The organism is Bradyrhizobium diversitatis, from assembly GCF_016031635.1.
Lineage (GTDB): Bacteria > Pseudomonadota > Alphaproteobacteria > Rhizobiales > Xanthobacteraceae > Bradyrhizobium > Bradyrhizobium diversitatis.
This window is the reverse complement of record NZ_JACEGD010000007.1, coordinates 57,434-115,104: the sequence shown is the minus strand read 5'-3', so window position 1 is coordinate 115,104 and position 57,671 is coordinate 57,434. Positions and strand designations below refer to the sequence as shown.

The window sequence follows — 57,671 nt, the reverse complement described above, 5'->3', positions numbered from 1 at the left end:
TCGCCTGGACAAAATTTATGAACATGAAGGTGGAGTAATGTTGCACTCGCCGCATCGATGGCTTTTCGGATTGCGTCTTCCGCAAGGTCCGGATCGTCGAGGTTTTTCGCTCCCCATAGCTCGATGAGCATATGCGTCGCACCGGTGGCCAGAGCCGGTGGTACTTCTTGCTCGTTATCAATAATCATTGAGAAATCTCCATTGAATTGACGGCTCGATAACATGAGCTAGTCGGGATTTAGGTGACGAGGTGATCAGGCGGCGTGTTTTGCCGGTAGGTTCATGACCTCAATGCCGCATAAGGACTTGGCGTCGTCTCAAAGGCACAAATCAGCTGCGCGCGATCGTTGTTAGCGCTTGGCGGCGCCGTGGGTATCCGTAGCCCGGCGAAGCGCCAAGTCCGCTTTCGTGAGGAGAGCACCAACCATGGTCCAGGCACCCGTTGGTTGCGGGTGCCATGCAGATTGACGGGTGTCGACTACAAGATCCGGTAGGTGCGAACGCAAATTGGAGGCCTTAGCGTCCGGCCGGTGTTCCCCTGACATCATCGAGGAAACAGTGGTGAACGCAAAGGACGGGAAGCTAAGAAACGGACAAACGGCACAGTATGCCTGGCCGATACCTGTGGGCTACGCACTGCATACCCTCAACCAGGATCATCGGTGTTCTGATTTAAGGCCCCAGAAGGCGATGAATGGGGGACGCGTGTGCCTAGCCGAGATCTACCCGACAAAACTCCGTATGTGGAACCTCAACCGATCGAGGCGATCACTGCGATCGATGGCATTGCAAGATCGGATCCGAAGAGAATTGCGCTGAGGAGCGGCGCAGACGAACTCACTTACGAGGCGTTGCGACTAAGATCGGATACCCTCGCAAGGAGGCTACGAGAACATGTCGCTCGGGGCGCTGTCGTCGGATATTGGGGTGAGCGTGGCTTCGACTGGGCGACGGCGGTCATCGCAATTTTGAAGGCCGGATCGACGTACCTACCGCTCGATCCATCGTTACCGGCTTCACGTACATCGTTCATAGTTGAGCAGAGTCGCTGTGCTCTGATTATTGGTCCCGACCAGCAGCAGTCGCTCGGCCTGTTCCAATCGAGCAGCAAAGGCACCATCCAATTCATGCCGATAGAGGCGCAGCTGCGTGAGCGCCAGCCCTCGTCTTTCGTCCCATCATCGAGCGCGGACGGACACGCCTACATTCTGTTTACGTCTGGTTCGACCGGCCAGCCCAAGGGCGCAATGATTGCGCGTGCAGCCCTAAACAATCATTTGGCGGCAAAAATTGATGCCCTGACCCTCACTCGAACGGATTGCATTGCCGAGACGGCATCGCATTGTTTTGACATCTCGCTGTGGCAGCTTCTGGCAGGGCTTTGCGTCGGAGCCAGTATCACGATCATTGATGATGCGACACTGAAATCACCAGTATCGCTTCTACAAGCAATTCAAGGGTACGGCGTGACGGTTGCTCAATTCGTCCCGTCAATGCTTGCAGTATTTGTTGAATATCTGCAGCGCCTTGCGGCGGCAGAGCGTGCTCTGGACAGTTTGCGGATTATTTCCACGGTTGGAGAACCCCTAACACCCGGGCTGGCGCGCGCATGGCTTGCCTTATATCCAAAGGTCCCCATTCTAAACCACTACGGGCCTACCGAGTGCGCCGACGGTGTTACGCACAACCTGGTTTCCATACCGCCCGCGGTGGCTGACACCTATGTGCCGATCGGCAAGCCGATTGCGAATCTTGAGGTCTACATCACCGATGGATCTCGACTGTGCGACACGGGAGAGGTCGGCGAAATCTGCGTTAGCGGTGTTGGCGTGGCTACTGGCTACGTCAATGATCACGTCCGCACCAGGGATGCGTTTGGGCCAAACCCGTTCTCGAACGATCCGTCCTTCCGGCGCCTCTACAGGACAGGTGATCTCGGGCGCGTTCGTTCCGATGGCCTTTTGGAATGTCTTGGTCGACGGGACCGTCAAGTCAAGATCCGCGGGCACAGAATTGAACTGGGAGAAATCGAGGCCCGTCTCTCCGCTCATCACTTGGTAAGCGGCGCTGTCGCGGTGGCGTCCGTCTGCGCAGGCGTGAAGCTTACGGCGCGAGACATAACCGGTTCCGAGCGCGAAACCGGATCGAGACGTATCGTCGCGTATGTGTCAGCTCCGGCTGAAGTGACGCAATGCGAGCTTTTGGACTTTCTTGCCGAAGCGCTTCCCACATACATGCTCCCAGAAAGGATCATCCACGTCGGCAGTATTCCACGGACCAGAAACGGAAAGGTCGACTTTGGAGCATTGCCAGACCCGACCAGTGTTCGCCCGCCAATGCCGACGCCATTCGAGAGGCCGCGAACAGAGGTTGAAGCCAGGCTGTGTCAAATCTGGTCAGAGATTCTCGGCATCAAGAACGTTGGCGTGAATGATCAGTTCATGAGCCTCGGCGGAGACTCGCTACGGGCAATGCTCATATTGGGCCAATTGCAGACCGAGCTCGGAGTGAGAACGGATTTCAGGCTCGTCCTGAATGGAACGATACGATCTCTTGCGGCGTCGATCTCGACCCCAGGCGAGTCCAAACCGTGCATAGGCCCGGCGTACGGAAAGCTCGCGCGATCGCCTCTGACGCGAGTTCAGGAACACCTATGGTTTCTCTCCCAGCTCGATCCGTCTGCCAAGAACTACATCATTCAAGGCGGCCTGCGAATAAGAGGCATCATCGATCTGGCCGCGTTCAGTCGCGCCTGGGCCGATGTCGTTCGCTTGCATCAGGCACTTTCTGCTCGCTTTATCGACGAGGATGGTCCCGTTCAGCTCTTTGATGCTCCGCAATGTGCAAACCTTGAATTGGCAGATGCATCTCATCTGTCGGCGCGGGAAGCTGAGGAGCTGATCGCAGAGTTGCGGCGAACAGAGCTGAACGGCAGCTTTGATCTCAGCCAGGGCAATCTGTTTCGCGGGCGCATGATCCGTCTTAGCCCTGACCACCATCTGATACTGATCACCGCTCACGAAATTATTCTAGATGCCTGGTCGATCTCTGTTCTGCTCAGAGAGCTTCGACAAACGTACCTGCATGCCGCGCCGTCTTTGCCAAAGAACCGCGCCTCACTTTCGACCTACGCAGTTTGGGAAGAACAGCACGCGGCTCCAGAGGCGCTGGCTAACCAACGTAGCTATTGGCGCGGTCAGATTGGTGATGATCCGCCGGTGCTTTCGCTTGGAACAAGACAAGCGCGTCCGCAGACAAATTCTCATCGCGGCGCCTCGCATTCGGTGCTGCTTGGCAGCGAGCTCTCCAACCGGGTACGGGAGTTTGCGCGTCGACATGGGTGCACCACGTCGACAACCCTTCTCGCGTGCTTCAAATTGCTGCTGAGGATGTATAGCGGTCAAGACGATCTCATCGTCGGCATACCGCACGCCGTACGGGATCAACCGGGTAGTGCCGACATTGTCGGCTTTTTCCTGAATATGCTGCCAATCCGCTCCGCGATCGATGTCGGTCAGTCCTTTGCGGTCCATGCCTTGCGCATCCAGGGTCTGGTCAGTGATGCCATCGCAAATTCGGCATATCCGTTCGGCTGGATGGTAAGGGATGGCCGGCTACATCGCGAAGCGGGACGATCGCCGATCTTCCAGGTCATGTTCAACATGTACTCCGAGGCCACGGAGCCACCTGCCCAACAAGAGTTAGATCTGACATTCCGCGAATACGACACCGGCTATGTAAAATTCGATCTGACCTTGTACGCACAAGATCAAGGCGATGAAATTGCGCTCCAGCTAGCATATGCCAAAGACATATTTTCCAGCGACCTCATCGGCCGGATGGCTGATAATCTGCGCTGTCTGATTGCAGCCTGCGTTGATCATCCGCTTGCGCCCGTTAAGGATCTGAGCTGCCTCAGCGCGACGGATGTCGTTATGCTGGACTCGTTGGATGGCTCGGCGCAGTCATACTCGACTGAATGTCCACTTGTCGAAGCGTTCGAGCAAATCAGCGCCTCTCATTGCAGCCGGGTAGCATATTTTGGTGATTTCGGTGAGATCACATTCGGCGATCTGCGTGAGCGCGTAAGGGCAACCAGGTCGTTGCTGGAGGCTTCTGGCGTTGAGGCTGGCGACAGGGTCGCCATGCTGGTCGACCGATCGCCTGACGTGGCCGCTGTTATTCTTGCGGCACGCGCCTTGCAGTCAATCGTTGTCCCCATATCCCCGGATTACCCGCGAGATCGGATCGACCATATCCTCCGAGATAGTCAGGCAAAGCTTTTGGTTCACGCAAATACCACTGACCCCGGGTTTGACCTGCCGTCGATTTGTCTGTTGACCCGGCAAGGCCGCCGTGCGCCCCCGCACGAGTGTATATTCAGCGGCGGACCATCAGATCCGCAAATTGTGAGCCTGATATACACGTCGTCCTCGACCGGCAAGGCGAAGGGGGTTCTCATCCCGGAATCGTCAGTTCTTAATCGACTGAACTGGATGTGGCGAAGCGCTCCGTTCGGCAATACTGACGTAATGGTTGTCCAGAAGTCCGCATCACTTGTTGCGTCCGCTTGGGAATACTTCGGCGGGCTTCTGAGAGGCGTATCCACGCTCATCCTGGCGCACGAGCAGTTGCTGGATCCAGATCTGTTGTTGTGCACATTGGCGGGACGTCGCGCGACGCACTTATTTGCCTCGCCGCCACTCCTGACCGGCCTCATAGCTTCCCAAGAACGGCAGCCAAGATCCACTTCCTTGCGGTTCGTCACAAGCAGCGCTGAACCGATGCCGTCTTCGCTCCCCGTTCGCTGGCGTGCGTCTTTCCCGGACGTGCCGTTGTGGAACTTCTATGGCGCTACGGAATGTGCATCCAACGCCGCAGTCTACAAAACGTCGGATGCCGACGACGGCGCGTCGCTCGTGCCCGTTGGGCGCCCAATCGATAACGTCAAAATCTACGTACTCGATGACAGATTGAAGAGAGTCCCTGTCGGAGCCGCCGGTGAACTCTGCATCGCGGGACGCTGCGTAAGCGCTGGGTACTGGCGGGATCAGGAGCGGACAACTCGTTGTTTCGTGCCGAATCCTTATGGCAGCGGACAATACAGCGTCCTTTATCGAAGTGGCGATATCGCGCGCATCTCAACCAGCGGCCTTCTCGAGGTTTGCGGCCGATCGGACAACCAGATCAAGGTACGGGGCTATCGCATTGAGCTGGAGGAGGTCGAAAAGGCTCTTGAGTCTCATCCGGCAATCGCAAAGGCGGCGGTCGTCCCAGAAGGCATGGACGGCCATTGTCGCTTGATCGCCAGCGTGATTCCCGCGCGCGACACTCTAAGCTCTGAAGATATTGTCATCCACCTGCGTCACACGTTGCCGTCCTACATGATTCCCGCAGCCTTTCGTTTGGTTGACAGTATCCCCCTCACGACGAGCGGGAAGATAGACCGTGCGGGCCTGATGTCGGTTCCTTACCGCGAGGTCGGGCCTGCTCCATCTGCCGAGCCCCGCACAGGGAAGGAGCGTGTTCTTGCTGGAATCTGGCAGGATCTACTGGGCGTCAAGCGGGTCGGAATTGATCAGGTCTTCTTTGATATCGGCGGAGATTCTCTCCTGAGCGTGCGCTGCGTGACGTTGGCGCGCAAAGCCGGGCTGAATCTTACCGTTGACCAACTGTATCGAACGCCGACCATTAGGGAATTGGCGGCAGATGGAGCGACGGTTACACTCCCTACCGCCCCTTCCGCGGATGGCTCGTTGCCAGTTAGCCCCGCAATCGCTTCTTGGAAGCCTCTTGTCGGCTTCGATGAGCACTACAACATAGGCGATCTGTTCTTCCTGCCCGGAGGGATACTGGACATCCGGCTGCTGGAGCGCGCCCTTGCCCATGTCATGGATAGCCACGAAGGCCTCAGGCTCCGTATCGCGCGAACCGACGATGGTCTACGTCTGACGATCGCAGCCTCCCTGGGCGAGCGCCTCGTGGAGGAGATCAATCTTGTCGGAATGACCAGCCCGCGGCAGCGTAAGGCAATCGAGAGCATCTCTGCAAGACGACAACATATGTTTGTGTTTGACGGCCGGACGCCTCTTGTTAACGTCACGGTGTTCCGCACATCGGAGAGCGGCGATTACTATCTGCTGGTCCTGATGCATCATTTCGTAGCGGACGGGATAGGCTATCGACTGTTCCTGGAAGCATTGGATGCGGCGTACGACGCCCTTAGCTCAGGCCACGCCCTGAGTAGTCCTGAGAACATGCAAATGCTCTCTTCATGGTTGAAGCGCCTTGAGCACTACGCGAACAGCGAAGCGCCAGCCGAACTCGAATACTGGGAGAGGATCGACCACGCTCAGTTCAAGTTGCATGTGAGCCCCATTTCGGCGGGGGGCGCGAGCTTTTCGGAAGTGACCGCTGGAGAGCTTCATTATGCACACCTTGAAGGCCGCAAGGAGGACGCAAATCGCCGATTCCTTCGGGAAGATCAGGCGAAGCATCATCTGGAGATTGGGAACGAAGCCACAGCTGATCTCCTCAATATCGCAGCCAGATCGGCGCATTGTAAGGACATCGACGTATTTCTTGCCGCCATATCCGGCGCCTGTGGACGTGTTTTCGGCAACTATTCGCTCTGGATTGATAGCCTTACGTCGACCCGAGGTCAGCTCTTTCAAGATTTTGATCCATCGCAGATCATTGGCCATATCAGCGAACTCGTTCCGCTTTCCTTGAGTCTTTCCGGAACGGAGCCCCGTCCCGATCGTGCTCGTTCAATAAACCGCCAGCGCAATGTCCTGCCACGCAGGGGAATAGGGTTTCGGGCCCTGAAATTCCTAACCCGAGATCCAGCCCTGCGGAGCCGGATAGATCGTCTGCCCTTACCCAAAATCGGACTGAATTATCGAGCGGGTTTGCAGCGCCATTTTCCGCGCCGTCTCCTAACCCAGGAACCGTCTCCAATCTGGATCGGCGAAGACATGGATGAAGCGGCCGCGAGTCACCTCTTCTGGTTCGATGTCGGATACCAAGCCGGCCGTCTACAGATCGAAACAAGGTATGATCCAACCCAGATCGGTTATGAGGTGACCCATAATTTCTGCACTGTGTTGCATCAGGAGCTGTTGCTGACGATGAGCGAATTCGGAAGAGCCGTCGACACTGTTATCCATGAATGAGCTGGATGAGGAAGTGATCGTCCAAAGCGTTTGAGATGTGATGGCAAAGAAGAAGAACATCGATCTATCGGATGCCAATCTTTCGGGCCTTATCCTGCGGCTCGCAATTCCGTCTATTGTTGGCCTATCGATTAACGCGGTACAGCAGGCCGTCAATGCGATCTTTGTTGGCGCACTTGGCGCGCAAGCGATCGCAGCTGTCAGCATGACCTTGCCTGTCGTGGTCCTGCTGGCGGCGGTCGGTCAGGGGATCGGTGTCGGAACAGCATCGTTCATATCTCGTCACCTTGGTGCTGGTGAGTACCTAGAGGCGAGTAGAGGCGCGAGTACTGCACTGGCTCTGGCCGCTCCGATCGGAATCATGCTTACGGTTCTCCTACTGCTAAACTTGCGACGGATCTTCGTAACGCTCGGGGCGACTCCAACCATCATGCCCGTGGCGCTCGACTATGCGGCGACGCTATTGTTCGGGTACACCCTGATGCTTCTAAACATCGTCAACGGCTTCATCGTTAGAGCCGAGGGCAACACACGTTTCAGCATGTGGACGATGCTTACCGCCTTCATACTGAACGCGGTGCTCGATCCGGCCTTCATCTTCTTACTGGACCTCGGTGTGCGAGGCGCAGCCCTGGCAACACTGGTATCTCAGATCGCTGCCATTGGCCTCTATATTGCGCATTTTTCGAAGCTACGCGGGATAGTCCTCGTCAAGATATCTTACGTCTCATTGCGAACAAGTCGCATCAGACAGCTCGCGTTCATAGGAGCGCCAGCCACCATGACCGGCATTTTGTCTGCCATTGCCTCTATGCTCTTGTACGGAGCTGCTGCGCCGTTCGGGGACGACTGCATCGCGGCCATGGGAATAGCTGTGCGATTGCTGACGATCGGCGCACTGCCTGTCACCGGCTTTTGTATGGGCTCTCAGGCTGTCCTGGGTTTCGGTTGGGGCGCACGCGATCTTCCCCGCGTATGGAAGACTGCAAAGCTCATGCTGTTCATGACTGTCGCGCTTTCGGTTGCGTATTCTGCGGCCGTTGTGAGTTTTGCCCGACCTTTGGTCAAGCTGTTCAGCGATAGCGAGAACGTCACGGAAATTGCCGTCTTGACCTGTATCGTTTTCCATCTCTTTTTTTGGCTTTTTGGTGTTGAGAGTTTCGTGACGACGATGCTTCAGTCGTTCGGGAGAGCACGCCTCAGCGTGATTGTCTCCTTGGCCAGGCACGGCTATTTCTTCATACCCGCCGTACTGCTCTTACCAGTCATATCGGGTTTCAACGGGCTGTTGGCCAGTCAGGCGATCGCTGAGCTGGGTGCTGGAATGATTGCACTGTTTGTCATGTTCCACCAGTTTGCTGAGCTCAGGCGAGCGCTCCGGCACGCAACTTCAAGGCCGATCGGGATCGCGGGTTAATCTGACTACGGACATCGTCGCGGACCGGAGCATTGAGCCTACATAGCCGTGGAGGTGGTGCTCTCAAGAAGTGACGCACGTGATGTGCAGGAGCCATGCAGCTATAGTGGTGTTTCTCGGCCTGTTCACTTGTGGTGCTCTGCGGCTGGGCTTCGCGAGGGTTGCTCCGGGACGCGGCTCTTCGCTCATCGCCTGCTCCATATTGCTTTCCACGAAACGGCCCTTGGTCCGCGACACGGTCGAGCCGCTCACGCAAACGCTCGCGGCGATCTCCTCGTCGCGCGGCTCGGCATCAGCGGCCAGAAGAACCTGTACACGTGAACAAGGTCCATCACGCCATCACCCCGGGATCAAGATGAGGTTGGGCTACATCTCGATTGAAATGGAGACCCAGGGTGATCTGAGTCTGAGGCCTCGGCGAAGACGGCGTCAAGGCGTTCACGGACTTCGCAATCGGAAAGCCTGATCGAGCTGATCAGATTCTACAAAGAAAGCCGTGGACTGCTTGCCCGGGACCTGCGGCCTACGTCGAATGGATGCGCGCCAGGCGTTGAAGGTAACGCTTGAGCAGATCGATGCTCCAGCCAACGCCGCAAGATGAGCCTTTCCAATCGCTACGAACTGGCGGGCTGTGGCAGACGGGTCGAACCAGAAAATGGCAGGACTGCGTCGGAACGGTACGCATCCGGCCAGCACCCCGGCCAAGCGCGCCGGTCTGCCGTAGCGCTCAGGCGGCAGCCGCTTTGGACCTTCGGTCCGCCTTCCAAATCCACGGGAGCAGGTCGGCGACTCTGTTGATGGGGTAATCCGGAAGTCTGGCCAGCACGTCAGCGAGCCAGGCTTGCGGATCAACGTCGTTCATCTTGCAGGTTTCGATCAGGGTATAGACTGCGGCGGCACGATTGCCGCCAGCATCTGAACCGGCGAAGGTCCAATTTCGTCTTCCGATAGCCACGCCGCGTAGCGCTCGTTCGGCAGCGTTGTTCGAGAGGCAGACGCGTCCGTCGTCCAGGAAGCGGGTAAACGCCGCCCAGCCGTTGAGCAGGTAGTTGATCGCCTTTGCAGTATCGTTGCCTGAGGAGAGCAAGGTCCGCTGCTTGCGCATCCAGATCTCGAGATCAGCAACGATCGGCGCGGACTTCTCACGACGCACCGCAAGTCGCTGTTCCGGCGTTTTGCCGTTGATGGTGCGCTCGATCTCGAACAGGATATCGATGCGCCGCACGGCCTCGCTGGCAATCGGCGCCTCTCCAGACTTCGCCAGATCAAAGAACTTTCTTCGGCCATGGCTCCAGCAGGCCGCTTCAAGGATTGGAGCCGGCTTCCTTTGGGCCTTGTAGAGCTGGTTATATCCATCAAAGGCATCGGCCTGCATCAGGCCCACATAGCCGGCAAGATGGCTTCGCGGGTGCTCTCCAGCCCGGTTGCGCGAGTAGTAGAACAGGGCCGCCGGCGGATCCGTGCCGCCAAACGGCCGGTCATCGCGAACATAGGTCCAGATCCGGCCGGTCACCGTCTTCAGCTTGGCCAGTACCGGCACCGTCGTATCGTCGGCGTGGATGCGTTCCGCGCTCATGACGTGGATCCGGATGGCCTCAATAATGGGATCGAGTGCTACCACGCAGGCGCCGACCCGATCCGCGAGGGTCGAGACGTCGATCTCGATCCCCTCACGAGCATAAGTCTTGCTCTGCCGGTTCAACGGCTGATGCAGCAGGAACTTGTTGACCAGCACCATCGCCAGCAGGTTCGGTCCGGCAAAGCCTCGCGGGATCGGATGGGAGGGCGCCGGCGCCTCTGTGATCGCCTCGCAATCCCTGCAGGAGAACTTTTCGCGGACGTGCTCGATAATCTTCCAGCGCCGCGGCTCGCATTCCAGCGTCTTTGATATCACCTCGCCAAGCTTGTGCAGCCGCTCGCTGCCGCACTTACCACACGCGCAAGGCGCGGGTTCGACGATACGTTCGACCGGCAGGTTCTCCGGTAAGGAGCGTCGCGACGGCCGTGGATTCTGCCCGTGCTTCTGTTTGGCGGCTTCTGGTGCTGCGAACTCGGCTTTGGTTTCCTGCTCCGCCTGAGTCTCTTCAAGATCCTCGATGGCAAGTTCGAGCTGCTCGACCAGCAGCTTGCCACGTTCAGAAGATTGCCCGAACTGTTCTCGCCGTGCCTTGGCCAGCATCAGCTTCAGCCGCTCGATTTCCAGCCGGCCGACGGTCACTTCGCTCTTCGCCAGCGTCAGCTGTTCGCGCTGCGCAATGATCATCGCATGCGCAGCGGCAAGGTCGGTGGGAAGCGGATCGGCGTGTGTCGTCACGAAGACGAATCAACCATATTCGTCGCAAAAAATCCCGCTCGATTTAACCGGAAGCCTGTGGACGCCAGGTTGCCTGCGGCATCCGCCAGTCGATGCCGGACAGCAGATAGGAGAGCTGCGCAACGCTGACCGTTACAACGCCGTCGGCCAGTGATGGCCACACAAAGCAGCCGCGTTCCAGCCGCTTGGTGAACAGACACGCGCCCTGGCCATCATGCCAAATGATTTTGATCAGGTCGCCGCGGCGACCCCTAAAAACGTAGAGATCACCAGCGTGCGGATCACGCTTCAAGGTCTCCTGGACCAACCGCGCAAGGCTTGGAAAGCCGCGGCGCATATCGGTGTGGCCGGTCGCAAGCCACACCCGCACATTACCCGGTATGGCAATCATCGGCGCTCAAGCACATCGAGGACCCGCGCCAGCGCTTCTCGATCGACGTGCGCGTCCACTCGGATACGTCGCCGGTTGCCTAGGTCGATCTCGATCAACCCAATACGCGCGGCCACCACAGATCGCCCTCGGCTATCACCCGCAGGTAAAAGCTTCGAAGTTTCTTCCGCTTCCGTGGCGGCGATGTGCACCGGCGCAAAAGATGGTACGACCTGTTCGGATGTCCGGGCTTGTCGACGCCAGGTAAACACCAGGCTGGCCGCTACTCCGTTGCGACGCGCGACCGCAGTCACCTTTGCGCCCGGCGCCAACGTCTCCTCGACAATCCGCGCCTTGTCATCCTGCGACCAGCGCCGCCGCCGCTCCAGCCCGCCCAAAACCTCGACTCGCATCGCCCGATGACCTTAAAGCTAGACTTAAGGTCACAGGCTTGGCGAATTACAGCGCGTCAGACAAGACGGCGCCCGTCGGATGCGTACTCGGAACGTTCAACTTGCAGAGATTCAGTGACTTCCGATTGCGGCAGGCACCAATCAAGAAAGCGGTTGGTATCCAATGGCCCTAGCCATTAGCTGAGGCAAAGCAATGCGTGCTTTCGGGCTTGAACGGCCCGAAAGCACGCAGCGTTATTCTCGGTCTCCGCCCGACGCGAGCCCAAGCTCCGCGATTTCGTCATCTATAGTTACGCCTTCCGAAGCTTGGAGCGGCGAGCTAGCAGTTTCAGTCAAACTTGTAGGAGGCCTGCAGGAACGTGCCCCATCGCTCCATGCGATAGTTCGCAGGAAAGACCCCCAAGGCAACAGGAGAGCTGTCCTCCCGTTGGGCTTCATTGGGGAGTATCTTGCTATGTTTTTGAGTCCACATGGCCCAATACCGGGCGCCGATACCGACGCTGAAATTGTTGGTGAGGAAATATGAGAGAGTACCTTCTACCTGCACACCACCGCCACCGCTCCCGCGTTGATCGCTGAAGAACGTCAAGTCTCGCAACAGATGGTTGTCACGGCCCTGGAAGCTTGTCCAGGGCAGGTAAGCAACATCGGCGCTGACGCGCCAGCGGTCGAGCAACATGGTTTCAGAACTCAGACCGATGCGCAGCGCATTCCAATCAGTGTCTTGGCTGCCGATGACCATCTTTCCGCCAACTGCTTGATGGCATGGCGGTGAGGAAGCGATCTGCGTGCATCCTGTCGTGTCGGAGTTCTGGCCGTAGTAGGTCCAGCCCATGAACCCGCCGACTTTGAAGGCGGTGCCGCGCAAGAAATCGTAACCCGCATCGGCCGTGTAGTACATGAATCTTCCGTTCGCCTGGCCCGATGTCGTGTTGGAATAGGCGAAGCCCGCGCCCCAATCTTCATCGTTCACATTTCCGCTGTTGAAGCGGCCGACGCCGATATTGCCCTTCAGGAATATCCCCCATGGGCTGTCCACACGTTCGAACAACTCACCGGAGATCCCATCCAGCTTGTGATAGGTGAGTCTTGATGCGAGCTCGCTCCCGAAGCCCCATTGAAACTTTCCGCGACTCAGCCAGAAGCGTGTGCCGCTTTCCTGCGACCAACCCCGAGTGAAGGCAATCGGCGACGCGATGACAGTGGGCCTTGCCCCGTATGGCGGCGTCTCGAACCATCCCGGCGTCGTCGGATCAGCACCGAAATGATAGTTAAGAGCAATTTTGCCGATATGATAGCTGCTGGACGGGTGGGTGATGTTGGCTGGGACGGTTGCCAACGGAAGCCTTGCGGTCGGAGGGGTTGCCACACCTGGTCCACCAAACCACAGATAATCGTACTCAAGTCCAACGGACCATGCAGGCGTGATCGCCTGCTCGACGCCGGCGCCGATTGTGCCGCCGACTCGACCATACTCGAAATGAGTTGCATTCTGTGGCGCCCAGCTAAATTCCTGGTTGTTGACGACATCGCCCTGATTGTGTTGCCAGGCCACACCTCCCTTGAGATAAGCCAGGGTATGTCCCTGCGAGCCGAACCCGTAACCGAGGCGCCCGGTGCCGGTGACAAAGACGTTTGGACTCGCATTGCAGGTTGCGCTCACAACAGATCCGGAAACGGCAAGACAGGTGTTGGTACCGTTCGACGCAGCGCCACTGGCATCCACTTCAACGCCAAAGACCCAGCGGTCCTTCTGCCAATTGTAACCGATCTGACCTCCCAGCAGGAACACTGGCGTATCGACGAGGTCCCCATAGAGTGACGGACCGTACGGATCCGTGAATGATGTCCGGCCATAGCCTCCGCCGACGTGCGCGCCGAAATATCCACCGCTCCAGCTCCACAGCACCGCTGGGACTTTTACTGGGGGCTTAAGATCTGCCGAATTGACCGCACCGCTTGCAACGAGCGCAGCTGTTGCTGCACCCCAAGAAAGAGATCGCATCTCACCTCACGAAATACAACGCGCGCGCCATCCTTCAAACCCGAATGGCCGATGTCGTTGGCGCCGCTTCCACGCCCTGATGGTGTGCACGATCCAGGCCAGCGCACGCGACATGCATTGCTTGCGGTGTTCGTTGGCGACGTCGTCTTTGCCTCTCAGGGCTGGCGAAGTTGAAACGCGACGTGTCTGATGACGGACAAAAAGCGCGCACCCCGTGCTCGGCGATTCTGGATTGAATACGTCACCGCTCCCTTGTGATGTGGTTCGTCTCTGGCTCCAGTCTCCTCGCAACCTTGCAATAAGTGCCTTTGAGCTGGACAAGGGCAATGCGAACCCCCAGCGGCCAAGGCGGCCAGTGAGAACTTCCGTTCAAGGATCACGCATCTCGAATGATTAAGCGCTTCGGGGGCGTAAAGTATCGATATTTGCCGGCAAGCGTACCGTTAACGAACTGAAGGCCGTGATCGCCATAGATCATATCCTCACGAACGTAGCCATCGGCTATGGCTTCTTGATTGTTGCCTCCAACTGTCTTTTGAGCGATTGTCATCATCTGCCCGCCTGACGGCGGCCCGAACATGTCAATTGCGGCAGCGCGTTGTGTGCCAAGTTTCAAGGCCTCAAACTGTTTGGCCGGAATTACTCTGGCTGCCTTGATGGGCTCAGCTCTCATTCGCGGGAGATTTTCAGATCCAATTGGCTTACGAGCCACAACCTTCTCGATGCAGTGAGAATGAATTGGAATCCCGGGGTGCGAGTCCCATTTAATGTAATGATCGGACCGTAAGAGTTCCCAGCCGGCTTGCGCATAGATCGCCTCAAGCTCTCCACGCGAGAATGAGTTCTTGTGACCGCATGCCAAACTCTCCGCAGGGATAGGATGGTCTGCTTGATCGAGCGTGTTGGTGAAGCAATGGAACCCCCCAGGCCGTGTCCGGTCCATTAAGACCGTCACGAGCGGTTTCCAGACGGCCCGTTCCGTGAAATGCAACACGCAGTGCGCTATAAAGACGTCGAGGTAAGCAGGCGACTGGAACGTTTCAACAGGAGCAACACCGCTCGTTATATTCACGCCAAGAGCGACTGCGAGCCAATTCAGTTTGGAGACAGCGGCTTCAGATATATCGCTTGCGATGACCTGATGACCAAGCTGAGCCAAATAGAGGACGTTGCGCCCCTCGCCGCAACCCAGCTCGACAATCACACTCTCGGCGCGAAGAGCTGGGGTTATCTCGAAGATTTCGGGACTCGGACCACCCATACACGAGACGTCGTGGTCGGCGTAGCCCGTGTCCCACCAAAAGTGTGAATCCTTCGCCATCTTTTGCATGCCGGACCTTACGCTGCCTGATATTGTTCCTCGAGGGCTGCCATCCTGCCCGAGTAAAACATCCGAGCTATGATGCTGGAGTACTTAAATCCCGTTCGCGTCAGTTGGTAAGCGTCACCATCTGCCAAATTCACGAGTTGCAAAGATTCAAGGGCCTTCAATTCGTCGCCAAAATCAGCCGCGAGCGCTCGTCCGAATACTGCAGCGTAATCACTTCTGCTCAAAGCTGACAACGTGAGGCCAAGCAGGACGTAACGACGCCGAAGATCTTCCGGCGTCAGCCTGATTCCGTGCGATGCTATCGCGTCGGGATCGAAGGGGCGAGCCGAGAAGGCGTTGATGATGGACGAAGCTGCACGCGAGGCTACGGCATAGTCCGTGCTACAATGATATTGGCCAAAATAGCTCCTGGCGCCGGCCCCCACTCCTAGCAGGGGCGTTCCCTTGAAATCCGACGCCTCCTGCCGGTAGGCATGATCGCCAGCGATCCTGGTGAAGCGTGTGAAGGATTCCTGGCGGTAACCTTTGGACTCCATCAGGGCGACGTTCTGATCGTAGACCTCATACTTTTCCGCCTCAGAGAGGAATAGTTTGGGATTGTGCGCCTTCGAGATAGTGATGCTCGTCATCGGACGAACAACAGCGGGATACAGAGAGAGTGTCTGCGGCTCATAGTCGAGCAACCGGCCAAGCGAGGAGATCAAAGAGTCACGGGTTTGACCACGCAAGCCGAAGATCAGATCAAGATTGACGTGAGAAAAACGCGCGATGAGGGCTTTGATTGCCGCTTTTGCAGTCTGCAGCGAATATGGCCTGCCAGAGTGCGCAAGCTCGTCGGGTTCCATGCTTTGGATGCCCATGCTCATTCTGTCGACGCCAAGTGCCTTCAGGCTATCCAGGAGGTTGTTGTCGAAGGAGTCTGGCGTGCTCTCGACCGTAGTCTCACATCGCGAGCTTCGTTTTGGAAAGGCTGCATCGAGAGCGGCGAAAAGCTGACTGAATTGATGCTGCGTCAGAAGGGTTGGAGTGCCGCCGCCGAAATAGATACTTACAACCTCTCGATCTCCGAAGTATTCTCCATATCGAGCGATGTGCTCGACCAGTCGGTTGACGTAAGACGCCCGGGTCTCTCGTCTATGGCGCGTTGTAACAAAAAGCGTGCAGTAGGTGCAGCGATAGCGACAGAACGGAATATGGATATAGATGTTGATTTGCTTTGAGCGATTGGCCTGCTCAACGACGTCAGTTATGCGAATGGGCTGGGGAAAAGCCCGAAATGCTCGCTTCGAAGGATAGCCGTAGACATAGGTTGGCAGCTCCTTGCTCGCTATGTTTGTCCGAAGAAAATCCAGACGATCCATGGCTTAACCCGTTGATTGCCGAAGCAGTTGAATGCCTGAACGCCGTCGTCTCGAGCGCCACAAGTTGATCACTGATGACAATCAGCAGTGTCCCTGGCAGCTGCTAAACCGCATTCAGTATGGCGTTTGCGCCCCTTATGTCTTTAGTCGAATCGTGCGGCTTATGTGCAAGAAGCCAAACGCGCGCATATTAGCTACAGCGGCTGCTGCGCCACGATTCCGACAACTGCTCCCGCAACCGGTCAAGACCACCTTCCCGAAGTTGCGGTCGCTTTATTTAGGAGTTAATTCGGGCAGACCATCGGGTGACATATCGGTCTTCATTGTTGGCTCCTTCAAATGCGTAGATCAGTAAGTAAGGCCGGTTGGCAGCTCCTGCCGCCGCGCAATGAGAGAAACTCAAGAGTCGTGCCAAGTTCGTAAGACGACCCCAGAAAAGTCGTTCTGTATCTTGTTCAACAACTTAACCGCGAGCGCAGCGCCACGTCGGCCGAGCATCACGTGTCGCGGATGCGACGCGATCCGATCCACTTGACCTCAGGACTAAGCACCTAGGCACCCCGGTCACCCGACGTAGCGGATCGTGTTCGACCATCCGACAATCTCCGTCGTTCTTAGGCGACCTGCTTGAGGACTTGAGTGGCCAGGGCAGTAGCTGGTCGACGCGATTTGGCCGTCCGTTAATGATACCTGTCAGGACGTCGGTGAACTATGCGACAGGATTGACGCCGGGCGCCTCAGGTTCAGCTGTCGCCCTTAATCGCTCTTAAGAACGGCGGTCGATCCCGCGTCCTGCCGCCTGCGGGCGGCGCGATGCTGACGCTCCTGCGGCTGCTTTTGCGAAGTTGAGAAGCTGAGGCGTCCGTTTGTCCATTCACATTCGAGCTTTATCGGACGACCTCGATCCGAACGAAACGAGCCTGCAAGCGCGAAGCCGGTGCTGTCCTGGTGAGCGCGCGCTGGTGACTGTCCTCACTGCTAGCAAACGCGGGCTTTGTTATGCCGATGTTGTCGGGTTTGTAACAGCGGTCTGCGGCTAGGTCGGGATCACAACAATGTTCTGATAGGCCGCTCGCGAGCACTATCTGCTTTCGAAGCACGGGCTTTTTCTCTGACGCAGTCTTGGCACGATCATTGCCAAACCCTGGCCGGGCGCCGTCAACGCTAACGGGAACTTCGAGGAGAGCATGAGTGCCGTCTCCACTCGGACTGTCGCAGAAAGCAGGGGCTGCGCTAGCCGTCCACGTCACAGCGATTCTGCAGCCATCCAGCACAGGCTGGCTCGACTTCGCGGAGACCAACGGAACCGTCGCGAGAGCCGTCGCCCCTGGAATGATGTCGTCCGAACTTCTGGCTCAGGTCGCCGCAGTATCGGAGTATGTACCGCGCGGCCATTCTTGCGAGTCGCGATAAGCAGGGGGCATAGCATGAGAGTGCCGGCCAAGCTGCCGTCCAATCGACGCTTCGGCCTCACATTTTGTGCTGTCTTTCTTGCGTTGGGCGTATGCGCGGCCATCAAGGGACAGCTCGCTGCCGCTTACGTGTCGCTCTTTGCGGTTGGTGTCGCATTCGGCGGCATAGCGTTGACCGTCCCGCGAATTCTCGCATCGCCCAACCTGCTCTGGTTCTACTTCGGCCAGTTGCTTGGACGGATCGTCAGCCCGCTGGTTCTGGGCATCATTTATTTCGGGCTTCTAGTACCGATCGCCTTCGTCGCTCGCTTGCTCGGGCGCGATGAGCTTCATTTGAAGCGACGACCGGTCGCAAGTTACTGGATCAGTCGTAGCCCGCCAGGTCCGACGGGGCAGTCCTTCACACACCAGTTCTGAGGCGAATATGTTTCTCTTCATCAAGGAACTCTGGGCTTTCATGCGTGTTCGCAAAAAGATGTGGCTCGCCCCCCCAATTCTTCTCATGGTTGTCGTCGCCGCTCTGCTAGTTCTGGCGCAGGGCTCTGTCATGGCGCCGTTCGTTTACACGCTGTTCTGACCAGTGAATATCCTGGGTATCTCAGCTTACTACCATGACTCGGCCGCTTGTCTCGTCTCAGAGGGCCAACTGGTAGCTGCCGCGCAGGAAGAGCGCTTCACGCGGAAAAAACACGATTCAGGCTTTCCTGCCTGTGCGGCTCGTTACTGTCTCCGCGCTGGAGGGCTATGTCCAACCGACGTCGACTATGTAGTCTTCTACGACAAGCCCTTTAGCAAATTCGAGCGGATATTTGAAACCTATCTAGCTTTCGCGCCAAAGGGATTTAAGAGCTTCGCAACGTCGATGCCGGTTTGGCTAAAGGACAAGCTGTTTCAAAGAACATTGATTGCTGAGGCCCTGAACGAGCACCTCGGGAATGATGTTGATTGGTCGAGCCGACTCCGCTTTTCCGAGCACCATCTCAGTCACGCAGCGTCGGCGTTCTTCCCGTCGCCATTTCACGAAGCAGCAGTGTTAACGATGGATGGTGTCGGAGAGTGGACGACCACCTCGCTTGCGATCGGTAAGGGAAAGGAACTATCAGTCTACAAGGAGATTCACTTTCCGCATTCGCTTGGTTTGTTGTACTCAGCGTTCACGTACTACATCGGTTTCAAGGTGAACTCCGGTGAGTACAAGGTAATGGGACTGGCGCCCTATGGCGAGCCAAAGTATGTGCAACTGATAAAGGAGCACCTGATCGACATCAAGCAGGATGGGTCATTCCACCTGGACATGAGCTTCTTTGACTACTGTACCGGACTAACAATGACCAATAGTCGCTTCGACACGCTATTTGGTGGCCCGGCCAGGCGCCCGGAAACTGCGTTGACGCAGAGGGAGATGGATCTAGCGGCCTCCATTCAGGCCGTTACCGAAGAGGTCGTCCTAAGGCTCGCAAAAGAAATCCGGACTACAACCGGCCAGAGAAATCTCTGCCTCGCAGGAGGAGTGGCGCTTAATTGTGTGGCGAACGGAAAGCTCATGCGGGAGAAGCTCTTCGACAGCATCTGGATTCAGCCGGCATCTGGCGACGCCGGCGGCGCAGTGGGCGCAGCACTGGCTGCCTACCATCTCATGCTTGAAAAGCCGAGGAGCATCCATGCGGGCGACAGCATGAACGGCGCGTACCTCGGACCGGAGTTCAGTCAGCGCGAAATCGAAGAGCGTCTAGGACAGGCGGGCGCGGTATTCACGGCGGAAATCGATGAAGCACTGATTGACAGTGTCGCAAATGCTCTGATCGACGGTAAGGCGGTTGGGTGGATGCAGGGTCGGATGGAGTTCGGCCCGCGAGCGCTCGGCGGACGTTCCATTATTGCTGATCCCCGCTCACCGACTGTCCAGAAGCAACTAAATCGCAAGGTGAAGTATCGCGAGTCGTTCCGCCCATTTGCGCCGAGTGTTTTGCGAGAGGACGTGTCGCAATGGTTTCAGCTTCATTCCGACAGCCCCTATATGCTCCTTGTGGCCGACGTGCTGAGCACCAAGCAGTTGCCGATGTCGGAAAAGCAAAAGCAACTCTTCGGTATCGATAAATTGAACGTCGTGCGCTCGGAAATTCCGGCCGTCACTCACGTGGACTACTCCGCACGCGTGCAGACTGTGGACAACACGACCAATCCGCGGTTTCACAGACTGATATCGAAGTTCAAGGAACTAACCGGATGCCCTGTTCTCGTGAACACCTCATTCAACGTGCGAGGAGAACCGATCGTTTGCACTCCAGAGGATGCGTTCCGCTGTTTCATGGGGACGGACATCGAAATGCTGGCCGTTGGCAATTCGCTCTTACGGAAGGAAGACCAGAGCAGAACGCTAATGAAGAACTATCGTCGTTGCTATGAACTCGACTAGAACGCGACGCGTTCAAGCTGTGCGCCCGGCAGCCGTCATGTTTTCTACCTCCTGTACGAACGATTTCAGCGCGCATTTCGAGGAAAACCATCCACATGGATGTCAAAACAAAAAACGCAATCTTCGGAATGCTTTCAATCGCTACTAGCCTGATTACGGCTGTCGCCCTACTGGAATTCTATGTGCGTCTAACCCAGGCAGACGGCACCAACTTTGACATCGAAATGTGGCGCTACGCGAAAGACCTGAAAGTGGTTAGTGACATACCCGGCGCAGGGCACGAACATAGCCCTGGAAAGCGTGGAGTTTACATGGGGGTGCCAGTCACAATCAACTCAGCAGGTTGGCGCGATCGCGAACATTCCGTGGAGAAAGAGAATGGCACAGTCCGAATCATGATGCTGGGCGACTCCTTGACGTTTGGATGGGGCGCAAGACCTGAAGACGTCACATCATACCGATTGGAAAGATTGCTGAACGCGAAGGAAAAGAAATTCGAGGTCATAAATGCTGGGATTGGAAATGCCAACACAGCTATGGAAGCGACGTACTTCATGAAAAAGGCTTACGTATACAAGCCTGACATCGTCGTACTGAACTATTTTATCAATGACGCAGAGCCAACGCCGCGAAGGACGGAGAATTTCCTTCTAGAGCACTTCTATTCAGCAGTATTCATCGCGGGTCGTTTCGATGCCCTTCTGCGAACATACTTCGGCAAGGCGGATTGGCAGCACTATTATCGCGGTCTCTACCAAGCGAATGAACCCGGCTGGTTGGTTGCACAAGCTGCCCTGAAAGAACTTGCGAGCTATTGCAAGGCGCGAAACATCAAACTCATTGTAGTGAACTACCCGGAACTGCACGAGCTGTCCCCATATCCGTTTCAGGATATAACGAGTCTCGTTGCCTCCAAGGTGAAAGCGCTCAGTATACCATTTCTCGACCTTCTTCCGGCTGTGGAAAATCAAGCCCCACAGTCCCTCTGGGTCACGAACACAGACTCCCACCCAAACGGTAAAGCGGCCGGACTCTACGCCGAGTCAATTATGAGAGTCCTAGTGGCCCAAATTCCCGAAGACTTTCGAGGCTCTGTAAATTGAAGGAATCCTCTTCCACGGAAAACCGTTTGGAAGCAGATGCGCTGCTGAGAACGGCCGCTGTGAGGACGAGGGTCGTTCGCTTGACGGCCCTATTGAACGAGATATGGGCAATCCTTGGTGTCGCTCTTCTTTTGCTGACGACTCTGGAAGTGTCGCTGACATCCTACTACGAGAGAGCTGACAAGACAGAACGTCAAAGCGCCGCCAAGGCTGCAGCCAATTCTGGCGTATATGCAAATCCCGAGCTGGCGGAAGAATACTTCAAAGAACTCACCGATGCCAAGGCGCGGGTGTGGGCTTCATATACGCAATCACAACAAACGGACTATGCGGGCAAATTCATTAACGTACACGAAGGCACCAGAAGAACGTGGCACTCCGAGGCAATCAAGGACGATAAGCGTACCAGGTTGAAAATATTCTTTTTTGGCGGGTCGACTTTGTGGGGGCTTGGATCTAGGGACGACTTCACCATTCCCTCCCTTGTCGCCAAAATGTTAGCCGAAAATGGAATCAGCGCTGACGTCACCAATTATGCAGTCATTGGGGATGTAACGACCCAAAGCTTGATTCGCCTCGTTCTCGAATTGAGAAAGCGGAATGTTCCTGATTTGGTGGTCTTTTACGGCGGATCGGTTGAGGCTTTCTCCGCTTGTTATGAAGGAGAACCGGGCGTTCCGCTTGGCAACTCAAACCTCGAAAAAATATCTCCTAAAAAGGAGGCAAAAGCGCGCATAAGCATAAGGTTGGAAAACTTCGCGCTGATAAGACTGCTCACCGGCAAAACACAGCTCGCCGGGTGCTCGAAAAAACTGGACGTGTTGTCTGACGGAGCTCTAGATGTCTATCTAGGGAATGTTCGGTTTATAGAGGCTATTTCAAGGAGCTTATCCTTCAGAACATTATTCTACCTTGAGCCTCAGCTGTCTGATAAAACACACAGGACAAAATATGAAGAGGATCAGCTTTTAAAATCAGAGAAACGGCTTCCAGGAAAAAACGATCTTTACTCTCTGATGAGAAGCAAGTTGGTCAAGAGAGAAGATGAGAGTTTGGAGCAAAACGTGTTTCATGACTTACGTACTATCTTTGCCGATGTTGCCAACCCGATTTACATGGACGGCGGGCATTATGGCGAGGATGGAAATGACCGGATATCTCGGAAGATCGCCGCCGACATATTGGCACTACATGCTCCGCCGAAGTGAACAACAGCGCTGGACCCGGTTGTCTGAACAGAGTTTTCAGCGCACGCTCCGCGCTCATGAGCAGGAACAGCCGCCGGCATCACGGCATCTACCACCGCCGGAACAACCTGTACTTCTTCTTCGCAATAACCGCCTGCTGCTTCTCGCAATGGATGTCGCCGGCCGAACAACTGGTGCGGCGACAATCCATACCGTCGCGCTACCCAACGGACCAAGTCGCCGCTCGCTACGACTACAGGGCAATGACTTCTTTGTCACGGAAGACGAGATGACGACGAGCCGGTTGTCTGGCCGCTCGTGTCGAGATGATCTTGACGGATTTTGAACAGCGCCAAGATCGCTATAGGGATGTCAGGCCTCGGCGATGAGGCTGGTGCGATGAAGGGCGGCAGTCCGTATCGAGCTTGTTAGTTGCTCGGGAAAGTCCCTAGGAAGGGCTTTGAGCACATCATTAAACGCTGTTTCGAACGTTTCTGCGAGATCCTTGAAGATGGAGCGTACGACGGCAAGCCCGACGCCGGAGATCTCGGCCGTCTGTATGAAGTGCCGAGGTAGGATTTCATTCACGGTGTAGTGTCGGCTCTTGCCGACCGACATCGCAAGCTTAAGTGCCTTGGGTTGAATTTGCTTCGCGTCCAGACTGGGTTGTGCACTTAGCACGTCATAAAGTGGTGTCAGACGAAAGCGGCCTCCGGGGCCGAGAAAGATGCTGAAATTCTTGGCGTGACCGTCAGTTGCTCCAATCAGCCAGAACACGATGCTCGCACGGAGCAACATCGTGAGATCTTGAGTTGGTGCATCGCTTCCTTTCAGCAGCTCCAGAATGTCTTTTAGTCCGGGCCCGCCATCCGACTGGTATTTTCTGGTCGGCGGCACCGACAACGCTTGGCAGCAATCCTCCTGGGGCAGGCGGAGTAATCGCTTGTCTCTTGTCCAGCGGCGATCAAAACGCTCGACAACGAGCGTCCGGCGGCCTCCAAAATCAGTCATCTCGACGTTCGCTGCCGGGATACCAAGAGCTGAAATGAGTTTGAGGCAGAAGAATTCGTTCTCGACGCTGTTTGAGAGATCGATGCCGTTCGGCAAGCGCCCTATTTGCGGCTTCAGGATATGGGTGGTGGCGGTGGTCCCCACCGGCTTGTACCATTTGCCGTCCTGGCGCAGCAAAGCGGTCTTTTCCTGCGCACCGGCGATGGAAATTCGAAAATCTTCGTCCTCATCGAGACCGAGCGGAGCCGCTGCCAGATTCTGAATGATATGCGCGACTTCATCGTCACTGATGAGCTTATCTTCGATCTTGCCCGCCGGTCCCGGATCGATGCCTTCCGGTAGAAATTGGAGTGCGCCGACACAGTCATGTCCGAGAGCCGAGAGCATGCTGTAGGCGTCGGTACCGGTCGCGCCGACACGTTCAGCGACGCGCCTGCGTATCGGTTCACTGTCCGGCAGCAGGTTGTCGAACACGTTGATGACCGGAGCACCGATATAGCGGTCCTCGCGAAGGGGGAGGGAGAGCGAGATCGGGAAGGTCGACTGCCATGAGAGCCATTGCGCGTCGTAGCGAAAGTCGATGGCGCCGCTGGACTCGCGCTTGAGTACGCCGACCAGGCGGCCATTTACGAACACGTTTAACGGAGCGTTGACTTTCGGACGGGGCATTAGAATGCGCTCTCGATATCGGCCGCACTCGCTTTACTTCGCGGGCGAACCACCAATTCCAAGTCAAGGGCAGCCAGCGCTTCCATGAGGGTGTGGAGTTGAACGGCGGGTGCACCCGCCTCAAGCCGGGAGACGGTTCCCTGACGCAGATGGATGTTTTTTCCGAGCGCGGATTGCGTCAGTCCGGCCTGCTTGCGAGCCCTTCGTAGAATGGCTCCCAGTTGTCTTTCGGTGCGGGCGATGTGCTGCGGCATGTGAACCTCGAGCGCCAATATACGCGACTGCGTATACATGGTCAATATACGCATGTGCGTATATCGAGAAAATAAGCGCAAGCGCGTATAAAACAAAAATATACGCAGTCGCGTATTTCCGGCCGCTCCTTCAAATGTTCCTCTTCCGAAACGACCGAGCACTTTTCTCAGCCAATTCGGACCGAAACCGTCAGCAAGCTTTCGCCATCTCATTCATGAGAAGCTTCGGCGTGAGTCTGATTTCTACTTAGACGCTGAAAGACCGTGCCGCCTACAGCGGCCCGTCGGCATCGACGGAATTGCGCGGCCGGAAATTCCAGGTGGTCGGCGCAATGATTCTAATAGCGCTCGATCCTGCCATCGCCGACCGCCACCAATGCCTGGCTGCCGTGCGCGGCCCTCGATCAAGCCGACATGGGCTTCATCAGGCGTTTCGCGTTCTGGCAGAACGGCTGTTCGATGAAAGCGTCAATGAGCCGGAGAACGAGCAGGGAGATGACGACTTCCAGCCGGTTGTTTGGAATCTCCCTGTTTGCGCCATGTTGCGGGAGAAGTGAGTTCGCGAACGATACTGCAAGATATTTCTGAACCGCTAGGTATGCTTTCCGTAAACCTCGTTGCCAGCTGCAAATCGAATTGTTCCGTTTCTCACAGTCGCGATCTCTTCGCGCACAGTGAATTGGGCGATTCAAATCCGTAACATCTTGGTCTCCCCAGTCTCCGCGCGCCGCTGCGGTTGGCCTGCTTCTTGCTGTCCTTGTTGAATCGACAACTCAAAGCCCACGACGGGAGGGGCATGGGCGCGGCAATGGAAACATTTTACAGCGTGATCAGGCGGCAGGGCATCACGCGTCGGAGTTTTCACAAATTCTGCAGCCTGACGGCGACGAGCCTCGGGCTTGAGCCGTTGGCGGCGGATCGCATCGCCAACGCGCTCGAAACCAAACCGCGTGTGCCGGTGATCTGGATGCATGGTCTTGAATGCACCTGCTGCTCGGAGAGCTTCATCCGCTCCGCGCATCCGTTGGCGAAGGATGCCGTGCTGTCGATGATCTCGCTCGATTATGACGATACCATCATGGCGGCTGCAGGCCATCAGGCGGAAGCGATCCTCAAAGAGACCCGCGCCAAACACAAGGGTCAGTACATTCTTGCCGTGGAAGGCAATCCGCCGCTGAACGAGGGCGGCATGTTCTGCATCGACGGCGGCAAGCCCTTTCTCGAGAAGCTTAAGATGATGGCCGACGACGCTATGGCGATCATTGCCTGGGGCGCATGCGCGTCCTGGGGGTGCGTGCAGGCGGCCAAACCCAATCCGACGCAGGCCACGCCCATCGACAAGGTCATCACCAACAAGCCGATCATCAAGGTGCCAGGATGCCCCCCGATCGCCGAAGTGATGACCGGCGTCATCACCTTCATCACGACCTTCGGCAAGCTGCCGGAGCTCGACCGTCATGGCCGGCCGAAAATGTTCTACTCACAGCGCATTCACGACAAGTGCTATCGGCGATCGCATTTCGATGCCGGGCAGTTCGTCGAGGAGTGGGACGACGAGGCGGCGCGCAAGGGATATTGCCTCTACAAGATGGGCTGCAAGGGCCCGACCACCTACAACGCCTGCTCGACCGTGCGCTGGAACGGCGGCGTGTCCTTCCCGATCCAGTCGGGCCACGGCTGCATCGGCTGCTCCGAGGACGGCTTCTGGGACAAGGGCTCGTTCTACGATCGCCTGACCAACATCAAGCAGTTTGGCATCGAGAAGAACGCTGACCAGATCGGCGTGGCTGCGGCCGCCGCCGTCGGTGCCGCCGTGGCGGTGCACGCGGCCATGACCGCAGTGAAGCGGCTCGCCTCCAAGCGCGCAGACGCAAATCAAGATCGTTAGTCGATTTCAGGGGATGTAACGATGCGCATCCAGACACCGAACGGATTCAAACTCGACAATTCCGGCAAGCGCATTGTCGTCGATCCGGTCACTCGCATCGAAGGTCACATGCGCCTCGAGGTCAATGTCGACGCAAATAACGTCATCCGGAACGCCGTATCCACAGGCACCATGTGGCGCGGCATCGAAGTCATCCTGAAGGATCGCGATCCGCGCGACGCCTGGGCCTTCACCGAACGGATCTGCGGCGTGTGCACCGGCACGCACGCCCTGACGTCGGTGCGTGCGGTCGAGAATGCGCTCGGAATCACCATTCCGGAGAATGCCAACTCGATCCGCAACCTGATGCAGCTCGCGCTGCAGGTGCACGATCATGTCGTTCATTTCTATCACCTGCACGCGCTGGATTGGGTCGACGTGGTCTCGGCGCTCTCGGCCGACCCGCGGGCGACTTCCACGCTCGCGCAGTCGATCTCGAATTGGCCGTTGTCCTCGCCTGGCTACTTCAAGGACCTCCAGACCCGCCTCAAGAAGTTCGTCGAGTCGGGGCAGTTGGGTCCTTTCAAGAACGGCTACTGGGGCAGCAAGGCCTACAAATTGCCGCCCGAAGCCAATCTGATGGCTGTGGCACATTATCTGGAAGCGCTCGATTTCCAGAAGGAAATCGTAAAGATCCACACCATCTTCGGCGGCAAGAATCCTCATCCGAACTGGCTCGTCGGCGGGGTGCCCTGTCCGATCAATGTCGACGGTACCGGCGCGGTCGGAGCCATCAACATGGAGCGGCTGAACCTGATCTCGTCAATCATCGATCGTCTGATCGAATTCAACGAGCAGGTTTACTTGCCTGACGTGGCGGCGATCGGGTCATTCTACAAGGATTGGCTCTATGGCGGTGGTCTTTCGGGCAAGAGCGTGCTCACCTATGGCGACGTGCCGGAACACGCCAACGACTACGCCTCAAAGAACCTGAAGCTGCCGCGAGGGGCCATTATCAACGGCAATCTCTCGGAGGTGTTTCCTGTCGACCATGCCAACACCGACGAGATACAGGAATTCGTCGTTCACTCCTGGTACAAATATCCCGACGAGACCAAGGGCCTGCATCCCTGGGATGGGGTCACCGAGCCGAACTACGTGCTCGGGCCCAATGCGAAGGGCACCAAGACGGCGATCGAGCAGCTCGATGAGGGCGGCAAATATTCCTGGATCAAGGCGCCGCGTTGGCGAGGCCACGCCATGGAGGTCGGTCCGCTCGCGCGCTGGGTCGTCGGTTATGCCCAGAACAAGGCGGAGTTCAAGGATCCGGTCGACAAATTCCTGAAGGACCTTGACCTGCCGCTGTCGGCGCTGTTCTCGACGCTCGGCCGCACCGCGGCGCGCGCGCTGGAATCGGTCTGGGCCGGGCGCCAGATGCGCTATTTCCAGGATAAGCTCGTCGCCAATATCAAGGCCGGCGATAGCTCGACCGCCAACGTCGACAAGTGGAAGCCGGAGGGCTGGCCAAAGGAGGCCAAGGGCTTTGGCTTTACCGAGGCGCCGCGCGGCGCGCTCGCGCACTGGATCAAGATCAAGGAAACCAAGATCGACAACTACCAGTGCGTGGTGCCCACCACGTGGAATGGCTCGCCGCGCGATCCCAAGGGAAATATCGGCGCATTCGAGGCCTCCTTGATAGATACGCCGATGATGAATCCCGAGCAGCCGCTCGAGATCCTTCGCACCATTCATTCCTTCGATCCGTGCCTGGCGTGCTCGACGCACGTCATGAGTCCGGATGGCCGGGAACTGGCGAGCGTCAAGGTCAGGTAAACCAGGGATGAAGCACCATGATGGATGCGGTTGAACGTCCCGCGGCATCCGAGCCGGATCTCGCCGCGATCGCAGCGGACGCGGTCGGTGGACATGCGATCGGGCGTCCCACCGTCTATGTCTACGAAGCGCCGGTGCGAATCTGCCACTGGGTGAATGCGTTCTCGATCGTCGCGTTGATGGTGACCGGCTACCTGATCGGAATGCCGTTGCCATCGGTGGAAGGCGAGGCGTCGGCGAACTTCGTAATGGGCTACATCCGTTTCGCCCACTTCGCGGCTGGTCAGGTGCTGGCAGTGTTCTTCATCACCCGCGTCTTCTGGGCTTTCGTCGGCAACCATCATTCCCGGCAGATCTTCTATCTGCCGGCTCATCGCAAGCAGTTCTGGCGAGAAATACTGGATGAAATCCGCTGGTACGCGTTCCTGGAACACGAGCCGAAAATGTATGTCGGCCACAATCCGTTGGCGCGGGCCGGGATGTTCACGGGCTTCACGCTGTTTGTGGCCTACATGATCATCACCGGCTTTGCGCTCTATTCGGAAGGCAGCGGAATCGATAGCTGGCAGCACAAGCTGTTCGGCTGGGTGTTCGCGATCTGGCCGAACAGCCAGGATGTGCACACCTGGCATCATCTCGGCATGTGGGCGCTCGTGGCGTTCGTCATAGTGCACATCTATGCCGCGATCCGCGAAGACATCATGTCGCGCCAGAGCGTCATCTCCTCGATGGTCTCTGGCGAACGGCAATTCCGCGACTGAAGCCGGAAACCAGGCCTTATGCCCACATCTTCAACAGACCGCATTCTGGTGCTCGGGATCGGCAATATCTTGTGGGCCGATGAGGGGTTTGGCGTACGGGCGGCGGAGGAATTCCACCGCCGCTACGTCGTATCGGACAACGTCACCATTCTCGACGGCGGGACGCAGGGCCTCTACCTCGTCAGCTATCTGGAAGAGGCCGATCGTCTGATCGTGTTCGACGCGATCGACTATGGGCTCGAGCCGGGAGAGTTGAAGCTGGTGCGCGACGAGGAAGTTCCGCGTTTCACGGGCGCGAAGAAGATGAGCTTGCATCAGACCGGATTTCAGGAAGTCATCAGCGCGGCGGATCTGCTCGGGCGCTGCCCGAAGCATCTCGCGTTGATCGGCTGCCAACCGCGCGATCTCGAAGCCTGGGGCGGCCCTTTGACCAAGCCGGTGAGCGATCAGATCGGGCCGGCGATCGAGCTGGTCTGCGCAATCCTGACTGAGTGGGGCGCGACGGCGAGTCCCCGCAGCGAGCCGCTGCCGGAGTCCGAACAGCTGCTCGCCAACGATATCGACCATCAGCACTACGAGATGAGGATGCGGCCGGTCTGACCGGCGTGCGCGACCGGAGACGCGGGATGTGCCTCGGCCTGCCGATGACGATTGTTGAGACCGATGGGGTTTCGGCGCTATGCGCGTTTCGCGGCGAGCGGCGGCGCATCTCGATGCTTTTGCTCTCCAATCCGCCGGTCGGCACCAAGGTGCTCGTCCATATCGACACTGCGATCCGTCGGCTCGATGAGGCAGAGGCGCGACTGATCGCTGATGCGATCGAGGGGCTGACTGCGGTGCTCGGTGGCGAGGATTGCGACCGTTTCTTCGCCGACCTCATCGAGCGAGAGCCGCAACTGCCCGAGCATCTCCGGCTCGGTTAGGCCAGCGGCCGACCTTTCCAAATCCGGTCTTCGATGTAACCCGAGTCGCTGGCGGCTCCGGTTGGTCCGCCGCGGATGAAAGACAAGCTTCTAGATGACAATTGACTCCGTTGGATGCGGAAAGACAGTTTGCATTCGAAACCATCCCTCTTCGCGAACGCGAAAACGAATGATCTATATCAATGAGATCAGTCAGGAAAGGCGATAACTGATCCTGACACGTGCCTTGCTAACCTCTCACGTCAGAGAAATAGGCTTGCCAGGGGGCTGATGGAATTCCAGCAGGGAAAGCATGATTTGACGCGGCGCGGCCTGCCCGAGATCGATGCTGCGAGTGTCGACCGGTTTCTTGGCGCGGCCAATGAGGCCGGTGCGGTGGCCGTGCTGTTGTCGGCGGGCGATCCAGCGCGTTTTATCGAGACGATCGACGCCGCGGTCGTCTTGCCGGAACTGATTGACGCCTTTCAGGGCCGGCTGCGGGGTGCCGTGATCGCGCGTCGCGCCGAGAGCGAGCTCGGGCAGCGCTTTGGCGTGCGGGTGCAGCCGACGCTGATCTTTATCGCCAAGGGCGAAACGCTCGGATTGATCGCCAAGATGCAGGACTGGTCGGTCTATGTCGACCGCATCGCCAAGCTGATCGACCGTCCGCGCGGCGCGAGCGTGTTGTCGTGACAGTCATCATTCCCCAGCATCGCTCACAGGGTGTCGACCTATGAACGCGGGTTTCTGGACCGCGCCTGGAGGCGCCGAGCAGGCGATCAAGGTGTTTCCGATCGACGAGGAAAGCCTGAATGCATCGAGCGGCAGCCTGACGGCCGCGGGCGGCTTGGCGAAGCTTGCCGCGCTCGACAGCGCGGAGCTGGCCAAGCGCTGTCCGAATGCGATCGATCTGCTGTCGAAGGTGGTGGCAGCGATCGCAAGCCAGAAGACCGACGCGCCGACACGATTGTTCCGGCTCGGCAATCTCCACGATCTCGAGCGCAAGCTGATTGCGGACGTGCTCGGCGAAGGTGAGGTTGCCGGCTTCGTCGCGCTGCCGGACGGATCGCTGGCGCAGATCCAGGAATCGGCGCTGGCCGGAATCTGGCACCTGCGGCTCGAGACCGACGCCAATCATGAGTACCTCGAAGTCGGCGCAATCCCGGAAATCGTCAAGCGCGCCGCTGCTGATCTTACCACTGCGGATTTCGAGATCGGGCAGGCGCCGGAAGGCGCAATGAACGCGCTGCCGGTGCTCGCGGAAATCCGCGAGCACGCGCTGGCTTGGCGGCCGAGCATTCGCTCGCAAATGATCAATTTCACGCTGCTGCCGATGAGCCCCGTCGACATGAGCTTCCTCCAGGACACCATCGGGAATGGACCGATCCAGCTCGTTTCGCGCGGCTACGGCACTTGCCGGGTGCTCTCGACGGCTATCCGCAACGTCTGGTCGGTGCAGTTCTTCAACGCCATGGATGCCATCATCCTTGACACGCTGGAGGTTGGCGGTGTGCCGACCGTGGCAATCGCGGCGGACGAGGACTTCGAAGACTCCGCTGAGCGCCTGCAGGAAATCATCGAGGCCTATTTCAAATGAGCATATTCGAGAATTTTGGCGTTCGCCAGGATGTCACCGAAGGCATGCGACTGGAATGCGGCATCTGCTGGACGGTGTACGATCCCGCCGATGGTGACGATGCCGCGCAGATCGCATCCGGCACGCCCTTCGCGGTGCTTCCTGACGATTGGCGCTGCCCGAACTGTGACGCGCCGAAATCCAAATTCATGGCCATCGCATCATGAAATCTGATGCGCAAGCGCCTGCCACTGACGCGGCAGCTTGGGGGCAGCGGCTGGCGCACATCTACCGGGACATCGGCGAGCGCGCGATGCGCGAGCTGCCGATCTACAACGACACCCTCGACGTCGAGGCAGTGGGCTTCCGCGTATTCAACGGCACAATTATCGGTATCATGGTCACGCCCTGGTTCATGAACGTGGTGATGCCGGCCGGCGAAATGGCGCCGGCGGCCTCAGCTTCGACATTGCGCTTTCGCTTTCCGGCCGGCCATATTGAGTTCATCCTCAGCGACGTCAACCATGCGGGCCGCATCGCGAGCTGTTCGCTGTTCTCGCCCATGTTCGGGTTTGCCGACGCGGCCTGCGCGCGGACAACGGCGGAAGCTGCCATCAACGAACTCATGTTGCCGGCCGACGGCAAGGAGGCGACCCGACGCCGCGAACCCGCTACAAGCGCGATCGATCGGCGTAGCTTCATGCGGGGTGTTCTGACGGAGCAGCACGAATGAACCCGGGCTTCCGCAGCGAGATCGACATCACGGTGTGGCTCGCCAAGGATATAATCGCCGACGTCGCAATCCTGCCCCGGAGCCGGCTGCCGTTGACGCGTCGGTTTGCGGGCAAGCCCGTCTCGTTGCTGCTCTCCGTGCTGCCGCGGCTGTTCTCGCTGTGCTCGGTTGCACATCAGGTGGCGTTTCTGGGAGCGGTGGAAGCCGCGCGCGGCGAGGATTGTCCTCCGGAGACCATGCATCGCCGCGTCACCGCTGTCGTCGCCGAGCGCCTGACGGAACTGTTCCGTGGTCTGTTCGTCGGCCAGCTCACTCTGGACAGCGCAAGCGCCACCGCGGTCCGCGCCATGATGCAGGCGACCGCCGTCCTTGGTGGCGTCCTCGGCGAAGGCGGGCCGGTGTTGGCGCGTTGCGATGCGCTATCGCACATCAAGGCTGTCCTCGCTGCACTCGGATTCGCGGGCGAAGGAGAGGCGCCGACGCCAGGCAGCGCGCTGGCAGCGCATCTTTCGAGCTTTGACGGGGATGCGCTGCTGCAGCCGGTCATCGAACACTCGTTTCTGTCCGTCGCCGATGATCTCGATGTCCTCATGCGGCTGCTTGCGGATGGCGCGAGCTTCTCCGATGCCCCCGATCTCCACGGTCGAATTCCCGAGACCGGTGTCTGGGCACGCCGGGTCCGGCGCCAGCCGGTCCTGCCGCCGAACGCCGGACCTGCCGAGCGGCCGAAGGCGCGGATTGCGGAAGTGGTGCGCCTCTGCTCCTGGCTCGCTGCGGGGGATGAGGCGCTCGAGGATGGCGTCGTCCAGAGCTATCGGCTTGGCGCCGGCAGAGGTGCGGCGGCCGTCGAATGCGCCCGCGGCCGGCTTTATCAGGTCGTCGAGTGCGATAACGAAAACCGCATCGTCCGCTTCGAATCGCTGGCTCCGACCGAGTGGAACTTCCATGCGCGTGGACCGCTGGTCCGCAGCCTGCAGGGTTCGGCGCTTGTCGCCGGTCGACAGGGGCAGAATGCCGTCCGCACGCTCGTCGGCTCCTTCGATCCCTGCGTCGGATTTAACCTCAGCTTTCGCGAGGTCGGCCATGCATGAGATGGCGGTTTGCCAAGGCATCGTTGAGATCGTCGAGGACGAGGCGCGCACGCGCGCGTTTTCCAAGGTGAAGGCAGTATGCCTCGAGATCGGCGCGTTGAGCCATGTTGCACCGGAGGCGATGAAGTTCTGCTTCGAAGCTGTCGCCGCACGCACCATTGCACAAGGTGCGACCCTGGACGTCGTCGAGACGGCCGGGACCGCCTGGTGCATGGCCTGCTCGAGAAGCGTCGAAATCAAGCGGCGCGACGAGCCATGCCCTGACTGCGGCAGCTATCAATTGCAGGTGACCGGTGGAGAAGAGATGCGGGTCATGGCATTGGAGGTCGACTGATGTGTACAGTATGCGGCTGCGGTGACGGCAAAGCTTCCATTGAGCGTGGGCACGATCACCCCCATGGGCCTGATCATGCGCATGATCGCCGTCACGATTATGGTGACGATGAACACCATCATCACGACCACCATCACCACGATCGAACGCGCGGCGATCCCGGCCTGCTCGACTGCGACGCCGGCGCCGCCGGGCAGACGATCGCCGGCATGACCAGCGACCGCATCATCCAGGTCGAGCGTGACATCCTCAGCAAGAACGACCGCCTTGCGGCCGACAACCGCGCGCGGTTCCGCGCGGATGACGTGCTCGCCTTCAACATGGTCTCCAGCCCCGGCGCCGGAAAGACCACGCTGTTGGCCCGCGCCGTGTCCGAACTGAAAGGCAATTTCCCGATCGGCGTGATCGAGGGGGATCAGCAGACCTCGAACGACGCCGAGCGGATTCGCGCGACAGGCGTTCCGGCGATCCAGGTCAACACCGGCAAGGGCTGTCACCTCGATGCGGCCATGATCGGCGAGGCCTATGACCGGTTGCCCTGGCTCAACGGCGGCATCCTTTTCATCGAGAATGTCGGCAATCTCGTCTGTCCGGCAGGGTTTGATCTCGGCGAGGCGTGCAAGATCGTGGTGTTATCGACCACCGAAGGCGAGGACAAGCCGCTCAAATATCCCAACATGTTCGCAGCGTCCTCGTTGATGCTGATCAACAAGATCGATCTCGCGCCCGTGCTCGACTTCGATCTCGCCAGGACGATCGAATATGCGCGACGGGTCAACCCAAAGATCGAGGTGCGGAGCGTATCGGCACGGACCGGAGAGGGATTTGCGGCATTCTACGCCTGGATCCGGAAGCGCGCCGAGAAGGCGAGGGCGGCATCGCTGAGTGCCGTATCGGCATGATGATGAGCGGCGGAGCCGCAGCGAGCGATGGTCGAAGGTTGCGCCTGCACGTGCGCGGCGCCGTGCAGGGCGTTGGCTTTCGTCCCTATGTCTACGGCCTTGCGATGCGCTATCGCCTCGGCGGCTTCGTGGCCAATGACCCGCATGGCGTCGTGATCGAGGTCGAAGGTGCGCGGGCTGCCGATTTCGTCGCTGCGCTGCCGCTGGAGCAACCGCCGCTGGCGCGGATCGACGGGATCTCCGTGGAGCAAATCGGCGGTGTTGACAGCGACGAGTTCTGTATTCGTGCCAGCGCGCAAGGCAGGGTGTCGACGCGGATCGTCGCCGACGCCGCCACCTGTGCCCGGTGCCTGAGCGAGCTGTTAGACCCGAGCAGCCGCTTCCATCTTTACCCCTTCGTCAACTGCACCCATTGCGGTCCGCGCTATACGATTACCGAGCGGCTGCCCTATGACCGCGGCACCACCGCGATGAAGCATTTCGCGATGTGCGCAGCTTGCGCCGCAGAATATGCCGATCCCGCAAGCCGCCGCTTTCATGCCGAGGCGATCGCCTGTCCATTGTGTGGTCCCCGCTTGAGCCACGGCATCGAGGAGATCGCTGCTGAGATCGCAGGCGGCAAAATCGTCGCGCTCAAGGGACTCGGTGGATATCAGCTCTTGTGCGATGCCCGAGACGATGAGGCGGTGAGGCGTCTGCGGCAGAGGAAGCAGCGGAAGCAGAAGCCGTTTGCGGTCATGGTTGCCGCAGTCGATGCTGTCGCGAACATCGCTAGCGCGGATGCAACAGAGCTGGCATTGCTGGAGTCAACGGCACGCCCGATCGTATTGCTGACATCGCGTCAGCAACTCGCGCCGGCGATCGCGCCGGACCTGTCGCGGATCGGCGTCATGCTGCCGGTCGCGCCGCTGCATCATCTGGTGTTCCATATGCTGAACTCGGCACACAAGCGTGCTGACGGCTCTCCTTGGGTGATCGTGGCGACGAGCGCCAATCCGGGTGGTGAGCCGCCGGTCATCGAGAATGACGAGGCGGAGCGCCGACTTTCCGGCATTGCCGACCTGATCGTCACACATGATCGCGATATCCTCACGCGTGCTGACGATTCCGTAGTGTCGGTCGTTGCCGGACGCGCGCAATTCATCCGGAGGGCTCGCGGCTATGTTCCCGAACCGATTCGGTTGATGCGTGCCGTGCCGCCGGTGCTCGCAGTGGGCGGCGCCCTGAAGGCATCTGTCACCATTACGCGCGGTGATGAAGCCTTTGTCTCTCAGCACATCGGCGATCTCGATACCGTGGAGGGCATTCGCTTCTTCGAGAAGACGATCGAGCACCTGATCTCGACGCTGGATGTCGATCCGGCCATCGTGGCGCATGATCTTCACCCCAACATGGCATCCACCCGCTTTGCCCAGGCGAGCGGCCACAGGCTGATTGCGGTTCAGCACCATCATGCCCATGCGGCGTCCGTGATGGCGGAGCACGGTATCGACGGACCCGTGCTGGCACTGGTGCTTGACGGCTTCGGTCGTGGTAGCGACGGCGGGAGTTGGGGCGGCGAGCTCTTGCGATGTGAGGGCGCGCGCTTCCGGCGGATCGGACATCTCGTGCCGCTCAGGATGCCAGGCGGCGATCGCGCCGCGCGCGAGCCTTGGCGGATGGCTGCCGGCGTGCTTCAGGCGCTCGGGCGCGGCGCGGAGATTCCGCGTCGCTTTGCGGCGCAGCCGTTGGCGGCGGGTGTTTTGGCCCTGCTCGACCAGCCCGACGTTCCAACGACGACCAGCGCCGGCCGGATGTTCGATGCAGCCGCCGGATTGCTGGGACTCTCCACGCGGCAGAGCTTTGAAGGGGAAGCCGCGATGAAGCTGGAGGCGGGTGTTCGCCGCACGCGCGTCGCTGAGGGCGCCTGGACAATCGAACAAGGCGTGTTGTCGCTCTATCCGCTGTTCGAGCGTCTTGTGGCTGACGCCCCCGATCCAACCATAGGCACGGAGCTGTTTCATGGCACGTTTGGCGCGGCCTGCGTCGACTGGATCGCCTGCGCGGCACAAGAGACCGGCCTCACCACCGTCGTTTTGAGCGGCGGCTGTTTCCTCAACGCGATCCTGAGCGAGGAGGTGCAGCGTGGCTGCGTCGCTGTCGGGCTCAATCCGCGGCTCTCGCGCCAGGTGCCGCCGAATGACGGCGGCTTGAGCCTCGGCCAAGCCTGGGTTGCCGCTCTCCAAATGCTCGAACAACAAAGGCTGGAAGGAAACGCCTGATGTGTCTCGCCATACCTGCGGAGGTTACAAAGCTGCTTCCCGACGAGATGGCCGTCGCCTCGGTCGACGGCGTCAGCAAGGAGGTTTCGGTAGTGCTGATCGAAGATCTCGCCGTGGGCGACTACATCATCATTCATGTCGGCTATGCCCTGACCAAGATCGATCCGGATGAGGCGAGGCGGACGCTGGAGCTCATGCGTGAACTCAGCACCGAAGGGCAGGGAGCAATGCAGTGAAATATGCCGACGAATTTCGCGACAAGGCAATCGGGCTGGGGTTGGCGAGGGCGATCCGGTCTGAAGCCGATCCGCAGAGGCCCTACCGCTTCATGGAGTTCTGCGGCGGACATACGCATGCGATTTCGCGCTATGGCTTGGAGGACATGTTGCCCAAAAACGTGCGGATGATCCATGGTCCCGGCTGTCCCGTCTGCGTGCTGCCGGCGGGACGTATCGACATGGCAATCCGGCTGGCCGAGCGGCCGGAGGTGATCCTTTGCGTCTATGGCGATCTGATGCGGGTGCCGGGCTCGCAAGGTGCCTCGCTGTTGAAGGCAAAGGCACGTGGTGCCGACGTCCGGATGGTCTATTCCACAGTCGATGCGATCCGGATCGCGGAGGAGAGCCCCGAGCACGAAATCGTGTTTTTCGCGATCGGCTTCGAGACCACGACGCCGCCGACCGCGGTCATGATCCGGCACGCCGAGAAGAAGCAGCTCGAAAACTTCAGCGTGTTCTGCAACCACGTGCTGACGCCGCCGGCGATGCAGAAAATTTTGGAGAGTCCCGACATTCGCAGCATCGGCCGCGCCGAGATCGACGGCTTCGTTGGGCCCGCGCATGTCAGCATCGTCATTGGGACCGGGCCCTACGAGGTCTTTGCCGAGGAATTCGGCAAGTCGGTGGTGATCTCGGGCTTCGAGCCGCTCGACATGATGCAGGCGATTCTGATGCTGGTGCGTCAGGTAAATGAGCACCGGAGCGAGGTGGAGAATCAATATAGCCGCGCCGTAACGCGCGGTGGGAATCCGCGTGCCAAGGAGGAGGTCTGTGATATTTTCGAGCTGCGCGACGCGTTCGAATGGCGAGGCCTCGGGTTGGTGCCCCATAGCGGATTGAAGCTGAAGCAAACCTACGCCAGATTCGATGCGGAGATCTGTTTCTCCATGAGCGAGCTGCGCGTCGCCGACAATCCGGCCTGCGAATGCGGCGCGATCCTGCGCGGTGTGAAGAAGCCGGTCGACTGCGAGCTGTTCGGCACGGTGTGCACGCCGGAGACCCCGATGGGATCCTGCATGGTCTCCTCGGAAGGCGCATGTGCCGCGCATTGGACCTATGGGCGATTCCGCGATCGTCAGCGGAAGCGCGCGTCATGAAAGCTCATCGGCGCAAAGTCGACATCAAGCACGGCTGCGTCGACCTGTCCCACGGCTCCGGCGGCCGCGCGATGTCGCAACTGATCTCGGGCCTGTTCCACGAGGCCTTCGGCAACGAATGGCTGGCGCGCGGCAACGATCAATCAGCCTTCGACGTCGGCGCCGGGCGCATGGTGATGACGATTGATGGCTATGTGGTTTCGCCGCTGTTCTTTCCCGGAGGCAACATCGGCTCGCTTGCGGTGCACGGCACCGTCAACGACATCGCCATGGCCGGTGCCCGACCGCTTTATCTGTCTGCGAGCTTCATTATCGAGGAAGGCTTTCGGTTTTCAGACCTCAAGATGATCGCGGACTCGATGGGCCAAGCGGCGCAATCCGCCGGCGTCCATATCATCACCGGCGACACCAAGGTGGTCGAGCGCGGCAAGGCCGACGGCCTGTTCATTTCGACCGCGGGCGTGGGTCTGGTGCCTGAGGGATTCGACTTCTCCGCTGAGAATGCGAGGGTCGGAGACCGGGTGCTGATCTCCGGCACACTCGGCGATCACGGCGTCGCCATCATGTCAAAGCGCCAGAACCTCGCCTTTGAAACGGAGATCGTCTCGGATTCGGTTGCCCTGCATGATCTGGTCGCCAGGATGGTAGCGGCGGGCGGCCACGGCATCCGTCTGATGCGAGATCCCACGCGCGGCGGGCTCGCTGCGACATTGAACGAGATCGCCCAGCAGTCCGAACTAGGCTTCAGCCTCCAGCAAGAGGCGATCCCGGTCAAGCCGGGGGTGGCGGCCGCCTGCGAGCTGCTCGGGCTCGATCCGCTCAACGTCGCCAATGAGGGGAAGCTGGTCGCGATCGTCTCGCCTGATGTCGCCGGAGCCGTGCTGGCTGCCATGAGAGCGCATCCGCTCGGTCGCGATGCCGCCGATATCGGCGAAGCGGTGCCCGATGATCATCATTTCGTGCAGATGGCGACGAGCTTTGGCGGCGCCCGGATCGTCGACTGGTTGTCGGGCGAACAACTGCCCCGGATCTGTTGAGGCCCAAGATGCGCATTCCGCTCCTGTTGCACTCCTCCAACAGCCTGACGCAGCGGCTGCATGTTAAGCTTCGCGAGCACGTCACGCGGTGTCGGTCGAGCTCGACATCCATGCCGATATCACACGCGAAAGCGTGAAGCTGCATCAGCCTGATCTCGTCATCGCGCCGTTCCTCAATCGGGTGGTCCCGGAGGATATCTGGCGCAGCTCCGTTGCCGGCTGTGCACTGCGGATCGATCGACAAGACTGAATGGCTCAATGCAAAGCGCCCAGGCCGAAATCCCTCCATCGGCAAGTCAACCCCGTAGACGACCACGGAACAGCAAGACGTCGCATCTTCGCTTCATCTTGTTGACCCAAGCCGCATAGTGGAATAGTGGAGAAGAGCAGCCACGAATTCATGTCGTGACTCAGAAGGCCGAGTCCCAAGACTCGCTTGCGGAAGAGATCGGCTTCGGCCGACGCCGAAGGAGCAACCGCCCCGGAAACTCTCAGGCAACAAGGACCGCGGGTGACGGAACAACATCTGGAAAGAGGTGCCTTGGCACCCGCCGACGGGATAATACTCTCAGGCAAATAGACAGATGGGGCGCATTTGAAATCAATCACTTGATTGAGGTGCGCACCCATGTCCAAGACTGTCGAACAAGTCAGTTTGTCACCAAAGCGTCTAGCCGGTCCCATCAGTGTACTCGATCTATTCACGATCGGGATCGGCCCATCCAGCTCGCATACCGTTGGACCGATGCGCGCGGCCCATCGATTCATCGAATGCTTGGACCAAGATCTACGGAGCTGTCGCTCTGTCGTCGTCGAGCTCTACGGGTCACTCGCGTTAACCGGCAAAGGTCACCGCACCGACATCGCCATTCTGCTGGGACTATCGGGGTGGCTGCCAGAATCCGTTGATCCTGAAGCCATACCCATCATCGCCGGGCTGATCCGATCGCGTTCTGAAGTCATGCTTGGCGGTCGACATGCGATTGGCTTCGATGAGGCCAAGCACCTGATCTTTTGCAAAGGCGAGTTCCTGCCGGGGCACTCAAATGGTATGAAATTCGTCGCGCATTCGGATAAGGGCGTCCTCCTTCGGCAAACCTATTATTCCGTTGGGGGCGGCGCGATCGTGTGTGAAGGCGATCAACCGAGCAGGCCCCCAGTCCGAAACGTTGGATGTGAGCCGTACCCATTCACGACAGCGCGCGAGCTTCTCGCGATAGGTGAGAGCACCGGCTCGTCGATTGCCGAAATCGTTGCTGCCAACGAGCTATCGCACAGGGAAGAGACTGAAACCAACGCATTCCTGGATCGCGTTCGCGACGCAATGATGCGCTGCATTGATCTCGGATGTGTCAACGAGGGCGTTCTTCCTGGTGGACTGAATGTGCCGCGCCGTGCGCCAGGTCTGTTCAGCAAGCTGAAGGGAACCTCAAAGGGGGCGGCCCATCCATTCCACGTGATGGAGTGGGTCAGCCTCTTTGCTCTCGCCGTGAATGAAGAGAATGCGGCCGGGGGGCGCGTCGTCACCACGCCCACGAACGGAGCTGCCGGCGTCATACCTGCGGTCCTGAAATTTTCCGAGATGTTCTTTCCAGATCCGAACCCGGCAAAAGCCCGCATTTTTCTCCTGACGGCGTCCGCGATCGGTATGCTCTACAAGCGAAACGCTTCAATATCCGCCGCCGAAATGGGGTGCCAAGGCGAGGTCGGTGTCGCCTGCTCCATGGCGGCAGCAGGTCTTGTGGCCGTCCTCGGTGGCACCAACCGGCAGATTGAGAACGCCGCCGAAATCGGCATGGAGCATAACCTCGGTCTCACCTGTGATCCGATCGGTGGCCTTGTGCAGATCCCGTGCATTGAACGCAACACAATGGGGGCGATCAAGGCGATCAACGCGGCGATGCTCGCGCTGCATGGGGATGGCCGACATCACGTGTCCCTCGATGCCGTCGTCGAGACGATGCGTCAGACAGGGGAGGACATGCGCACCAAGTACAAGGAAACGAGCCTAGGCGGCCTCGCCGTCAACGTGGTCGATTGCTGAAGGCAAGCCAAGCCGAAGGAATCATTTCTGCAAGGGGCGCTTGTCTCGGAGAAGGCTCCTGATCGCGTGACGCACTCGGCGTAAAGGTGCCGCTGGTCGAGAGCAACCTGCATCTTCACCCCGCAACCGGAAAGCCAATCTGCCGAGAATTCCGCCGTCGATGGGCGACATCGAGGATGAGAGTTCGCAGCCATTGCAGCCCGGGATCCCGTTCATGCGAGATGCGCCACTGAAGAACGTCGGTCATGAGGGGGAGGGATATGGGAGCTTCCACTTTCCTTATTGGCAATGTGGCCGTTGCCCGATCGGCCAGGTCTGCGGGGATGAGCGCGAGGAACTGGGTCCCGATAAGCGCTTGCGGAAGCAGGGTAAAGCTTGGTGCCGTTATCCCGGCCTGCGGAGCGCGGCCGAATTGCTTGAAGAACCATGCCTCTATGAACGTCGCTCGCTCGCTATAGGCCTGTGCATGGCGCGTCTCGAGAAACTGTTCGAGCGTCAAGCTGTCTCCGACAGTTTCGTTATCCTTCCATACGATACATTCGTAGCTGATCGAAGGCAGGGCGGCGAACGGACAATCTTCCAGCATGAATCGATCCGGAACGATCAGGAAATCGATTTCGGTGCGAAAAAACCGGGTGCTTGGACCTTGGTAGAATATGTTCACCGAGGGGGCGACAGCGCGCAATTCGGCAAGAATATCGACGATGAGAGTTGCCCAGACATAGTCCGAGCACGCGATTGTAAAATGCCGGTCGGAGGTCGCCGGGTCGAACGAATTTCGCATTGCCAGGAGCTTTTCCGTTTCGGTCAGGATGGCGCGAAGCGGCGCCACCAATTCCTCTGCGAGAGGGGTGAGAGCCATTCGGCGGCCGTTCCGAACCAGCAACTCGTCTTCAAAGTGCTGGCGCAACCTTGATAGAATCCCGCTGGTCGCCGACTGGCTGAGCAGCAGTCGCTCGGCCGCCCGCGATATGTTTTGATGGGTCAGGATCGCGTCCAGGGCGACGAGCAGATTCATGTCGAGGTGCCGGAACCGCATGGGTGTTCTCTTCGAGGTTTCCATGGTGCCTAGGAAGCTCTTGGCTCCCTTCCCTGGCGCGAGTGTACCCGACGCGCATTTGCCGGCTGCGACGTTTGTGCCTGTCCCCGGGCCCGAAGGCAGCTTGACATTAACCAGATTGTGATCACAATACGAGATCAAAGTACGGGAACGGGGTCGGTTTCTCGACGGGCACTTGCCCAGAGACGAAGAGGAGGCACTTATGTCGAAGCTGCGCCAAGTTTTTGGGGTTGTTGCGGTCTCGATTGCGGCCTGGTTCTGGACAACCACAGCGCAGGCTCTGGATACTGTGAACGTCAGGTTCAGCTGGAAGCTTAAGGGTGAGTATGGCTTCCTCTACCTCGGCAAGGCGAGAGGCCTCTATCAGAAAAAGGGGATCGATGTCGTTCTCGGCGAAGGTGCAGGTGCGCAAGCCGCGCTGGGAGGCCTCGTACGCGGCAACGAAGATGTCGTGATAGCTCCGGCAATCTTTGCCATTTCGGCGATCGAAAAAGGAATGCCGGTCAAACTCGCGGCGATCTACCAAGAGCGAGCACCATTCGTTCTCATCTCCTGGCCGGACAAAGCCGTCACGACGCCTGCGCAGATGGAAGGCAAGTCGCTTGCGATCTCGGTCGGAGACCCCGCCACGACCTATCTCGACGTATTCTGCACGATCAACAAAATAAGCTGCGAGAAGATCAACAAGGTTCAACTCGACCCGCAGGTGAGATTTCCGCAATTCATGCAAAGGCGCGTTGATCTCATCAGCGTATATACAAACGTTGATCTGCCGCTTATCGAAGATCGCACTGGGACAAAGTTTCCGGTACTGGACTTGCCGAAGTACGGCCTCGGCCTGCCTGGCCTGGCTGTCGTGGTCAGCGACAAGGGAATTGCTGAAAAGTCTGATTCGCTGAGGCGCTTCCTCTCTGCAACCGAGGAGGCAATCGAACTGACCAAGTCAGATCCGGCCGCAGCGACGGCGGCGCTGAAAAGCGCCTGGAGTGCGGCTCCCTCGGACGAGCTCATAAAAGCGCAGATCGTTGCAACTTCAGCCACGCTAAATTTCGAGAAGGGACGGCCGGCCGGCTGGATCGGCGACAAAACGATATCGGACGCGTTGAAATTGATGTCCGCAACCGAGAGCATCGACCCGAACAAGCCGGTTACAGACTTCTACACCAACGATCTGCTGAAGAAGTAGCTCACGCCAAGCCGGTGGCGGCGGTCAATATACAGCTAACCAACCATGTGTTGCGGTCCCGCCGCCGCATCGTGCTGACCGGCATGGCGCCGCGATCGTGGACGAGGTGAAGCGTTCTAAATCGTCGTACATTTCCTCCTTGGATAGCTTCCCCAGGTCCCGTGCCGAGCGTCAGCGCTCTCGAGTCACGCACGAATGAACGTACGGTATGCCACATCGACTGCGAACCTCTTGCGCACCGGCTCGCGGCTCTGCCAGCGGGAAGAATGGTTACATGTTCGGATCTCTTCGCATTTCCACCAAACTCTTGATTGTCGTCTTGTTGTCTATTCTCGGAATGGTCGGCACCGCCGGCATCGGGCTGTCCACCCTGAAGGATACTCTACTCGAGGATAGAAAGGCAAAGGTGAAGGAGTTGGTCCTGCTGGCTCGTACGGCGATCGAAGCCGACTACCAAGCCGGGCGCAAAGCCGGCCTGTCAGAACTGGAGGCGCGTGAACGATCGAGGGCGCTGCTTCGCCTGCTGCGCTACGACAAGGACAATGCCTTCTATGCCGCGACCAAAGAAGGAATCCTCGAAGTGCATCCCAAGCAAGCTGTCGAGGGCAAAGATATGACGCAAACGAAAGATGCAAACGGCGTCTACTTCTTTCGCGAAGCAGTTGCAGCCGCTGCTCGCGGCGGCGGCTTCGTCACTTTCAGCTTCCCGCGCCCCGGCGGCAGCGATCCGGTGCAGACCCTGACTTATGCCACTGAAGTCCCGATATACGGTTGGGTTCTGACCAGCGCCCTCTATATCGACGATATCGATCAAATCTTCTGGACCGAAGCGCGCCGCCTGGGAGGGATCGTTTTCTTCATTCTCGTGCTCGTGACCGGAGTATCCCTCCTGATCAGCCGCAACGTAGCCAACCCTATCGCGGGAATGACGACGGCGATGCTCGAGCTCTCGAACGGAGGGACCGAGGTAACAATTCCCGCGCAAGACAGAAAGGACGAGATTGGCGCGATGGCCAGATCCGTCCAAGTCTTCAAGGAGAGCATGACCGAGACCATTCGTTTGCGCCACGCTCAGGCTGAGTTGAGGCAGCAGAGCGAAGCTGAGAAGAGGCAGTTCATCACCAAGATGGCCGACGAATTCGAAAGCGAGGTCAGGAGATCTCTCGATACGCTTGCCAAGGCTGCGCGCGAAATGCACATGACCTCGCAACGCATGTCGACGTCCTCGGAGGAGGCGACCAGACAGGCGACGACCGTCGCGGTGGCCGCAGAGCAGACCTCCGCCAATGTGCAGACAGTCGCTGCCGCAACGGAGCAGCTTTCCGCATCCGTCCATGAGATCGGTCGCCAAGTGGATCAATCGACAACGATTGCTTCGCAGGCCATGGATGAAGCCAAACGCACGAACGAGGTTGTGCACGGGTTGTCGGCCGCGGCCCAGAAGATCGGCGATGTGGTGAAATTGATCACCAATATTGCCGGTCAGACCGATCTTCTGGCTCTCAACGCAACCATAGAGGCCGCGCGTGCTGGAGACGCTGGTAGCGGCTTCGCAGTGGTGGCCAACGAGGTAAAGTCGCTCGCAGGCCAAACAGCGAAGGCGACTGAGGCAATCTCCGCGCAGATACAAGCCATGCAAGGCGCGACCGCGGAGGCGGTCGAGGCCATCGAGGGTATCGGTAGCACGATCGTCTCGATCAACGAGATCACAGTGGCCATCGCCGCGGCCATTCAGCAGCAGGGCCTCGCGACTGGCCAGATCGCCCGCAACATACAGGAGGCTGCCCGCGGCACTAACCAGGTCTCGGATAACATCGTTCGCGTCAATCGAATGGCAAGCGAAACCGGCGCAGCGGCGCAACTTGTGTCCCGTTCGGCCGAAGAACTCAGCAATCAGTCTGCAGGCTTGCTTGTCGACGTTGAACGCCTCGTAGCCGACATTCGAGGCGCATAGGCTCGCCGCCAAGGCAGCGGGCGGCAATTTGTCCGCAGGCCTTCAGGTGTACTATCCATCCGGCCGATAGTTGGGCTCCAAGAAACCGATTTCCGCGTCGTTCTGAAATTGAATAACATCCAGCCCTTAGGCAGTGATTGCGGCGATGGCGGGCCACTCGCTCGCTCATGGCATGCGTCGGATTGGAACGATGGTCGATCCAGAACATACGATGGAAGCGAGAATTCGCAGGGTCCGTTACGTTGCTTACGACATAGTGAGCGTCGAGCTCGAATCCGCAACATCAAATGAATTACCGACTGCTTCTGCCGGATCGCATGTTGATGTCCATGTCTCCGACAAGATCGTGCGGCAGTATTCAGTTTGCAATGACCCCTCCCAGTTAGGCTATTACAGACTTGCGATACTCAATGACCCCGGCTCGAGAGGCGGATCCAGGGCGATTCACGAGACCTTTCGTGAGGGAATGATCGTCAAGATTGGGCGGCCGCGCAACAACTTCGGGCTCGTTGAGGATGGCGGACGCGCAATACTTCTGGCGGGCGGAATCGGAATCACTCCGCTTCTCTCGATGGCCTATCGGCTTCAGGCGATCGGCAATGATTTTGACTTCCACCTGTGCGTTCGGACCCAGGATCGTGCGCCCTTCGTCGATGAAATTTCGGCCTCGCCGTTCGCACCGCGATTTCGGCTCCACGTTGACGACGGGCCGGCGGAGCAGCAATTTCAGCCAGAGCTGGATCTCAACGGAGTATGCTCCAGCACGAGCATCTACATATGTGGGCCGAGAGGATTCATAGACTTTGCCGTCTCCGCCGCGAGAAAAGCCGGCTGCCTCGAGGACAGGATTCATACCGAAAGCTTCTCCGCGGGTGAGGTGAAGGGCGGGACGCCGTTCACGGTTGTGGCCTCACGCAGCGGCCGACGATTTGTTGTGCCCGGCGACAAATCGATCGCGTCGGTTCTCGAGGAGAATGGAATTTGCGTCGAGCTTTCCTGCGAGCAAGGAATATGTGGAACGTGCCTTACGAGAGTCGTCGCGGGCCGACCTGAACACAGGGATTCCTTTCAGACCGACGCCGAGAAGCAGAGGAACGACAGGATCACGATCTGTTGTTCTCGATCTTTGTCCGAGGAATTGGTGCTCGACGTCTAGCGACGCCCAGGCTGCCTGTTCGAGCCAATCCGCCGGCGAGTGGTCGCGCCGCTGAGGTGCTTTGCAGTGGATGTCTGAGAGCCATTGCCAGGCGTATGGCGCGATCGGCACCGATCATGAGGTGTCAGATCGACTGTAACGAACCTTTCCACGACTTGCCATTGCCATGGTCAGCGAGTTTTCGCGCTGGGGGACGCAAAAAAAAGCCGCCGTTCTGATGCGGCGGCCAAGTCAGGGAGGGGCAGACGCCCGGTCTGCCAGCGGAAACGATCGACCCTGCGAGCTGGGTAGCTTGAGAAGCCCTGCGCTCGTTGCCGCCTCTTGCCCGGCGATCAGGCGGCCAATTGCACGCCGTTACGGCTGCTCGGCTTTGAGCTGAGCCTCGACGATGCGCCGTGCCCTGACTGCCGGGCCGTCGGTCTGTAGAAGAACTGGCTTGAGCGACATCAGGTCCTGGGTGTTCACCATGCGCTGCTGAGCCTCGATGACCGGCTTGTCTTCATCGTCGAAGAGAGCCACGCCGGCCCTTAGCAATTCCTGGCTGAGGTCATCCTCATCCTGGCGGAAATCGCGCGACATAGCCCAGAAGTAGTGTGTCGACGTTTCAGTTTCCGGAGTGAGCAGGTGAGACGTTGGAATTGAGAGGCCTTCTTCTACCGGTCTGTTGACGCCCGTCATGCCTACGTCAAGCAGAAGGAGCGACGGAGCGTTCCATCGCATGAAGTTGCGATGGTCGCCTCGCTGATCCCCAGGAAACCCCAGCATCTGAAAATACTTGTTCGGCAGTTGATTGGGGCGCGAGAATTTTGCCCAAACTTCGTTGGGTTGGGGTTCTTTTTCGGCCTCGAATTTGGGCGGCCCCTCCGCATTCTTGAACATCGGGTGGAGATACTGGCCATGGCTCAAATCGAGCAGGTTGTCGGAAACCAGCTGATAATTTGCCTGGACGTGGAGGTAGCTGCTGACCGTGCGAAACTTCGGGTTAGTCAAAACACTGAAGTCCGCGATCAAAGACTCGTCCGCCTTGCTTGCGTCTCCAAGCCAGACCCACGCTACGTCATGTTTCTCCACCACCTTGTAGCTCTTGACTTTGGCTGCCCTGGGGATCGCCCCATCGCCATGTGGATTGAGCGTACATACGCCGCTCGGATCGAAGCACAGGCCATGATAGCCACATTCGACGATGTCGCCTTTGAGCTTTCCGAGGTGCAGCGGGACAAAGCGATGCGGGCACCTATCCGTGAGAGCGGCGATATCGCCGGCTTCCTTGCGATAGAAGACAATGCATTCGTTCGCGATCGTTCGTGACAGCAAGCTGCGTGTGATTTCACGCGACCATGCTGCGGCGTACCAAGTGTTCTGGATGAATGACATGGGCTCCTCTTGCTCCGTTCTGTCGGACGGCTGTCGGAGGAAGCTCTCACCATTAGAGCAGTTTCAAAAATCGGCATTTTCAATGCCAACTATCGGGATCTCCGATAGTTCGCCGATTGAGCGGGCCGTTCACGACCTGAGGGGGGAGATCGAGACGCGCCAATGGGCTCGGCATCCTCGCTAACGCTGAGGCGCGTGGTCCGCAGCGCTCTTAGCGGCTCTCGTCCACTTCATAGACGTGTCGCTCGAACCGGTCCACCAGCGTGTGCATCACCCGGCGCGCTTGGCTAAACGCATCAGAGCCGGCGCGAGCTGCCATATCGGCCTCGTATGCGGTGCGAGTGGGAAATCTACACTCCCACCTGACGTCAGGCCCGTTTCCCTCGCGCAGGACAAGGATTTCGCCGGGCTCCAGACCGAGCTCGCGCCGGATCGCGGTTGCCTGGCGGCGCTGTTCGAGCACCGCCGGTGCCTCGCCCTGCTTGGCAAAGTAGTTGGTTGCTTCGATGATCGTCAATTTTTCCCCCTCCCACCTGCGCGACTTCGGTGCCCACGCTATGCGTGATGCCGGTGCTGCGACACTTGACCTGCCGACGTTTATGATCATAAACTGTGATCACGCTAAATGATCTTGTTCGACCATAGCAGACCGAGTGCGAAACCGAAACGAAATAAGGCAGGCAGCATTGCCCACGATCAAATCCATCGAAACATTGATTGTCCAACTGCCGACGCGGCGAGAGCACAAATGGGCAGGTCTGACCGAGGTGATCGGCCGATACGTCATCGTCAAGATGACCGACAGCGACGGTCGCGTCGGTTGGGGCGAAGCGCCGGCGCTCAAGGACTGGGGTGGCGAGTTCGGCCGGTATTTCGGCGAATCCGCTTTGATCGCACGAGCCGTGATCGACACCTATCTGGCTCCCGCGATTGTCGGTGTCGAGCTCGGCAATATCGCCGAACTGCACGCGCGAATGGACGCGATCATCAGGGGCTACCCCTATTCCAAGGCTGCCGTCGAGTTCGCCGCCTACGACCTTGCCGGGCGGTGGCTCAACGTTCCCGTCAGTACCCTGCTGGGTGGCAGGGCGCGCGATCGCGTGTCCGTGACGCATTCCATCGGCTTGATCTCGATCGATGAAGCCCGCGTCGAGGTCGCAAAGCTGGTGCAGGAGGGGGTGCGAACCATCAAGGTGAAGATCGGGGTCGATCCGGATCGCGACGTTGCGATGGTCGATGCCGTTCGCGAGGTCGCCGGCAATGCCGTCGAAATCTGCGTGGATGCCAACGAAGGCTACAAGACGCCCGGCGAGGCCGTTCAAGTCGTTCGTCGGATGGAGAAGAACCGACTGAAATATGTCGAGCAGCCCGTCATGGGCATCGAGCGCATTGCCGAAGTTGGTCGCCGTATCGACGCGCCCGTCATGGCCGACGAGTCGGCCTGGAACGCGCACGATTCGATCCAGATCGTTCGGTCCGGCGGCATCCAAATCGTGTCCATCTATACGACCAAGGCTGGTGGTCTTTACAAGGCCATGGAGGTCGGAGCGGTGTGCCGGGCAGCGGGCATCATCTGCAACGTCAACGGTTCGATCGAGACTGGTATCGGGAATCTCGCCAACGTCCAACTCGCCGCAGCCTCACCTTCCGTGACACTGTCTTGCGTCATTCCGATTTCGACGCCGGCAGAGTTCCAGCACGGTCAGGTTGCCGGCATCTACTACAAGGACGATCTGCTCGTCGAACCGATGAAGGTCGTCGATGGCGCAATCGTTGTCCCATCCGGACCGGGGATGGGTATTGAGGTCGACCAGAAGAAAATCGAAAAGTACTGCGTGCGAGATTAAGGGCGCGCGGCAAAAGAAGTTGGAAAAAAGGGAGCTGTCATGCGGACGGAAATTGTCGCGAAACAAGTCAAGTCAATGTCTCAGCATGGGCTGGATGCCATCATCTGCTCGTCGCCCGAGAATTTCTCGTACACTGCCGGGTTCGTGGTCCCCTCGCAACCGCTCATCCGTCACCGCCATGCGATGACCATCGTCACTGCCGACGGCCGCACGGCATTGTTCGGCGTCGACATGGAGGCATCGACGATCAAACGTCGCCAGCCGGACGTACCTACGCGCATTTGGGCGGAATTCTCGGACGATCCGATGCTTGTGCTGGCCGACCAGCTCGCGGGGCTCGGACTTGCCCGGGCTCGCATCGGACTCGAAATGGACTACCTGCCGGCAGGTGATTTTGCCCGGCTGCTCTCGGCCATGCCGGCCGCGAAGTTCGAGCGCGCCGAGCCGATCCTGGCGCGACTTCGTCAAATCAAGACCTCGGAGGAGATTGCGCTTCTGCGCAGGCTGTCCCGTATTGCCGACCAAGCCATTACTGACACTCTTGCTGTGGTCGACGAGGGCAATTCCGAAATGGACATTGCCGGCCACCTGACCCGCAATGTCTATGCGCTGGGCGCCGATCACTTCAAGCTGATGATCGTGGCCACCGGCGAGCGTAGCGTCTTGCCAAACGTCGGCCCGTCGGAGCGCATCCTGAAGCGCGGGGACGTCTGCCGCGTGGAGATCTTCTCCGTCATCGAGGGGTATCAGGCCGGCGTCTGCCGTACGGCGATCGTCGGCGAGGCGCCGCCCATGGCCGAGAAGATCTGGGCGCATCTGGTCGAATGCAAATACGAAATCATGGAGAAAGTGAAGCCGGGCGCGAGCTGTCGCAGCATCTACGATGCGTTCATTGCGAAGCTCGCCAAGCTCGATCTGCCACCGATCTCGTTCGTGGGCCACGGCATTGGACTGCATCTGCACGAAGATCCCTATCTCGGACTGACGCCGGTGCTGGGCAAGCCGGGCACCGACGCGGCGCTCGAGGAGAACATGGTGCTCGGTTTCGAACCGCTTTGCTACGACACCGGCCATGGCTTCGGCATGCAGAACAAGGATATGCTGCTGGTGACCGCCAATGGGTCGGACCTGCTTTCCGACTACGCTGATACCGACCGGCTGATTCCCGTGGGTACGGCCAGGAAAAGCGGAACGGTGCGCAGGGCCGCCGTCGCTTGACGGAGGCCCAAGCGGGGGGACGAGCTGTTCGCCTGGGTTGACGATTGCTCGAATTGCCCGGCGTCGCGGCTCGGCCGCCAGGGCGTGGTGATGCAGAGTATCGGGTGGAGAAGCAATGCGCACGCTGATCAAGGACTTGAACTTCGCCTTCACAGTCGACAAGAACGACACGGTCGTGCGCAACGCCAGTCTCGCGATTGAAAACGACCGCATCTTAGATATCGGGCCGGCCGATGAGGTGGCCGCGCGGCAAAAGACGGTAAATTTCGACAAGGTGATCGATGGCAAGATGCTCGGCGTCTGCCCGGGCTTCGTTGACAGCCACGTTCATCTTTCGGAGACGCTGTCGCGCGCGGTCTTCCCGGACAATCTCAACACCCGGGCCTGGGTATTCCACTGGGCTAAGCCATTCTACGCTCACATCACCGAAGAAGACGAATACTGGGGCGCACTGCTGGGCATCACTGAGATGCTGCGTTGTGGCACCACTTGTTTTCTCGATATGGGCTCGCAGTACGATCCCGGCGTCGTCGTTCGCGCGATGGAAAAGGTCGGCATTCGCGGCATCACCGGGCGGCACGCTGCCGACAATCCTCCGCCCGAGCTGCCCCGCGGCTGGACCAAGGAAATGGTTGATCATCATTTCTTCCCGAATGCCGAGGCGGCCCTCAAGGTGCTCGAAGATTGTGTCGTCCGCTACAACGGCGCCCTCGACGGCCGTGCCCGTTGCTGGGTCAATATCGAAGGCAAGGAACCGTGCAGCCTTGAACTCCACGTTGGAGCGGTGAAACTGGCCGAGAGGCTGGGCGTCGGCACGACTTACCATCTCGCCACCTCGATCGAGGAGGCGAGAGTTTGCGAGAAGAAATATGGCAGCTGGCCGATCACTCGCATCGACCGGGCCGGCGGTATTCGCCAAAATCTCGTCATCGCGCACGGTGCCGCCGTTTCGGACGACGAGGTTCGCCTGCTTGCCGAACGGGGCGCCAGCGTCGCGTTCTGTCCGTGCTCGTCGTTCAAGCTCGGCAAAGGCGCGACCGCCATTGGTAAGTATCCGGAGATGGTAAAGGCCGGCGTCAAAGTCGGCCTCGGCACCGACGGCGTGTCGGCCGCGGGCAATATGAACCTGATGCGGCAAATGCTGATGGTCGCCGGCATGTTCAAGGACGCGCGCTTGCAGCCGGATATCTTCACCGCGAGGCAGGCGCTGCGTGCGGCCACCATCGAAGGCGCGAGAGCGCTGATGTGGGACGACGAGATCGGCTCGCTGGAGATCGGCAAGAAGGCTGATTTCATCCTCTTCGACCTGGACCACGTCGAATGGACGCCATTTCACGACCCACTGCAGGCGTTGATATTTTCGGCATCGACAGCCTCCATCGCGCAGACCTGGGTTGATGGGAAGGTCTCATATGCCGACGGCAAGGTGCAGGGCGTTGACGAGCCGGAGATTCGGCGCAAAGCGCGGCAACTGGCTGCCGCAGCGGTCGAGCGCGCTGGTTTGCATGACGAAGCCGTGGAGACGACCACGACGCTTTACGACGTCGGCAATTGACGAGCCGGCTCTGGTTACGGAGGCCTAAGGCAGAAGAACCTATCGCGTTCAACAGGCTGCATGGGAGAGATCGGCCGCCGTCGTGACGGTATTGGCCGGCGCCGAAGGAGCAACCCCCAGGAAACTCTCAGGCAAAAGTGACCATGCAGCTGAACGATCTGGAGAGTGGCACTTCGAGTGCCCACCGAAGGGGACCGCCGTGCCGGCCAAGCCGTCGCGGTCAATCTCTCAGGTACAGCGACAGATTGGGGACAAGCCGCGGGCCTCGGCCCGCTTCCCAACTTTGATCGCGGAGAACGAAATGCCACATGTTGTCGTCATCGGCGCCGGTATCACCGGCGTTACCACCGCCTATGCCCTTCTCAACCGCGGCTATTCCGTCACGGTGATCGAGCGTCAGCGTTATGCGGCCATGGAGACCTCGTTCGCCAATGGCGGCCAGCTTTCTGCGAGCAATGCGGAGGTCTGGAATAGCTGGTCGACCATCATTAAGGGGGTGAAGTGGATGTTGAGGCGCGATGCACCGCTCCTCATGAATCCGGCGCCGAGCTGGCACAAATATGCCTGGCTCGGCGAATTCATCTTCAACATCAGGAATTATCGAGACAACACCGTTGAGACCACACGGCTCGCCATCGCCGCACGCAAGCATCTCTTCGCCATTGCCGAGCGCGAGAGCATTGACTTCGACCACGAGCGTCGCGGCATCCTTCACTTCTATCGGGACAAGAAGAGTTTCCAACGCGCGCTGAAGGTCAATGCCATGCTCGTGGAGGGGGGACTGGACCGTCGTCCAGTCACGGCCGCAGAGGTGAAGTCGATCGAACCAACGCTGCATGGCGATTTCTTCGGGGGCTTCTACACCCCCTCGGATTCCACCGGCGACATCCACAAGTTCGTTTGCGGTCTCGCCAAGGCATGCGAGAGGCGTGGCGTGCGCTTCGTCTTTGACGCCACCGTGAGGCGGATCGCGCGGGACGGAATTTTCCGCATCCAATATTTGCGTGATGCGCCTACAGGCGGTGCGCATGTCGACGAGATTGATGCTGACAGTGTCGTCATATGCGCCGGTTCCGCAAGCCGCGACCTCGCGGCAATGCTCGGCGACCGCGTCAACATCTATCCTGTAAAGGGCTATTCGGTCACCGTGCACCTCGACGACGAGCGGAGCCAGAAAGCGGCGCCTTGGGTCAGCCTGCTCGATGACGGCGCCAAAATCGTTACCAGCCGATTGGGCGCCGCGCGCTTTCGCGTCGCCGGAACGGCAGAGTTCAACGGCTTGAACCGCGATATACGCCAGGATCGCATCAAGCCACTGGTTGACTGGACGCGAGCGCTGTTCCCCTCTGTCGACACCAACCGGGTCGTGCCCTGGGCCGGGCTGCGCCCGATGATGCCCAACATGATGCCGCGGGTCGGCAAGGGCAGGATGCCGGGCGTTTTCTACAACACCGGCCATGGCCACCTCGGCTGGACCCTTTCGGCTGCAACAGCGGAGATGGTTGCCGAGTGCCTGGCCGATGAATTCGGGCTTGGCATCACGGAACGGCTCCAACTGGCAACGTAGCCCATCCAACCGAGCAGTGGTCGCATGCGGCGCAGAGATAATTCTCTCGCTTGACAATCGCATCTGTGATCATAAGCTGTGATCAAATCTCTCGCCAGCGCTGGCTGCGCTTCGATCTGCGGAGAACAGAATGAAGGTTGCAGTACTCGGAGGAGGCGCGGGGGGCGCGGCTTCGGTTGCGGAATTGGTTCTCGCGGGCCACTCCGTCCATTTCTGGGCGCGTTCGGCCGAAACGCTTGAGCCGCACATCAAGCTCGGCGGCGTTGCCTTCGACGGTAAGCTCGGCGAAGGGGTCGCGAAGCCTACATTGATTACGACAGATCTCCAGTCGGCCATCTTCGGTGTCGACGTGGCGGTCGTCGTATTGCCGACTTTCTCGCACGCGGCCATAGCCAATGCACTCGCCGCGGCCGGCTGGCCGTGGAGCAAACCGGTCGTGCTGAATCCCGGTCACACCGGAGGAGCGCTGGAATTTGCCGCGACCTATTCCCGCACCGGGCGGGCTGTGCCTCCAGTGGTTGAGTTCTCAACCCTTACCTACGTCGCGCGCAAATATCGTCCCGACGGTGTCACCATTAGCGGCCGGGCAAAGCAACTGAAGGCCGCCGCTCTCAAGGGAGGAGCGGAGGCGCTGGAGGTCGCGTCGAAATTGTACCCGGGTCTCACGCCCGTTCGGGACGTGATCGCCTCCGACCTCTCCAACGTGAACATGGTCCTGCATCCTCCCGGGGCGGTGCTGGGAGCCGCGTGGGTCGAGGCGACCGGTGGCAACTTCACTTTCTATGTCGATGCCATGACGCCCGGGGTTGCCCGCGTCGTGCGGCAATTGGACGAGGAGCGCTTGGCGGTCGCCCGGGCGTTCGGGCATGAGTTGCCAAATTTGATTGAAGAGATGAAGCTGCTCGGCACGGTGGAGGATGACGTGGTTGACGTGACCGACTACCGCGCGGCAATCGCCGGCGGCGAGGCCAATCGCCACATCAAGGGACCGGATTCGCTCGAATACCGCTATTACAAAGAGGATTTCGGTCACGGCCTGCTTCCCTTTTTGGAGTTTGCCCAGATTGCCGACGTCAACGTGCCCGTCGCAGCGTCGCTCTATCGCCTTGCGCAGGCCGCTGTCGGAACCGACTATCGGATCGGTGGGCGGACTGCCGATGCGATGGGCATCACCGGCATGTCCAGGGATCAGCTCATTGAGAAGGTAAGGGCTCCATGAGTTGGCAGAACACAGTTATCGCAGTCGTGGCCGGCGACGCACGCGAGCAGGAGATCGCTCGCTGCGCAGTGAGCGCTGGAGCCGCCGTTCGAGCCTACGGCTTTCCCTGGCCTGATGAGGGCATCGAAGGCGTCTTTCATGCTGCGGACGCAGCCGACGCATTGAAGGGGACCGACATAGCCCTGTTCCCGATTCCCGGCATCAGCGCGGAAGGCGCGCTTTTCGCGCCCAAGTGTCCACAAAAGATCATTCCGACGCGCGAGATGTTGGCCGGCATGAGGCGGCCCGGCAACATTATCCTCGGATGGGCGGATGAGAATCTGAAGGCCCATTGCAAGGCGCTCGGCATAGCGCTGCACGAGTACGAATGGGACGTCGACCTCATGCTGCTGCGGGGGCCGGCGATCGTCGAGGGCGTATTGAAGGTGATCATCGAAAACACAGAGATCACCATCCACAAGGCCAACGTTTGCCTGGTTGGCCAAGGCACCATCGGCTCGCTTCTGACGAAGACGCTGGTCGGGCTTGGGGCTCATGTTCATGTCGCTGCACGCAACCCGGTTCAGCGCGCAGCCGCCTACGCAACAGGCGCCGATGCGCTGACGCTCGAACAATTGCCGGCAGTTCTGCATCGCATGGACATCATTATCGGCAGCGTTCCAAAACGATTGCTCGAGCGCGATCAACTGGCTTTGCTGCCCAAACACGCGCTGCTGGTCGACGTCGCAGCGCCTCCCGGAACGATCGACCGGGACGCTGCCGGCGAACTTGGGCTGAAGGCCATCTGGGCCCGCGGCATGGGCGCGCGTGCACCGATCACCGTCGGCCGCAGCCAGTGGACGGGCATCAGCCGGCGCATAGAGGCAATACTGGAGCAAGCACAATGAAGGCGGATCTGGTCATCAAGAACGCGCGCGTTGTTCGCCACGACGGAGAATTCCACGGCGGCGTTGCGGTGAAGGACGGCAAGATCGTCCTGACCGGGGCTGACGAAGTCCTTCCCGAGGCCAAGCGCACCATCGACGCCGAGGGGCGGGTGTTGATGCCGGGCTTGATCGACCCGCACTGCCATTTGGGCGTGAAGTTTCCGTTTGCCGAGGATATGCGCACCGAGACCGCCGCCGCGGCCTCAGGGGGCGTGACCACGGCGCTTCTTTATATCCGCAATCTGAAGGAGTCCTATCTGCCGTTCTACGCGGAGCGCAAAGCGATCGGCGAGGAAAACTCGGTTATCGACTTCGGCTTTCATTTCGGGATCCAGCGCGAGGAACATATCGCCGAGATCCCGGAGGTCATCGCCAAGACGGGCGTCAAATCCTTCAAATGCTATTTCGGTTATGAGCCTGACAATCCGATCGGCATCGTGCCGGCCACGGACGGCTGGGTCTATGCCGCGATGCGCATCTTGTCGAAGGTTCCCGGCGGGGTGATCAACGTGCACTGCGAGAACACCCAGATCGCGTCCTGGATCAAAAAGGAAATCGCGGCCACCGGCCGTCAGGATCTCGGCGCCTACACCGAGTCCCGCCCGGCCTTGTGCGAGGTGGAAACCATTCGGCGCATGCTTTTCCTTGCCGAGAAGACCGGCTGTTCGCTTCATTTGGTCCATACCTCCGTCGGCATGGGACCGGTACTCGCCGCCGAGGCCCAGGCGCGTGGTGTGCGCGTGACGGTCGAGACCTGTCCTCACTACCTCACTCGCACGTGCTACGACGAAGATCTCGACATGCGTGCGAAGATATCGCCGCCGTTGCGCGACCGGAACGAACTCGAAGGCCTTTGGCAGGGCGTCATGAACGGCTCAGTCTACAGCCTTGGGACGGATCACGTGCCGTTCCTGCCCAAGAAGCTGGAAGATCTTTGGACCGAATTCCCCGGCGTGGTGAGCTTTCCCTGGGAGCTGTCACTGATGCTTCATTTCGGTGTCCATCAGCGCGGTTTGCCGTTGAACCGGCTTGTCGAGCTCAACTCCTTCAACCCAGCTCGACGCTTCGGGCTCTGGCCGCGCAAGGGCCATATCGATGTCGGCTTCGACGCCGACCTCGTGCTGGTCGACCTCGATGAACAGCGCACGGTCAAGCATACCGGGAAGGGCACGTGCATCTATGAAGGATGGACTCTCAAGGGTTGGCCGGTGATGACTGTTGCCCGGGGTGAGGTCGTCTATGAAAACGGTTCCGTTGCCGACAACCACTATGGTCGCGGCCGATGCGTGACCCTGCCGTCATGAGTGGCACGGACTTCCACCGACTCGAGTTGGCAGGCCGAGAGTCGCTCAGGCCCGCCCCAATGTCGGTGAGCGAAGCGGTCGCCGGTATCGTGGCGAGGAAGGCCACGGTGCGCCAGGAGAGGTTATCTGGAATTCACAATCCATGGGGACAA

49 protein-coding genes and 2 riboswitches (2 of these 51 running past the window's edge) are annotated in these 57,671 nt (G+C 59.1%); of the genes, 37 read left to right on the top strand and 12 right to left on the bottom strand.

Going from position 1 to position 57,671, the window contains the following annotated elements:
• Window positions 1–188, bottom strand: partial view of an adenosylmethionine decarboxylase gene (gene speD / locus H1B27_RS08675; RefSeq protein ID WP_197965741.1) — the 5' end (the start) only. 229 nt of this gene lie to the left of the window's left edge; the window shows 188 of its 417 coding nt (coding positions 1–188); its start codon is at window positions 186–188; its stop codon lies off the left edge, out of view.
• Between the two features lie 555 nt (window positions 189–743).
• Between speD and H1B27_RS08670 the strand changes: the two genes are divergently transcribed.
• Together H1B27_RS08670 and H1B27_RS08665 are read left to right on the top strand one after the other, a co-directional pair.
• A complete protein-coding gene (locus H1B27_RS08670) occupies window positions 744–7,175 on the top strand; it encodes a non-ribosomal peptide synthetase (RefSeq protein WP_311976933.1) in 6,432 nt (2,143 codons plus the stop codon).
• Window positions 7,176–7,215: 40 nt separating this feature from the next.
• Window positions 7,216–8,592, top strand: coding sequence for an MATE family efflux transporter (locus H1B27_RS08665; RefSeq protein ID WP_197965739.1), 1,377 nt, complete (start codon window positions 7,216–7,218; stop codon window positions 8,590–8,592).
• Window positions 8,593–9,319: 727 nt separating this feature from the next.
• On the opposite strand, the gene tnpC is transcribed toward H1B27_RS08665, so the two are convergent.
• The 6 genes from tnpC to H1B27_RS08635 all read right to left on the bottom strand — a co-directional run bounded on the left by tnpC (window position 9,320) and on the right by H1B27_RS08635 (window position 16,385).
• Complete coding sequence (tnpC, locus tag H1B27_RS08660) at window positions 9,320–10,855, bottom strand: IS66 family transposase (RefSeq protein WP_210343276.1); 1,536 nt, start codon at window positions 10,853–10,855, stop codon at window positions 9,320–9,322.
• A 94-nt stretch (window positions 10,856–10,949) separates the two neighbouring features.
• The gene (tnpB, locus tag H1B27_RS08655) at window positions 10,950–11,297 is read right to left on the bottom strand and encodes an IS66 family insertion sequence element accessory protein TnpB (RefSeq protein ID WP_197965737.1); all 348 of its coding nucleotides are present in this window, start codon (window positions 11,295–11,297) and stop codon (window positions 10,950–10,952) included.
• Entirely contained in the window at window positions 11,294–11,689 is a 396-nt protein-coding gene (gene tnpA / locus H1B27_RS08650; protein WP_197965736.1) for an IS66-like element accessory protein TnpA, read from the bottom strand. The genes tnpB and tnpA overlap by 4 nt, the downstream gene beginning before the upstream one ends.
• 328 nt (window positions 11,690–12,017) lie before the next feature.
• A complete protein-coding gene (locus tag H1B27_RS08645) occupies window positions 12,018–13,694 on the bottom strand; it encodes an outer membrane beta-barrel protein (RefSeq protein ID WP_197965735.1) in 1,677 nt (558 codons plus the stop codon).
• A 376-nt stretch (window positions 13,695–14,070) separates the two neighbouring features.
• Entirely contained in the window at window positions 14,071–15,015 is a 945-nt protein-coding gene (locus H1B27_RS08640; protein WP_197965734.1) for a methyltransferase domain-containing protein, read from the bottom strand.
• 17 nt (window positions 15,016–15,032) lie between these two features.
• Window positions 15,033–16,385 (bottom strand): coproporphyrinogen-III oxidase family protein, encoded by a 1,353-nt coding sequence (locus tag H1B27_RS08635; RefSeq protein ID WP_197965733.1) that lies wholly within the window; start codon window positions 16,383–16,385, stop codon window positions 15,033–15,035.
• Between the two features lie 1,427 nt (window positions 16,386–17,812).
• On the opposite strand from H1B27_RS08635, the gene H1B27_RS08630 reads away from it, so the two are divergent.
• From H1B27_RS08630 to H1B27_RS08610, 5 genes are all read left to right on the top strand, one after another.
• Window positions 17,813–18,214 (top strand): SxtJ family membrane protein, encoded by a 402-nt coding sequence (locus H1B27_RS08630; protein WP_197965732.1) that lies wholly within the window; start codon window positions 17,813–17,815, stop codon window positions 18,212–18,214.
• Window positions 18,215–18,221: 7 nt separating this feature from the next.
• Window positions 18,222–18,374: a DUF5989 family protein gene (locus H1B27_RS08625; RefSeq protein WP_197965731.1), complete on the top strand. Its 153-nt coding sequence runs from the start codon at window positions 18,222–18,224 to the stop codon at window positions 18,372–18,374.
• A 3-nt stretch (window positions 18,375–18,377) separates the two neighbouring features.
• On the top strand, window positions 18,378–20,213 hold the full coding sequence (locus tag H1B27_RS08620) for a carbamoyltransferase family protein (protein WP_197965730.1): 1,836 nt from the start codon (window positions 18,378–18,380) through the stop codon (window positions 20,211–20,213).
• Between the two features lie 95 nt (window positions 20,214–20,308).
• On the top strand, window positions 20,309–21,316 hold the full coding sequence (locus tag H1B27_RS08615; RefSeq protein WP_197965729.1) for an SGNH/GDSL hydrolase family protein: 1,008 nt from the start codon (window positions 20,309–20,311) through the stop codon (window positions 21,314–21,316).
• Between the two features lie 80 nt (window positions 21,317–21,396).
• Entirely contained in the window at window positions 21,397–22,524 is a 1,128-nt protein-coding gene (locus tag H1B27_RS08610; RefSeq protein WP_197965728.1) for an SGNH/GDSL hydrolase family protein, read from the top strand.
• Window positions 22,525–22,875: 351 nt separating this feature from the next.
• On the opposite strand, the gene H1B27_RS08605 is transcribed toward H1B27_RS08610, so the two are convergent.
• Both H1B27_RS08605 and H1B27_RS08600 read right to left on the bottom strand, forming a co-directional pair.
• Window positions 22,876–24,183, bottom strand: a complete 1,308-nt coding sequence (locus H1B27_RS08605) for a type II toxin-antitoxin system HipA family toxin (RefSeq protein WP_197965727.1) — start codon at window positions 24,181–24,183, stop codon at window positions 22,876–22,878.
• A complete protein-coding gene (locus H1B27_RS08600; RefSeq protein ID WP_197965726.1) occupies window positions 24,183–24,437 on the bottom strand; it encodes a helix-turn-helix domain-containing protein in 255 nt (84 codons plus the stop codon). The genes H1B27_RS08605 and H1B27_RS08600 overlap by 1 nt, the downstream gene beginning before the upstream one ends.
• A gap of 320 nt (window positions 24,438–24,757) precedes the next feature.
• Here H1B27_RS08600 and H1B27_RS08595 point away from each other — a divergent pair, with 320 nt between their 5' ends.
• The 19 genes from H1B27_RS08595 (at window position 24,758) to H1B27_RS08505 (ending at window position 41,153) form a co-directional block, all read left to right on the top strand.
• Window positions 24,758–24,994 (top strand): hypothetical protein, encoded by a 237-nt coding sequence (locus H1B27_RS08595; protein WP_197965725.1) that lies wholly within the window; start codon window positions 24,758–24,760, stop codon window positions 24,992–24,994.
• A 239-nt stretch (window positions 24,995–25,233) separates the two neighbouring features.
• The gene (locus tag H1B27_RS08590) at window positions 25,234–26,325 is read left to right on the top strand and encodes a hydrogenase small subunit (protein ID WP_283816948.1); all 1,092 of its coding nucleotides are present in this window, start codon (window positions 25,234–25,236) and stop codon (window positions 26,323–26,325) included.
• 21 nt (window positions 26,326–26,346) lie between these two features.
• Window positions 26,347–28,137, top strand: a complete 1,791-nt coding sequence (locus H1B27_RS08585; RefSeq protein WP_197965723.1) for a nickel-dependent hydrogenase large subunit — start codon at window positions 26,347–26,349, stop codon at window positions 28,135–28,137.
• A 17-nt stretch (window positions 28,138–28,154) separates the two neighbouring features.
• On the top strand, window positions 28,155–28,898 hold the full coding sequence (cybH, locus tag H1B27_RS08580) for a Ni/Fe-hydrogenase, b-type cytochrome subunit (RefSeq protein WP_197965722.1): 744 nt from the start codon (window positions 28,155–28,157) through the stop codon (window positions 28,896–28,898).
• Between the two features lie 18 nt (window positions 28,899–28,916).
• Complete coding sequence (locus tag H1B27_RS08575; protein WP_197965721.1) at window positions 28,917–29,498, top strand: HyaD/HybD family hydrogenase maturation endopeptidase; 582 nt, start codon at window positions 28,917–28,919, stop codon at window positions 29,496–29,498.
• 26 nt (window positions 29,499–29,524) lie between these two features.
• The gene (locus tag H1B27_RS08570) at window positions 29,525–29,821 is read left to right on the top strand and encodes a HypC/HybG/HupF family hydrogenase formation chaperone (protein ID WP_197965720.1); all 297 of its coding nucleotides are present in this window, start codon (window positions 29,525–29,527) and stop codon (window positions 29,819–29,821) included.
• Window positions 29,822–30,091: 270 nt separating this feature from the next.
• Window positions 30,092–30,493, top strand: coding sequence for a thioredoxin domain-containing protein (locus H1B27_RS08565; protein ID WP_197965719.1), 402 nt, complete (start codon window positions 30,092–30,094; stop codon window positions 30,491–30,493).
• Between the two features lie 40 nt (window positions 30,494–30,533).
• The gene (locus H1B27_RS08560; protein WP_197965718.1) at window positions 30,534–31,397 is read left to right on the top strand and encodes a hydrogenase expression/formation protein; all 864 of its coding nucleotides are present in this window, start codon (window positions 30,534–30,536) and stop codon (window positions 31,395–31,397) included.
• Window positions 31,394–31,603: a rubredoxin gene (locus tag H1B27_RS08555; RefSeq protein WP_197965717.1), complete on the top strand. Its 210-nt coding sequence runs from the start codon at window positions 31,394–31,396 to the stop codon at window positions 31,601–31,603. The genes H1B27_RS08560 and H1B27_RS08555 overlap by 4 nt, the downstream gene beginning before the upstream one ends.
• The gene (hybE, locus tag H1B27_RS08550) at window positions 31,600–32,109 is read left to right on the top strand and encodes a [NiFe]-hydrogenase assembly chaperone HybE (protein ID WP_197965716.1); all 510 of its coding nucleotides are present in this window, start codon (window positions 31,600–31,602) and stop codon (window positions 32,107–32,109) included. The genes H1B27_RS08555 and hybE overlap by 4 nt, the downstream gene beginning before the upstream one ends.
• Window positions 32,106–33,200, top strand: coding sequence for a nickel-dependent hydrogenase large subunit (locus H1B27_RS08545; protein ID WP_197965715.1), 1,095 nt, complete (start codon window positions 32,106–32,108; stop codon window positions 33,198–33,200). The genes hybE and H1B27_RS08545 overlap by 4 nt, the downstream gene beginning before the upstream one ends.
• Window positions 33,193–33,534 carry a hydrogenase maturation nickel metallochaperone HypA gene (gene hypA, locus H1B27_RS08540; protein WP_197965714.1) on the top strand — a complete coding sequence of 114 codons (342 nt, stop codon included), beginning with the start codon at window positions 33,193–33,195 and terminating at the stop codon, window positions 33,532–33,534. The genes H1B27_RS08545 and hypA overlap by 8 nt, the downstream gene beginning before the upstream one ends.
• On the top strand, window positions 33,534–34,436 hold the full coding sequence (gene hypB, locus H1B27_RS08535) for a hydrogenase nickel incorporation protein HypB (RefSeq protein ID WP_197965713.1): 903 nt from the start codon (window positions 33,534–33,536) through the stop codon (window positions 34,434–34,436). Before hypA ends, hypB begins: the two co-directional genes overlap by 1 nt.
• Complete coding sequence (gene hypF, locus H1B27_RS08530; protein ID WP_197965816.1) at window positions 34,433–36,697, top strand: carbamoyltransferase HypF; 2,265 nt, start codon at window positions 34,433–34,435, stop codon at window positions 36,695–36,697. Before hypB ends, hypF begins: the two co-directional genes overlap by 4 nt.
• Window positions 36,697–36,933, top strand: coding sequence for a HypC/HybG/HupF family hydrogenase formation chaperone (locus H1B27_RS08525; RefSeq protein WP_197965712.1), 237 nt, complete (start codon window positions 36,697–36,699; stop codon window positions 36,931–36,933). Before hypF ends, H1B27_RS08525 begins: the two co-directional genes overlap by 1 nt.
• The gene (gene hypD, locus H1B27_RS08520) at window positions 36,930–38,072 is read left to right on the top strand and encodes a hydrogenase formation protein HypD (protein WP_197965711.1); all 1,143 of its coding nucleotides are present in this window, start codon (window positions 36,930–36,932) and stop codon (window positions 38,070–38,072) included. The genes H1B27_RS08525 and hypD overlap by 4 nt, the downstream gene beginning before the upstream one ends.
• A complete protein-coding gene (gene hypE / locus H1B27_RS08515; protein ID WP_197965710.1) occupies window positions 38,069–39,109 on the top strand; it encodes a hydrogenase expression/formation protein HypE in 1,041 nt (346 codons plus the stop codon). The genes hypD and hypE overlap by 4 nt, the downstream gene beginning before the upstream one ends.
• An 88-nt stretch (window positions 39,110–39,197) precedes the next feature.
• Window positions 39,198–39,359 carry a formyl transferase gene (locus H1B27_RS39990; RefSeq protein ID WP_246515287.1) on the top strand — a complete coding sequence of 54 codons (162 nt, stop codon included), beginning with the start codon at window positions 39,198–39,200 and terminating at the stop codon, window positions 39,357–39,359.
• Between the two features lie 179 nt (window positions 39,360–39,538).
• Window positions 39,539–39,627, top strand: a riboswitch (glycine riboswitch).
• A 110-nt stretch (window positions 39,628–39,737) separates the two neighbouring features.
• Complete coding sequence (locus tag H1B27_RS08505) at window positions 39,738–41,153, top strand: L-serine ammonia-lyase (RefSeq protein ID WP_197965709.1); 1,416 nt, start codon at window positions 39,738–39,740, stop codon at window positions 41,151–41,153.
• 115 nt (window positions 41,154–41,268) lie between these two features.
• Here H1B27_RS08505 and H1B27_RS08500 read toward each other — a convergent pair whose 3' ends face one another.
• Entirely contained in the window at window positions 41,269–42,192 is a 924-nt protein-coding gene (locus H1B27_RS08500; RefSeq protein ID WP_197965708.1) for a LysR family transcriptional regulator, read from the bottom strand.
• 223 nt (window positions 42,193–42,415) lie between these two features.
• Between H1B27_RS08500 and H1B27_RS08495 the strand changes: the two genes are divergently transcribed.
• The 3 genes from H1B27_RS08495 to H1B27_RS08485 all read left to right on the top strand — a co-directional run bounded on the left by H1B27_RS08495 (window position 42,416) and on the right by H1B27_RS08485 (window position 46,509).
• A complete protein-coding gene (locus tag H1B27_RS08495; protein WP_197965707.1) occupies window positions 42,416–43,399 on the top strand; it encodes an ABC transporter substrate-binding protein in 984 nt (327 codons plus the stop codon).
• A 274-nt stretch (window positions 43,400–43,673) separates the two neighbouring features.
• The gene (locus H1B27_RS08490; protein ID WP_197965706.1) at window positions 43,674–45,353 is read left to right on the top strand and encodes a methyl-accepting chemotaxis protein; all 1,680 of its coding nucleotides are present in this window, start codon (window positions 43,674–43,676) and stop codon (window positions 45,351–45,353) included.
• A 190-nt stretch (window positions 45,354–45,543) separates the two neighbouring features.
• Window positions 45,544–46,509 carry a PDR/VanB family oxidoreductase gene (locus H1B27_RS08485; RefSeq protein WP_197965705.1) on the top strand — a complete coding sequence of 322 codons (966 nt, stop codon included), beginning with the start codon at window positions 45,544–45,546 and terminating at the stop codon, window positions 46,507–46,509.
• A 354-nt stretch (window positions 46,510–46,863) separates the two neighbouring features.
• Here H1B27_RS08485 and H1B27_RS08480 read toward each other — a convergent pair whose 3' ends face one another.
• Together H1B27_RS08480 and H1B27_RS08475 are read right to left on the bottom strand one after the other, a co-directional pair.
• Entirely contained in the window at window positions 46,864–47,883 is a 1,020-nt protein-coding gene (locus H1B27_RS08480; RefSeq protein ID WP_197965704.1) for a Rieske 2Fe-2S domain-containing protein, read from the bottom strand.
• Window positions 47,884–48,094: 211 nt separating this feature from the next.
• Window positions 48,095–48,400 carry a hypothetical protein gene (locus H1B27_RS08475; protein ID WP_197965703.1) on the bottom strand — a complete coding sequence of 102 codons (306 nt, stop codon included), beginning with the start codon at window positions 48,398–48,400 and terminating at the stop codon, window positions 48,095–48,097.
• A gap of 169 nt (window positions 48,401–48,569) precedes the next feature.
• Here H1B27_RS08475 and H1B27_RS08470 point away from each other — a divergent pair, with 169 nt between their 5' ends.
• The 8 genes from H1B27_RS08470 to H1B27_RS08435 all read left to right on the top strand — a co-directional run.
• Window positions 48,570–49,730, top strand: a complete 1,161-nt coding sequence (locus H1B27_RS08470; RefSeq protein ID WP_197965702.1) for a mandelate racemase/muconate lactonizing enzyme family protein — start codon at window positions 48,570–48,572, stop codon at window positions 49,728–49,730.
• A 75-nt stretch (window positions 49,731–49,805) separates the two neighbouring features.
• Window positions 49,806–50,948 carry a M24 family metallopeptidase gene (locus tag H1B27_RS08465; protein ID WP_246515285.1) on the top strand — a complete coding sequence of 381 codons (1,143 nt, stop codon included), beginning with the start codon at window positions 49,806–49,808 and terminating at the stop codon, window positions 50,946–50,948.
• A gap of 115 nt (window positions 50,949–51,063) precedes the next feature.
• Entirely contained in the window at window positions 51,064–52,503 is a 1,440-nt protein-coding gene (locus tag H1B27_RS08460; RefSeq protein WP_197965700.1) for an amidohydrolase family protein, read from the top strand.
• Window positions 52,504–52,554: 51 nt separating this feature from the next.
• Window positions 52,555–52,657: riboswitch (glycine riboswitch) on the top strand.
• A 147-nt stretch (window positions 52,658–52,804) separates the two neighbouring features.
• Entirely contained in the window at window positions 52,805–54,070 is a 1,266-nt protein-coding gene (locus H1B27_RS08455; protein WP_197965815.1) for a D-amino acid dehydrogenase, read from the top strand.
• A gap of 130 nt (window positions 54,071–54,200) precedes the next feature.
• Window positions 54,201–55,289, top strand: a complete 1,089-nt coding sequence (locus tag H1B27_RS08450) for an NAD/NADP octopine/nopaline dehydrogenase family protein (protein WP_197965699.1) — start codon at window positions 54,201–54,203, stop codon at window positions 55,287–55,289.
• Complete coding sequence (locus tag H1B27_RS08445; protein WP_197965698.1) at window positions 55,286–56,176, top strand: dipicolinate synthase subunit DpsA; 891 nt, start codon at window positions 55,286–55,288, stop codon at window positions 56,174–56,176. Before H1B27_RS08450 ends, H1B27_RS08445 begins: the two co-directional genes overlap by 4 nt.
• Window positions 56,173–57,519, top strand: coding sequence for a dihydroorotase (locus tag H1B27_RS08440; RefSeq protein ID WP_197965697.1), 1,347 nt, complete (start codon window positions 56,173–56,175; stop codon window positions 57,517–57,519). Before H1B27_RS08445 ends, H1B27_RS08440 begins: the two co-directional genes overlap by 4 nt.
• Window positions 57,520–57,578: 59 nt before the next feature.
• Window positions 57,579–57,671, top strand: partial view of a resolvase gene (locus H1B27_RS08435; RefSeq protein WP_246515283.1) — the beginning only. It continues 531 nt past the right edge of the window; only the first 93 of its 624 coding nucleotides appear in the window; it begins with the start codon at window positions 57,579–57,581; the stop codon falls past the right edge of the window.

What these genes read in the sequence shown, in the direction of transcription:
- H1B27_RS08630 (WP_197965732.1), top strand. Translation starts at nt 17,813, where the DNA reads ATGAGAGTGCCGGCCAAGCTGCCGTCCAATCGACGCTTCGGCCTCACA.
- H1B27_RS08460 (WP_197965700.1), top strand. Translation starts at nt 51,064, where the DNA reads ATGCGCACGCTGATCAAGGACTTGAACTTCGCCTTCACAGTCGACAAG.
- tnpB (WP_197965737.1), bottom strand. Translation starts at nt 11,297, where the DNA reads ATGATTGCCATACCGGGTAATGTGCGGGTGTGGCTTGCGACCGGCCAC.
- H1B27_RS08640 (WP_197965734.1), bottom strand. Translation starts at nt 15,015, where the DNA reads ATGGCGAAGGATTCACACTTTTGGTGGGACACGGGCTACGCCGACCAC.
- hypA (WP_197965714.1), top strand. Translation starts at nt 33,193, where the DNA reads ATGCATGAGATGGCGGTTTGCCAAGGCATCGTTGAGATCGTCGAGGAC.
- cybH (WP_197965722.1), top strand. Translation starts at nt 28,155, where the DNA reads ATGATGGATGCGGTTGAACGTCCCGCGGCATCCGAGCCGGATCTCGCC.
- H1B27_RS08555 (WP_197965717.1), top strand. Translation starts at nt 31,394, where the DNA reads ATGAGCATATTCGAGAATTTTGGCGTTCGCCAGGATGTCACCGAAGGC.
- H1B27_RS08505 (WP_197965709.1), top strand. Translation starts at nt 39,738, where the DNA reads ATGTCCAAGACTGTCGAACAAGTCAGTTTGTCACCAAAGCGTCTAGCC.
- H1B27_RS08605 (WP_197965727.1), bottom strand. Translation starts at nt 24,183, where the DNA reads ATGCCCCGTCCGAAAGTCAACGCTCCGTTAAACGTGTTCGTAAATGGC.
- H1B27_RS08645 (WP_197965735.1), bottom strand. Translation starts at nt 13,694, where the DNA reads ATGCGATCTCTTTCTTGGGGTGCAGCAACAGCTGCGCTCGTTGCAAGC.
- H1B27_RS08545 (WP_197965715.1), top strand. Translation starts at nt 32,106, where the DNA reads ATGAACCCGGGCTTCCGCAGCGAGATCGACATCACGGTGTGGCTCGCC.
- H1B27_RS08570 (WP_197965720.1), top strand. Translation starts at nt 29,525, where the DNA reads ATGTGCCTCGGCCTGCCGATGACGATTGTTGAGACCGATGGGGTTTCG.
- H1B27_RS08450 (WP_197965699.1), top strand. Translation starts at nt 54,201, where the DNA reads ATGAAGGTTGCAGTACTCGGAGGAGGCGCGGGGGGCGCGGCTTCGGTT.
- tnpA (WP_197965736.1), bottom strand. Translation starts at nt 11,689, where the DNA reads ATGCGAGTCGAGGTTTTGGGCGGGCTGGAGCGGCGGCGGCGCTGGTCG.
- hypF (WP_197965816.1), top strand. Translation starts at nt 34,433, where the DNA reads ATGATGATGAGCGGCGGAGCCGCAGCGAGCGATGGTCGAAGGTTGCGC.
- H1B27_RS08465 (WP_246515285.1), top strand. Translation starts at nt 49,806, where the DNA reads ATGTCTCAGCATGGGCTGGATGCCATCATCTGCTCGTCGCCCGAGAAT.
- hybE (WP_197965716.1), top strand. Translation starts at nt 31,600, where the DNA reads ATGAAATCTGATGCGCAAGCGCCTGCCACTGACGCGGCAGCTTGGGGG.
- H1B27_RS08635 (WP_197965733.1), bottom strand. Translation starts at nt 16,385, where the DNA reads ATGGATCGTCTGGATTTTCTTCGGACAAACATAGCGAGCAAGGAGCTG.
- H1B27_RS08495 (WP_197965707.1), top strand. Translation starts at nt 42,416, where the DNA reads ATGTCGAAGCTGCGCCAAGTTTTTGGGGTTGTTGCGGTCTCGATTGCG.
- H1B27_RS08665 (WP_197965739.1), top strand. Translation starts at nt 7,216, where the DNA reads ATGGCAAAGAAGAAGAACATCGATCTATCGGATGCCAATCTTTCGGGC.
- tnpC (WP_210343276.1), bottom strand. Translation starts at nt 10,855, where the DNA reads ATGATCATTGCGCAGCGCGAACAGCTGACGCTGGCGAAGAGCGAAGTG.
- H1B27_RS08565 (WP_197965719.1), top strand. Translation starts at nt 30,092, where the DNA reads ATGGAATTCCAGCAGGGAAAGCATGATTTGACGCGGCGCGGCCTGCCC.
- H1B27_RS08560 (WP_197965718.1), top strand. Translation starts at nt 30,534, where the DNA reads ATGAACGCGGGTTTCTGGACCGCGCCTGGAGGCGCCGAGCAGGCGATC.
- H1B27_RS08490 (WP_197965706.1), top strand. Translation starts at nt 43,674, where the DNA reads ATGTTCGGATCTCTTCGCATTTCCACCAAACTCTTGATTGTCGTCTTG.
- H1B27_RS08585 (WP_197965723.1), top strand. Translation starts at nt 26,347, where the DNA reads ATGCGCATCCAGACACCGAACGGATTCAAACTCGACAATTCCGGCAAG.
- H1B27_RS08625 (WP_197965731.1), top strand. Translation starts at nt 18,222, where the DNA reads ATGTTTCTCTTCATCAAGGAACTCTGGGCTTTCATGCGTGTTCGCAAA.
- H1B27_RS08525 (WP_197965712.1), top strand. Translation starts at nt 36,697, where the DNA reads ATGTGTCTCGCCATACCTGCGGAGGTTACAAAGCTGCTTCCCGACGAG.
- H1B27_RS08485 (WP_197965705.1), top strand. Translation starts at nt 45,544, where the DNA reads ATGGTCGATCCAGAACATACGATGGAAGCGAGAATTCGCAGGGTCCGT.
- H1B27_RS08600 (WP_197965726.1), bottom strand. Translation starts at nt 24,437, where the DNA reads ATGCCGCAGCACATCGCCCGCACCGAAAGACAACTGGGAGCCATTCTA.
- hypE (WP_197965710.1), top strand. Translation starts at nt 38,069, where the DNA reads ATGAAAGCTCATCGGCGCAAAGTCGACATCAAGCACGGCTGCGTCGAC.
- H1B27_RS08615 (WP_197965729.1), top strand. Translation starts at nt 20,309, where the DNA reads ATGGATGTCAAAACAAAAAACGCAATCTTCGGAATGCTTTCAATCGCT.
- H1B27_RS08575 (WP_197965721.1), top strand. Translation starts at nt 28,917, where the DNA reads ATGCCCACATCTTCAACAGACCGCATTCTGGTGCTCGGGATCGGCAAT.
- H1B27_RS08455 (WP_197965815.1), top strand. Translation starts at nt 52,805, where the DNA reads ATGCCACATGTTGTCGTCATCGGCGCCGGTATCACCGGCGTTACCACC.
- H1B27_RS08480 (WP_197965704.1), bottom strand. Translation starts at nt 47,883, where the DNA reads ATGTCATTCATCCAGAACACTTGGTACGCCGCAGCATGGTCGCGTGAA.
- hypB (WP_197965713.1), top strand. Translation starts at nt 33,534, where the DNA reads ATGTGTACAGTATGCGGCTGCGGTGACGGCAAAGCTTCCATTGAGCGT.
- H1B27_RS08445 (WP_197965698.1), top strand. Translation starts at nt 55,286, where the DNA reads ATGAGTTGGCAGAACACAGTTATCGCAGTCGTGGCCGGCGACGCACGC.
- H1B27_RS08500 (WP_197965708.1), bottom strand. Translation starts at nt 42,192, where the DNA reads ATGCGGTTCCGGCACCTCGACATGAATCTGCTCGTCGCCCTGGACGCG.
- H1B27_RS08590 (WP_283816948.1), top strand. Translation starts at nt 25,234, where the DNA reads ATGGGCGCGGCAATGGAAACATTTTACAGCGTGATCAGGCGGCAGGGC.
- H1B27_RS08440 (WP_197965697.1), top strand. Translation starts at nt 56,173, where the DNA reads ATGAAGGCGGATCTGGTCATCAAGAACGCGCGCGTTGTTCGCCACGAC.